The following is a 57671-nucleotide window of genomic DNA, read 5'->3' on the forward strand; positions in this document are numbered from 1 at the left end:
CTTGCAAGAAGAGCTCCAGCGGCTGAAAACCGTGGAACGTCCCGCCGTCATCAACGCTATCGCCGAAGCGCGCGCGCAGGGCGATCTGTCGGAGAACGCCGAGTACGATGCGGCTCGCGAGCGCCAGGGTTTCATCGAGGGCCGGATCGCCGAGCTTGAGGGCACGCTTTCCAATGCCCACCTGATCGACCCGACTTCGCTCGAGGCCGAAGGTCGCGCCGTGTTCGGTGCCACCGTCGACATCGAGGACCTGGATTCGGGCGATCGTGTGACGTACCAGATCGTCGGCGACGTTGAAGCCGACATCAAGTCGAACCTGATCTCCGTGTCGAGCCCCGTGGCCCGCGCGCTGATCGGCAAGAGCGAAGGCGACGTGGTCGAGGTCAAGGCCCCGGCCGGTGTTCGCGAGTATGAAGTATTGAGCGTGCGTTACATCTGACGCTGGCTCTGAGCGGTAAAATCAGCAAAGCACCATAGCCCGCACCGGGTATCCGGCACGGCAACACTGCGGAACGCTATGGTGGATCGGGCGCGTAAAGCGCCCGTTTTTGTGCCCGGCGGAACTGCCCGGATTACCTTTTGGGCGACGACTTGCGGCTGGTGCCGCTGCGTGCTCCGGCGCGCAGGCTCAGCGCGCTGCCGGCGCGGCGCGGGATGCCGTGGCTGCCGGAGGCGGTCTTCTTGTTGCTGGGACGCATCGGCTTGCCGTTCTTGTTGAGCTGGTCCTGCGGCACGAAGCGCGTCTTCGGCTTGGGCTCTTCGGTTTCGGAGCGGCGCGGACGCTTGGCCAGGGTCTTGCCTTCGGCGGCGAGCTTCTTGGGCGTATGCGGCTCGGAGGCGCGGCGCTTGGCGGGACGTTCCGGCTCGAGGGCGGCCAGCACGGGCGGTTTGATGTTGCCGGCCAGCGGGCGGAACAGGATCAGGGTCTTGCCCAGGTGGTGCACCGGGGCGCAGGACAGGGTGTCGCAGATGGTCGACAGCATGGCCTCGCGGGCCTCGCGATCGTCGCCGCCGGCCCGGACCTTGATCAGGCCGTGGGAAGTGAGTGCCAGGTCGATTTCCTTGAGCACGGCTTCGGTCAGGCCGTTGTCGCCGATCAGGACGACGGGGCGCAGAGGGTGAGCGGCGGACCGAAGGTCGCTGCGCTCACGAGAGGTAAGTTCTAATATAGGCATGCGTGGAATTGTACGGTAATGGCCAAGAATAAATTCTCCAAAGACTGGATTCACCAGCACATCAACGATCCCTATGTGAAGATGGCGCAACAGAAGGGCTACCGGGCCCGCGCCGCCTTCAAGCTGATCGAGATTCTCGACACCGAGAAGCTGCTGCGGCGTGGCGACCTGGTCGTCGACCTGGGCTCGGCCCCCGGCAGTTGGTCGCAGGTGGCGCGCGAGCGCCTGGCGGGCCCGGGCGGCGTGGTGGACGGGCGCATCATCGCCCTGGACATGCTGCCCATGGAGCCCGTGGCGGGCGTCGAATTCATCCAGGGCGACTTCCGCGAGGATGACATTTTGAAACAACTGGAAGACATGGTCGGATCGCGCGCGGTGGATCTTGTAATCTCCGACATGGCCCCCAACTTGTCAGGCGTGGGTATCGCCGACGCCGCGCGCATCCAGCACGTGTGCGAGCTGGCGATGGAGTTTTCCCTCGCCCATCTCAAGCCCAACGGGGCGCTGATCGTCAAGGCATTCCACGGAACCGGCTTTTCGCAGATCGTGGAGTCCTACAAACAGCACTTCAAGCGGGTGGTCGAGCGCAAGCCGAAGGCATCGCGGGACAAGTCCTCCGAAACCTTTCTGGTTGCGCGCGATCTGAAATAACCCGCGCCGGGGCACGTGCCCCGGTGTCACAAGAACCCACCGGTCCGACGACGGCCGGCCTGCCGAGACAAAGACCAGCAAAATCACGAATCAGACGTAACTTAGCGGCCCCGCCCCTTCCCAGGACGCAACCCGGTCCGACAGGGTAGAATGGGCTATTGACATACTTGTGACTGTGCCATATGCGGGTGCGCGGTCGCCGGTCGGAATCGAAAGCAGGAGATCGACCTTGAATAATTCATTTTCGAAAGTCGCCGTCTGGATGGTGATAGCCCTGGTGCTATTCACGGTCTTCAAGCAGTTCGACGGACGCGCGCAGACCCAGGACGGCGTGACCTACACGCAGTTCATGGACGACGCCAAGGCGGGCCGTATCCGCAAGGTGGACGTGCAGGGCGGCCCTGGCGGCGACGTGCTCTACGTCACGCCGGACGCGGGCCGCCCCTACACGCTGACCTCGCCGGGCGACCTCTGGATGGTTTCCGACCTGCTCAAGTATGGCGTGCAGGTTTCGGGCAAGCCGCGCGAAGAGCAGTCGCTGCTGATGAGCATCTTCGTGTCCTGGTTCCCCATGCTGCTGCTGATCGGCGTGTGGGTGTTCTTCATGCGCCAGATGCAGGGCGGCGGCAGGGGCGGCGCGTTCAGCTTCGGCAAGTCGCGCGCCCGCATGCTCGACGAGAACACCAACCAGATCACCTTCGCCGACGTCGCCGGCTGCGATGAAGCCAAGGAAGACGTCCAGGAACTGGTCGATTTCCTGCGCGATCCCAGCAAGTTCCAGAAGCTGGGCGGTCGTATTCCGCGCGGCGTGCTGATGGTCGGCTCGCCCGGCACCGGCAAGACGCTGCTGGCCAAGGCCATCGCCGGCGAAGCCAAGGTGCCGTTCTTCAGCATCTCCGGTTCGGACTTCGTTGAAATGTTCGTCGGCGTGGGCGCGGCCCGCGTGCGCGACATGTTCGAGAACGCCAAGAAGCACGCGCCCTGCATCATCTTCATCGACGAAATCGACGCCGTCGGTCGCCAGCGTGGCGCCGGCCTGGGCGGCGGCAACGACGAACGCGAACAGACGCTGAACCAGATGCTGGTGGAAATGGACGGCTTCGAGTCGGGCCAGGGCGTCATCGTCATCGCTGCCACCAACCGTCCCGACGTGCTGGATCCGGCGCTGCTGCGTCCGGGCCGCTTCGACCGCCAGGTCGTGGTGCCGCTACCGGACATCCGCGGCCGCGAACAGATCCTGAAGGTCCACATGCGCAAGGTGCCGCTGTCGCCCAACGTCGACGCGACCATCCTGGCGCGCGGCTGCCCGGGCTTCTCCGGCGCCGACCTGGCCAACCTGGTCAACGAAGCCGCGCTGTTCGCCGCGCGCCGCAACGGCCGCACGGTCGATATGTCGGACTTCGAAAAGGCCAAGGACAAGATCATCATGGGCGCCGAGCGCCGCTCGATCGTCATGCCCGAAGAGGAACGCAAGAACACCGCGTACCACGAATCCGGCCACGCCATCGTCGCCCGCATGCTGCCCAAGACCGATCCGGTCCACAAGGTCACCATCATTCCGCGCGGCCGCGCGTTGGGCGTGACGATGCAGTTGCCGGAAAGCGATCGCTACAGCATGGACAAGAGCCGCCTGTTGTCGACCATCGCGGTGTTGTTCGGCGGCCGTATCGCCGAAGAGATCTTCATGAACCAGATGACCACCGGCGCCTCGAACGACTTCGAACGCGCCACGGCCATCGCCCGCGACATCGTCACGCGCTATGGCATGACCGACGAGCTGGGTCCGATGGTCTACGCCGAGAACGAAGGCGAGGTGTTCCTGGGCCGCAGCGTCACCAAGACCACGCACATGTCCGAAGCCACCATGCAGAAGGTGGACTCCGAGATCCGCCGCATCATCGATGAGCAGTACGGCGTTGCGCGCAAGATCCTGGAAGACAACCGCGACAAGGTCGAAGCCATGACCGCCGCGCTGCTCGAATGGGAAACCATCGACGCCGACCAGATCAACGACATCATCGAGGGCCGCCCGCCGCGTCCCCCGAAGACGCCGCAAGGTCCGTCGGATACGTCGGATACGCCTCCGACCGGCCTGGCCGCCGGCGGTAACACGGCAGCCGCGGTCTGAGGTCTTTCGTCCTGATTTATGGCGAATAACTTCCTTTGCGGGCGCTTCGAGTTTGATCTCGAGCGCCCGCTTGTCATGGGTATCGTCAATGTCACGCCGGATTCGTTTTCCGACGGCGGCCAGCACGACGATACCGACGCCGCGGTGGCGCATGCGCGCCGCCTGATCGACGAAGGCGCGCAGATCCTCGATCTGGGCGGCGAGTCGACGCGACCCGGCGCCGAGCCGGTGGCGGTCGCCGACGAGCTGGACAGGCTGCTGCCGGTGATCGAGGCGCTGCGCGACTGCGGCGTGCCTTTGTCGATCGACACCTTCAAGCCCGAGGTCATGCGCGCCACGCTGGATGCCGGCGCCGACATGATCAACGACATCTACGGCTTCCGGCAGCCCGGCGCCATCGAGGCGGTGGCGCAGTCGCGTTGCGGTCTGTGCGTCATGCACATGAAAGGCGAGCCGCGCACCATGCAGGCGACGCCGCCCGAATATTCCGACCTGATCGGCGAAATCGGTCTCTTTCTGGGGGCGCGGGCGCAGAAGCTGCGCGCCGCCTGGATCGATCCCCGACGCATCGTGCTGGACCCCGGCTTTGGGTTCGGCAAGACCGCCGACCAGAACTTCCAATTGCTGCGCCGGCTGTCGAGCCTGCGCAGCGGCGGTTATCCATTGCTGATCGGCCTGTCGCGCAAGAACATGATCGGTCAGGCCACCGGCCGGCCGGTCGGCGACCGGCTGTCCGGCAGCATTGCCGCCGCCCTGGCCTGTGTGGCCCGTGGCGCCTCGATCGTGCGGGTGCACGATGTGGCGGCCACGGTGGATGCGCTCAAGGTCTGGCAGGCGGCTGAACAAGGAGCAATCACTTCATGACTCAACGCAAGTATTTTGGTACCGACGGTGTGCGCGGCGAAGTCGGCGGCCCGGTGATCAACGCGGAATTCGCCCTGCGCCTGGGTTATGCCGCCGGCCGCGTGCTGGCGCGCGAACACGCGGTGCGCGGCGGCAGCCGCCCGCAGGTGGTGATCGGCAAGGACACGCGCATTTCCGGCTACATGCTGGAATCGGCGCTCGAGGCCGGGCTGTCGGCCGCGGGCATCGACGTGCTGCTGGCCGGCCCGATCCCCACGCCCGCCGTGGCCTACCTGACGCGCGCGCTGCGCCTGGTCGCGGGCATCGTGATCAGCGCCTCGCACAATCCTTACCAGGATAACGGCATCAAATTCTTCTCGGCCCAGGGCATGAAGTTGCCGGATGAGATCGAGGCGGCCATCGAGGCCGCCCTGGATGAGCCGCTGGGCTGTGTCAGCTCCGAAGGGTTGGGCCGCGCGCGCCGTATGTCGGACTCCCAGGGCCGCTACATCGAGTTCTGCAAGAGCACGTTCCCCAACGACCTGGACCTGAACGGCATGACGATCGTGGTGGACGCCGCCCATGGCGCGGCCTACAACATCGCGCCGCACGTGTTCCGCGAGCTGGGCGCCGAAGTGCACGCGATTGGCGTGCACCCGGATGGCTTCAACATCAACAAGGGCGTGGGCGCGCTGCACCCGGAGCAGTTGGCCAAGGAAGTGAAGGCGCGTGGCGCCCAGCTCGGCATCGCGCTGGACGGCGACGCCGACCGCCTGCAGATGGTGGACGGCGACGGCCGCATCTACAACGGCGACGAACTGCTGTACGCCATCCTGCGCGAGCGCATGCAGCGCGGCAAGGTGGACGGCGTGGTCGGCACGCTCATGACCAACTTTGGTTTCGAGCGGGCGCTGCAGCGCCTGAATGTGGGCTTCGAACGCGCCAACGTGGGCGACCGCTACGTGCTGGAACAGATGCAGGCGCGCGGCTGGCTCTATGGCGGCGAAAGCTCCGGCCACCTGCTGTGCCTGGATTGCCACTCCACCGGCGACGGCATCATCGCCGCGCTGCAGGTGCTGACCGCGCTGCGCCGCAATCATGCCTCGATGGCCGAATGGATCAAGGACCTGCGCATGTATCCGCAGAAGATGATCAACGTGCCGCTGACCCCGGGCCAGGACTGGAAGACTCATCCGGGCCTGACCGCCGCGCGCCAGGCCGTCGAGGCCGAACTGGGCGACCGCGGCCGCGTGCTGATCCGCGCCTCGGGCACCGAGCCCAAGCTGCGTCTGATGGTGGAGGCCGAGGACGAAACCCTGGCAGTGACGTCAGCCGAGAAGCTGGCGGCCAGCCTGGGATAAGCCAACTTCGCCAGGACCGGACATGGCCATTCATTGCTTTGCGATGAATGGCCATTGTTTGTTGGGAATAAGTATTGTTTTGTAAAGTTTTGTCGAACTTTGCGGAATTGTGGCCGCAGCGCTCCGAACTAAACTTCATAGTCACGTAACATATTGGTCAAGTCTTTGACATACAGGGCGTCCAAACTGACCGGACTCTCTAGGAGCTTCGCGCAATGCTGGAACTAGCACGCATCAACCCAAGCCGTAACGCTACCGAACCGTGGACAGGCCCCGCCGCACGGGTGCTGGTGGTCGGCCTGGCGCGCACGGCCGAGGAAATTGAACAGATCCAGCGCCTGCGCTACGACGTCTTCACCGAAGACATGGGCGCGGTCTTCCCCGATGCCCAGGACGGAATCGAGCACGACCGTTTCGATCCCTTCTGCGAGCATCTGATGGTGCGCGAACTCGACACCGGCCGTGTCGTCGGCACCTACCGCATCCTCACGCCCGAAAAGGCGCGCGAGGCCGGCGGCTACTACTCGCAATCCGAATTCGACCTGTCCGGCCTCGGCGCGATCCGCGACGAGCTGGTGGAAGTGGGGCGCTCGTGCACTCACGCCGACTACCGCAACGGCGCGGTCATCATGCTGTTGTGGTCGGGCCTGGCGGAATACCTGCGCCGCGGCGGCTACCAGTACGTGCTGGGCTGCGCCAGCGTCAGCCTGCGCGACGACGGCGTCACCGCTGCCGAAGTGTGGCGCACGATTTCCAAGCAATTGCCGACAGAAGGGCAGCCGCATGTGACGCCGCTGCATCGTTATCCGGTGGAAAAACTCAACAGCACGCTGCCGGCGCGCGTACCGCCGCTGATCAAGGGCTACCTGAAGCTGGGCGCGACGGTCTGCGGCGAACCCGCCTGGGACCCGGATTTCAACGCCGCCGACTTCCCGGTGCTGCTGAAGATGGACGGCATGGACGAGCGTTACCGCCGCCATTTCGGCCTGGATCAACCCACGGCCAACGGTCAGCGCTAATCATGCGCCGCTTGTTCCGCCGCATGAAGATCAGACTGATTCGGCGGGCAACGCGGCCATTCCGCCTGGAACTCAAGCAGCTCGAACGCGAGACCGATCTGTCGCCGTTCTAGCGCCAGATGCCCGCCACGCCACACGGCCCCGGATTCTTCCGGGGCCGTGCTGTTTTGGACGCGGCTCAGAACTCGAGCAGTTCGAACGAGAAGCCCACTTTCGACCATTCGGCTTCTTCCGCGCGCAGCGTGAAGTCGCTGAGCGGGTGTTGCGCGAGCCAGTCGCGGTTCACGCGCACGACGATGGAGTCGTTGCGCATGGACGCGGTCAGGGGCAGCGGGTCGATTTCGCCGCGGCGGCGGAACAGCAGCACCGCCAGCCGCAGGCTGAGGATGGCCATCCACTGGGCGCGATTGCGCACCAGCGGCTCGAGCTTGCTCAGCTTGCCCTGGTGGCCCAGCGCCAGCAGCGCCAGCAATTGCTGGTCGGCGCGAGAAAAGCCCGGCATGTCGGCGTTCTCGAGCACGTAGGCGGTGTGCTTGTGGTAAGCGTTGTGGGCGATGGACAGGCCCACTTCGTGCAGGTCGGCGGCCCAGCCCAGGGCGGCGCGCAGTTCGGCGCGCAGTTCGGCGCGTTCGGCGCCTTCGGGCATCATCGCGTCGAACAGGCTGAGCGCGGCGCGGTGCACGCGACGCGCCTGGTTGATGTCGACGTGATAGCGCTTCATGAACTGGCGCACCGACTCGTCGCGCTTGTCGTGCTCGTCGTCGCGGCCCAGCAGGTCGTACAGCACGCCCAGGCGCAGCGCGCCGTCGCCGGTGTGCATGACATCAATGCCCAGTTCGTCGAACAGCGCGCTCATGATGGCCAGCCCGCCGGGCAGCACGTCGGCGCGCTCGACCTTGATGCCGGGCAGCTCGGACGGGATGACGCGGCCGGCGCGCACGATGCGGTCTTTCAGCTTGCTCAGGCCGGCGCGGGTGATGCCGCGTTCGGACATGCCGCCTTCGGTGAGGATGGCGTACAGCGCCTTGGCGGTGCCGGAAGAGCCGTAGGCTTCCTTCCAGCCGGTCTTGCGGTACTGCTTGGCGATGACTTCGATCTCGCGCCGCGCGGCCAGCTCGGCCTGCTTCATCTGGTGGGCGTCGACGATGCCGTCCGAGAAGAACTGGCGGCTGTAGCTGACGCAGCCCATGTAGAGCGACGACATCAGGCCGGGTTCATGGCCCTTGCCGATGATGACTTCCGTGGAGCCGCCGCCGATGTCGATCACCAGGCGCTTGTTGGGCGAGGGCGGCAGGGTGTGGACCACGCCCGAGAAGATCAGGCGGGCCTCTTCGCGGCCGGCGATGACTTCGATCGGGAAGCCCAGGGCGGCTTCGGCCCGGGGCAGGAAATCGCGGGTATTGCGCGCCACCCGGAAGGTGTTGGTGGCGACCGCGCGCACACGGTTGGGATGGAAACTGCGCAGGCGTTCGCCGAAACGTTCCAGGACCGCGATGGCCCGCTCGATGGCGTCGTCGCCAAGGCGTTTTTCGGCGTCCAGCCCGGCGGCGAGCCGGACGGTTTCCTTGAGGCGATCGATCTGGTAGATCTGGGGCGTACCGTCCTGCTGAACGATGCGTCCGATGGAGAGGCGGAAGCTGTTGGACCCGAGGTCCACGGCGGCCAGAAGTTGATCCATGCGGCTCGTAATATTGGCTGTGAGGTGGCCTGATTATAGAGACCCCGTATGACAGCGCCTTCCGCTGCGGGTTTTCGCTTATGGAACAGGCAGTTGGCGCCGGGAGACCATGCTCCATGCGTCCCGGTTTTGTCGTACGCTACGCATTTGGCGTTGTGTCATAGAACCGTCACTATTTTGCAGTAAAACTCCACGCTCTCCTTACGTATGGAATCCGGTATGACCACACGCCCGCCCGCCGAGCCCTTGCTCCTGAATCGCGAGTTGTCGCTGCTCAAGTTCAACGAACGCGTGCTGGCGATGGCGGAAAATCCGAGCACGCCCCTGCTCGAACGGCTGCGCTACGTCTGTATCGTCAGTTCCAATCTTGATGAATTCTTCGAGATCCGGATCTCGAGTCTCAAGGAACAACAGCGCCAGTCGCCGAACTTGGTCGGCCCGGACGGCATGACGCCCGACCAGGCGTTCGAGAACGTCCAGCAGGCGGTGCACGAGCTGGTGGGGCGCCAGTACGCGCTGCTCAACGACGCCATCCTGCCGGCGCTGCAGGCCGAGGGTATCGCGCTGCACCATGCCTCGGAATGGAATGCCGAGCAGCAGGAATGGGCGCGCGAGGTCTTCAACCGCGACGTGATGCCGCTGCTGACGCCGATCGGGCTGGACCCGGCGCATCCGTTCCCGCGGGTCTACAACAAGAGCCTGAATTTCATCGTCTCGCTGTCCGGCGCCGACGCCTTCGGCCGCCAGGCCTCGATCGCCGTGGTGCAGGCGCCGCGCGCGCTGCCGCGCCTGATCAAGATGCCGCCAGAGCTGTCCGGCCATCCGGAAGGCTACATCCTGCTGACCTCGCTGCTGCGCGCCTTCGTCGGCGAGCTGTTCCCGGGCCTGGAGATGCTGGGCTGCTACCAGTGGCGGGTGACGCGCAACAGCGACCTGTTCGTGGACGAGGAAGAAGTCACCAACCTGCGCCACGCCCTGCAGGGCGAGCTGTCGCAGCGCAACTTCGGCGCCGCGGTGCGCCTGGAGATCGACAAACTGACGCCGGTCGAGCTGGAAACCTTCCTGCAGCGCGAATTTTCCCTGAAGGCCGAGGACACCTACCGGGTGCCGGGGCCGGTGAACCTGTCGCGCCTGATGCAGTTGTGCAATTCGCCCAACCGGCCCGACCTGCTGTTCCCCGATTACCGCGCGCCTGTGCCGGCGCCATTCGACCGCGTCGGCGACAAGCCGGCCGAACTGTTCGAGGCCGTGGCCGAGCAGGACCGCCTGCTGCACCACCCGTACCAGTCGTTCCAGCCGGTCATCGACTTCCTGACGGCCGCCGCGCTGGATCCGGACGTGATGGCCATCAAGCAGACCATCTACCGCACCGGCGAGGATTCCGAGCTGATGAAGATCCTGCTGGCCGCGGCGCGCGCCGGCAAGGAAGTGACGGTGGTGGTGGAACTGATGGCGCGCTTTGACGAGCAGACCAACATCAACTGGGCCTCCAAGCTGGAAGAGGTGGGAGCGCACGTGGTCTATGGCGTCGTGGCGCACAAGACCCACGCCAAGATGGCGGTGGTGCTGCGGCGCGAAAAGGGCCGCCTGCGCCGCTACGCCCACCTGGGCACCGGCAACTACCACCCGCGCACCGCGCGCCTGTACACCGATTTCGGCCTGCTGACCGCCGATCCCAAGCTGTGCGAGGACATGGACAAGGTGTTCGCGCAGTTGACCGGCCTGGGCGCGCGGCGCGCGCTCAAGTCGCTGATGCAGTCGCCGTTCACGATGCATGAAGGCATGGTGGCGCTGATCCGCGCCGAGGCTCGCGCCGCCAAGGCGGGCAAGCGCGCGCGCATCATGGCCAAGATGAACTCGCTGCTGGAAGAGCAGATCATCGAGGAACTCTACAAGGCCAGCCAGGCCGGCGTGAAGATCGACCTGATCGTGCGCGGCGTCTGCGCGCTGCGCGCCGGCGTGCCGGGACTGTCCGAGAACATCCGGGTGCGCTCCATCGTAGGCCGCTTCCTGGAGCATTCGCGCGTGTTCTATTTCTACGCCGAAGGCGCCGAGACGGTGTACCTGTCCTCGGCCGACTGGATGGACCGCAATTTCTTCCGCCGCGTGGAAATCGCCTTCCCGATCTACGACAAGGCCCTCAAGAAGCGCGTCATCGACGAAGCCTTCACGTTCGCCCTGCGCGACAACCAACTGGCCTGGCAGCAACAGGCCGACGGCGACTACGTCCGCGTCCGCAGCCGCCGCGAACCCTTCAACCTGCACCAGTACCTGATGCAGAAGCTGGGCGTATAGCCTCGCCCGTCCTTCTCCCTTCGCGGAGGCCATGCGGAAACGGAACCAGGCCCCGCCCAGCGGGGCCTTCTCTATCCGCCCCCACATCCCCCACCAGCAAGCCACTCCCCATGCCAACCGCGCCCCTCCCAATCCAGGCCGCGCGGATCCGGCCCCGCCGGTCCACCACCGGCGCCCCCCTGGGGCGACCTCCGTCCCCACATCCCCCACCAGCAAGCCACTCCCCATGCCAACCGGCCCTTCCCAATCCAGGCCGCGCGGATCCGCCCCCGCCGGTCCACCACCGGCGCCCCCTGGGGCGACCTCCGCCCCCACATCCCCCACCAGCAAGCCACTCCCCCATGCCAACCGGCCCTTCCCAATCCAGGCCGCGCGGATCCGGCTCCGCCGGTCCGCCACCGGCGCCCCCCTGGGGGGGAAGCGCGCAGCGCTCCGGGGGGGGGGTTTATGACTGTCACTATCCTGTCACGTTGGACTTCTAACATGCGAGGGTCGCTGAAAGACGGGCAGTAGAAAGCCTGCCAAAGACTCCTCTAACGAGCACAGAAGGAACCAAGATGTTCAAACGTGTCTTCAAACAAGTTTCCCTGGGCGTCGCGCTGAGCGCCGCCGTTTTTGCCGTCCAGGCCGCCGACGTGACCGGCGCCGGCGCTTCGTTCCCGTACCCGATCTACGCCAAGTGGGCGTCGGACTACAAGGCTGCCACCAACAATGCCGTGAACTACCAGTCGATCGGTTCGGGCGGCGGCCAGCAACAGATCATCGCCAAGACCGTCGATTTCGGCGCCTCGGACGATCCCATGAAGGCCGCTGACCTGGAAAAGAATGGTCTGCTGCAGTTCCCGGCCGTCATCGGCGGCACGGTTGCCGTGGTGAACATCGACGGCGTCGAGGCGGGCAAGCTGAAGCTGTCCGGCAAGGTCCTGGGCGACATTTTCCTGGGCAAGATCAAGAAGTGGGACGACGCCGCCATCAAGGCGCTGAACCCCGACCTGAAGCTGCCGTCGGCCGACATCATCGTCGTGCACCGTTCGGACGGCTCGGGCACCACCTTCGGCTGGACCAACTACCTGTCCAAGGTGTCGCCGGAGTGGAAGGAACAGGTCGGCGAAGGCAAGGCCGTCAAGTGGCCCGTGGGCCAGGGCGGCAAGGGCAACGAAGGCGTCGCCGCCTACGTCGGCCAACTGAAGAACTCGATCGGCTACGTCGAATACGCCTATGCCAAGCAGAACAAGCTGGCCTGGACGCAACTGCAGAACAAGGACGGCAAGTTCGTCCAGCCGGAACAGAAGGCCTTCGCCGCCGCCGCCGCCAACGCCGACTGGAAGAGCGCGCCTGGCATGGGCGTGGTGCTGACGGACGAGCCGGGCGCCGATTCGTGGCCCGTCACCGCCGCCACCTTCATCCTGGTCCACAAGTCGCAAGACAAGCCGGTGCAGGGCAAGGCCGTCCTGGACTTCTTCGACTGGGCCTTCAAGAACGGCGCCAAGTCGGCTGAAGCCATGGACTACGTGCCGCTGCCGGAAGCCGTGACCAAGGAAATCCGCGCCGCCTGGGGCGAGGTCAAGTCCGCCGACGGCAAGGCTGTCTGGAAGTAAAGCGGATGCCTGGCGCGCGACATCGCGTTCGCGCGCCGGCATCGGCCCACTGCCCCGGTTGCCGGCTTGCCGCAGACCGGGGCGGGTCCCCCGGACCCACTCGTCGTTTCTCCCAAGGTTTCCTAAGGAAAGTCCATCCATGAGCGCGGTAATGGATAATAGTGTGCCGCTTTCGCCCAGCGTGGCGGACTCCGTGACTACCGGCACGCCTTCGCCTATGAAGCAAAATAAAAACGCGCTGATGGATGCGCTGTTCAAGAACCTGACCCGCCTGTTCGCCTTCCTGGTGTTCATTCTGCTGGCGGCGATTCTCATTTCCCTGATCTACGGCAGCCGCGAATCGCTGGCCAAATACGGCCTGTCGTTCCTGTGGCTGAACGACTGGGACCCGGTCAAGCAGAACTACGGCGCGGTGGTGCCCATCATCGGCACGCTGCTGACCTCGGCCATCGCCCTGATCATCGCGGTGCCGGTGTCGTTCGGCATCGCTATCTTCCTGACCGAACTGTCGCCGACCTGGCTGCGCCGCCCGCTGGGCACCGCGGTCGAGATGCTGGCGGCGATTCCGTCGATCATCTACGGCATGTGGGGCCTGTTCGTCTTCGTGCCGGTGTTCCAGCAATACGTGCAGCCGTTCCTGATCGCCACGCTCGGCAGTGTGCCGATCATCGGCGGCATGTTCGCCGGGCCTCCGTTCGGTATCGGTATCTTCACCGCCGGCCTGATCCTGTCGATCATGATCATCCCGTTCATCGCCGCGGTGATGCGCGACGTGTTCGAACTGGTGCCGGCCATGCTGAAGGAATCGGCCTACGGCCTGGGCAGCACGACCTGGGAAGTGATGTGGCGCGTGGTGCTGCCCTTCACCAAGTCGGGCGTCATCGGCGGCATCATGCTGGGCCTGGGACGCGCGTTGGGCGAGACCATGGCGGTGACCTTCGTGATCGGCAACGCCTTCAAGTGGTCCGGTTCGCTGTTCTCGCCGGGCAACTCGATCGCCTCGGCGCTGGCCAATGAATTCAATGAAGCCGGTGGCATCCAGAAGTCGGCGCTGCTGGAACTGGGCCTGATCCTGTTCCTGATCACCACGATCGTGCTGGCCCTGGCGAAGATGCTGCTGGTCCGCCTGTCGGCCGGTGAAGGCAAGAAATCCTGACCCCGGCCCACAAGGAAAAGATCATGGCTGTCTCCGTACTCAATATGCAGAACGGCGTGTATCGCCGGCGCCGGGTGGTCAACCGCATCATGCTGACCATCTCGCTGGCCACGCTGGTGTTCGGGCTGTTCTGGCTGTTCTGGATCATCCAGACCCTGCTGTTCAAGGGCGCGCCGGCGCTGTCGTACACGCTCTTCACCGAAATCACGCCGCCGCCGGGGCAGTCCGGCGGCCTGGTCAACGCCATCTTCGGCAGCGTGATGATGGCGGGCGTGGGCACGCTGATCGGCACGCCGGTCGGCATCCTGGCCGGCACCTACCTGGCCGAATACGGCCAGCGCGGCTGGCTGGCGCCGGCCACGCGCTTCCTGAACGACGTGCTGCTGTCGGCGCCGTCCATCATCATCGGTCTGTTCATCTACGCCGTGTACGTGGCGCAAGTCGGGCACTACTCGGGTTGGGCCGGCGCCATCGCGCTGTCGATCCTGGTGATCCCGGTGGTGGTGCGCACCACCGACAACATGCTGCTGCTGGTGCCCAACAGCCTGCGCGAAGCCGCGGCCGCGCTGGGCTGCCCCAAGTGGCGCATGATCACCCTGGTGTGCTATCGCGCCGCCAAGACCGGCATCATCACCGGCGTGCTGCTGGCGATTGCCCGCATCTCGGGCGAAACCGCGCCGCTGCTGTTCACGGCGCTGTCGAACCAGTTCATGTCGACCAACATGAACGGCCCGATGGCCAACCTGCCGGTCGTGATCTACCAATACGCCGCCAGCCCCTTCAAGGACTGGAACGACCTGGCGTGGGCCGGCGCCACCCTGATTACGCTGCTGGTGCTGGGCATCAACATCATTGCCCGCAACATGTTCCGCAAATAAAGATCGCTTTGCCGGCGCGCCCGCCGCGCCGGACCTAGGGAAACCAAATGGAAAACACCGCTACCGCCGTCAAGAACAAGATCGAGGTCAAGAACCTGAACTTCTACTACGGCAAGTTCCATGCGATCCGCAATGTGAACATGTCGATCCAGGAGAAGAAGGTCACCGCCTTCATCGGCCCGTCGGGCTGCGGCAAGTCGACGCTGCTGCGCACCTTCAACCGCATGTTCGAGCTGTATCCGGGCCAGCGCGCCGAAGGCGAGATCATCCTGGACGGCGAGAACCTGCTGACCGCCAAGACGGACATCTCGCTGATCCGAGCCAAGGTCGGCATGGTGTTCCAGAAGCCCACGCCGTTCCCCATGAGCATCTACGACAACATCGCCTTCGGCGTGCGCCTGTTCGAGCGCCTGTCCAAGGGCGAGATGGACGAGCGCGTGGAATGGGCGCTGAGCAAGGCCGCGCTGTGGAACGAAGTGAAGGACAAGCTGCACCAGAGCGGCAACAGCCTGTCGGGCGGCCAGCAACAGCGCCTGTGCATCGCGCGCGGCGTGGCCATCAAGCCGGAAGTGCTGCTGCTGGACGAGCCGTGTTCGGCGCTGGATCCGATCTCGACCGCCAAGATCGAGGAACTGATCGCCGAGCTGAAGAACGACTACACCGTCGTCATCGTGACCCACAACATGCAGCAGGCCGCTCGCTGTTCGGATTTCACGGCCTACATGTACCTGGGCGAGCTGATGGAATTCGGCCAGACCGACCAGATCTTCGTGAAGCCGTCGCGCAAGGAAACCGAGGACTACATCACCGGCCGTTTCGGCTGAGCGTCCATCGAAACGGTTGCCTGTCGGGCAGACTGCGCGATCCGCCTTGGATCCCGCATGAAACAACGGCGCACCTTCGGGTAGCGCCGTTGTCGTTTACGCCAGTCCGATTCCGCGGCGAGCGCCGCGGTGCCGGACGCTCTGCCTGTCAGGACTGCTGCTGCCCCACGGGCCGCGTGCCGGCGGCCGGCCGCGACGACGCGCCGCCCGCGTAGCGGCCAGGGATCAGGATCACAAACGCTGCCGCCAGCACCGCCGCGCACGAGAACGCAATGAAGTTCCACGCCAGCGGCAATTTCAATCCCGCCAGATAGCCGCCGACGATGGGGCCGCTCATGGCGCCGATGCGGGCGAACGACAGCGCCCAGCCGGTGGCCGCGCCGCGCGCGTGCGCCGGGTAGTAGCCGGCCAGGTAGCCGGTCAGGATCAGCGACGACGAAATGCTGCCGATGCCGGCCAGCGCCACCCACAGGTAATTGACCGCCAGCGGATTGTTGTAGGTCAGGCAGTAGATGCCGACCGCGCCCACCAGGTAGAACAGCGCCACGATCTTGCGCGGCTCGCTCTTGTCGGCGAACTGGCCCAGCACCAGGCCGCCGATGGCCGAGGCCAGGCTGAAGACCAGCAGGAACGAGATGCTCGAGCCCAGGTCGTAGCCGTTCTTGCGCATGATCTGCGGCAGCCAGGTGTTCAGGCCATACACCAGCATCATGCCCAGGAACAGCGCGCCCCAGAAGCACAGCGTGGCGCGCAGGTGGCGCGGCGCGAATACCGCGGCCATGACGTCGCGCCACGTGGCTTTTTCGCCCGTCACTTCGCGCGGGCGGAACGGTTCCAGCGAGGCAATGCCCAGGCGCTGCGCCATGGCGCGGGCGCCGGCCTCATCGCCTTTGGCCAGCAGGTATTCGAGCGATTCAGGCAGCAGGCGCGCCAGCACCGGCACCAGCAGCAGCGGCGCCGCGCCCACCAGAATCACCGCGCGCCAGCCCCAGTGCTGCAGTACCGCCATGGCCACCGCGGCGGAGCACAGGATGCCGAGCGAGTAGCCGGAATACATCACACCGTAGTTGAAGCCCCGTTTGGCGGGCGGGGAATACTCGATCGTCAGCGCCGCCGCCACCGGAATGACCCCACCCAGTCCCAGGCCGCCGATGAAGCGGAAGGTGGCGAACCATGTCGGCGTCGGCGCCCAGGCCGCGCCGATCATGGTCAGCGAGAACAGCGTCACGCAGGCCAGCAACATGCGTCGGCGGCCCAGCAGGTCGGACAGCGTGCCGACGGCGAATGAGCCGACGAACATGCCCGCCAGCGCGTAGCTGCCCAGCATGCCGAGCTCGATCGGCGTCAGGTTCCAGTTCTTGTCGTCCGCCAGGGCGGGCAGCACCGCGCCCATGACGCCGACGTCGTAACCCTCGAACAGGATCGCCAGCCAGCAGACGAACAGCACCGTGTAGGTGGTCCGCGTGGGCGTGGCCCAGGCGGACGGAGAGGAGGCATTTGCCATGGGATTCCCGATGTATGTCGTTATTTGGTTTGTCAAATTAATTTATGCTTCAACTATATAGGTGTCAATCAGGGGATCGCCGGGCATGGCCGTGGCGAGCAGGGCATCGGGCCGTTGCACGGTGATGCGCCGGTATCTGGTATAGTTGCGACCCTCGGGGCGTAGCGCAGCCTGGTAGCGCATCTGCTTTGGGAGCAGAGGGTCGTGAGTTCGAATCCCACCGCCCCGACCAAAAAAATCAAAGGGTTAGCTCAATGACATTGAGCTAACCCTTTTTCTTTGCTGGGCATATGGGACAACATATGGGACAACGAACTTGCAGTTGGCGGTGAGCAAGTTCAGGCGGCATCAAGGCAAGGATGTGCACTCGGTAGCAATAACCCATCTCGGGACTTGCCGGGTCTCTGCTTGATTGGGGGGGGGGCGGGCAGCTCGCTGCACTTTGGGCTCATCAGGCCAATTGGGTGGGCTCTGGGGACTGTTGCGCTTGGGGCTGGCCAAACCCCTTCATCTGAGGCTGTGTTGCTGGGGCAGCAAAGCGAGAGTTCCGAGCCCAGGTCGCAGAGCATCGGCGGCACCACGCGACAGTTGAATCGTTACGACCCCTCGGCCCTTCCATCCTCGCGGCGTTATTCGTTAGCGGACCAAATGCCGAGCGGTGCTGTGGACCGGTCTTCCGCGGTTGCACTTTTAAAGCGTCGCGGCCTGTACTCTGCATGTGCTGTGTGCATTGCACTGAGACCATACTGCACACCTCAGTGTCAAATGCGCTCTGAGCTGCGCTGAGAGAAATCAAAGTCGACGGTCTGTCCGACCCGAACTGCGGAGACTTGGCCTAGTACGGGAATGAGGGGATAGGGCATCCTTTAACCTAGTACTGATACGAGGGGTGCCCTTTCGACAATGGAAGTAGGAGTTGCCAGCGCAATGTCTGAATGGCTGCGACAGGGACACGGAGTCTTTCAGGCGGCTAACAGATTATTTCGCTGAGTCGACCCCGGGCTGGCCGCGATCCCGCGTATGAGGCGCTGAAACTTGTCCGCAGGTCCGTAGATTTCACCCCGCCGCAACCGTCCGCACTTGTGAATCGTGGGGGGGCGGCCTTGGTGGATCCTGCTGCACCGAAGGAGCGTGGGGCGCGATTAATTCTCAGAAACACGGAACGTGGGTCGCCGCAAAAAGGTCGGCAATGGCTGGACCAAGCGCGGTTCATGTCGCGGAGAAGTTAGTGGCTTGAATTGCCGACAGGGTATTTGAGTATCTCCGCCTGGCAAACAGTTCCCAGTCAACAGAGTCCGGCTCGTGGCGTTGCAAAAATAACTCCCACCTTGAGACGCCGGCGCCGGACAGTTGCCATCCTAGTCACGTACGTCTGGAACATCATCAACCGTTGATCGTTCCAGCTTCACTGACAGTGGGCGAGGGGCGGGGCGGCTGTCCAGTTGTGGACCATCGAACAGATCCGGAGTGCTTGGCTGGCGTAGAGATCAAGTGTTGACGCCATCAGTCAAAGCCCGTTTCAAACACCCTATCAAAATCCCCTATCAAATATTCCGAATGTGCGGGGAAGCTTGGCGCCCCGGGGGGCATCGATTCTTGGCCTGGACAGAAGGGAAGGCTGGCTCGGCGGTCTCACGTTCTAGCGAGCGAAGTCGTTGGATTGTGCAATACAGGACTCTGGCCACACCCTCCGACTTGCCCACTTTCTTTTGCACGGCGCCAACCTTCTTCTAGACCCTGCAAGGCAAAAACTCGGAGATTCGACTCGCGTTTCAGAAACAGAGCGCGAGACCGCGCAGAACGCGCTCTGGGCTGCAATGACTCTAAAGTGGCTGCCATCCCGTCACCCGAGGTGTTTCGATCGCTCGTGCGGGCTGTGGACGCGTCTAAGGGCCATCACTGCATCTACGAGGGCGTCCCATCTGGAATTGGTCCGGCCTATTGTGGCTTATCAGGTCAGACAGCGGCGCAGACGCTGTTGACACTGGCGTAGCCAGTAAAAGATTTGGGATTGGGAATGGGATTGGGATTGGTAGCTTTGCATCCGGTTTGCACTGGGTTCGAAAGTAAAACCTGGCCATAACCTGCTGGGTTTCCGGTACAGGCCCCGAGGTTCCCTCGCTTCGTGGGTATTTCTCCTATGAGGATCGCCATGGATCCTGTGTCAGCGGCGCTCATGGACCTCAAGATCTGAGCAACTGTGCTGGGGCACAGCGCGCTCCTTTACGCCGTGTTTCAGAACCAAATTGGTCGAGTGCCGCTCTAGGTTTTGATGTGGGAACCGGCGGTTAACCAAGTAGGAACCCAGCAGGATCCCAACGGGTTTCCTGTTACGAACGATGTTGCGTTGCGCTGCGGATTCTCAGTTCATATCCGGCGGTGATTGCTATCATCAGGCGTACCGATAGGGCTGTGTTTGTGGAGAAAAGCGTATGGACTTGGGTACTACGGTGATGCTCGGAGTACTTGTAGCTGTTATCGCATTCGGCCTTTGGGTCGCGAATAACATCGCTCGTTCCGAAGGGCGCAACAAAGAAGACCATCAGACCTGAAGCGGCAATAATTCGGAGTAGGTGTCAAAAATTAGGCTGGCTTGTTATGTTCTTTGAAGTAACAATTGGTCATCTAGTTCATTCCGGGAGGGGGACGTGGCCGATTTCTTCATTGAACATAGCCACATGCTGGCTTTGAAACCCATTAGCAGTCCGAACTCGGGTTTTAGGCCAGGCCAGTTGGGCGCTCTTCATTCTGTGGCGGCCCACTTTTCGGTCTACGACGAGCCGGCCATAGTGTCTTTGCCGACTGGATATGGGAAGACTGCCGTGATCATGGCGCTTCCTTTTTTGTTGGGCTCAAACCGTGTGCTGGTGGTGGAACCCACGGATGTGCTGAGACGACAGACCTCGGCCCACTTCGGCGAACTGTCGACGCTACGCAAGCTCAAGGTCTTACCGGCGGAGGCAGGAAATCCTCATGTACATCCACAGAAGGGCAGGCCATTGAGCGCCGATGAATGGCTTGCCTTTCGAACTTTCGATGTCGTCGTGTCCACGCCAGCGAGCACATCGCCGGTCTTGGAGCCCGTAAGTCCCGCAGATCTATTCGATTTGATTATCTTTGACGAGGCGCACCATGCTCCAGCAGACACTTGGAGTGCGTATCTCGGTCACTACTCCCGCGCCAAGTTTGTCTTCTTGACGGCTACTCCATTCAGGCGCGATAAAAAGGCAATTCCGGGTCGTCTGGCATATAGCTATCCAGTTTCCAAGGCGTCTCGCGAACAAGCGTTTGGGAGCGTCTCCTTTCGTCCAGCGCCTGTGCATAACGATCACGATGAGGACGAGGTGGACCTTGCCATCGCAAGGGTGGCGATTGCACAGTTGCGGGAAGATCAGGCGCAAGGATTCGACCATCGACTGTTTGCGCGAGCATCCTCGATATCTGCTGCTAGGAAGCTGACGGGGGTTTACGCCGGGCTGGGGGCGAGGGTAGAAGCGATCGACAGCGGAATTTCCAAACGGAGGCAGGAGCAACTGGAGGTCTCCTTGCTCCAGGGGGAGCTGGAGGGAATAGTCTGCGTTGACATGTTCGGGGAGGGCTATGACTTTCCAAAGCTGAAGATCGCAGCACTCCATGCGCCGCACCGCTCCCTGGTTCCAACGATACAGTTCATAGGGCGGTTCGCGCGAACAAACGATGAACGCACGGGAAACGCTACTTTGGTGTCGACTGTGAGTCGTCTGCAGGATGCCACTGCACGGCTCTTTCAAGAGGGAGTGGACATCGCTTCCCTTATAGACGAAGAGGCGAGGCGACAGCTCGCCGAAGGGGCTGCCGATGAATCGATCTTGGAGATCTTGAAGCCGAAGAGGCAGACAGTCTCTGACTACGATGCCGTGTCGCCAATGTCATTTGAGTTATATGCCCATGCTCGAATCTTTCAGTGCGACGAGGCCCCGGACTTCACTTTGTTTGAGGCATTGATAGGGAGACGGCTTCACTTGGCTAAGCAGTGGATCTCGGATGATGGATTGATCACACTGCTTTTGACCGTCGACAATGAGCCGCCGAACTGGGCGACTGCTGACGTACTTGTAAATGTACGACACGACGTTTTCCTGCTGGCCTACAACGCTGCTACGCAATTGTGCTTCATTGGCTCCACTCGTAGAACAGATCGCTTATATATCGCGCTAATGCAGGTCGTGGCCAAGGATCACCATAGGCCTTTGAGCTTCGAGGAGACCATCCGTGCGCGCGCCGGCCTCACGGATATGCGCTTCTACGCTGTTGGCTTGCGTAACACGGCCGTAAATTCGCAAGCAGAATCCTATCGCATGCTAACTGGACCTCGTGCTGAGCGAGCGGTCACGCCGGGCGATGGGCGCGCCTACGTACAAGGACATTACTTTGGCAGTGGATTGGAAGATGGCGAGCGTGAAACCATCGGAGCAAGCAGTAACTCGCGTATATGGAGCAATCAACGTCTCTCCGTATCGCAATACCTTGAGTGGATATCGAAGCTGAACAATCGCTTGAATGGCGACGAAACGCTAGCAGAGTCTCAGCTAGATCTCGTCCAGCATTCGCGGACGTTGCGGCGAATCCCAGATGTTGTTATTGGTGGAAGTTGGTCGCGCAATGCCTACAAGCAGGCGCATCGGATGAGATATCGACGTGTTGGACAGCAGCAGTGGCTCTATCGCCAAATCACTGATCTGGAGCTCTCGTCATTCGCCTCAGGACCTGATGGCCTGGATTTCGAAATCGTCTCGGACTCAGATGCGGTGCCCTACCGCATGTCTTTAGCCGGGGGCGCATTGTTTCGACAGCACGGCGCTGGTTGGGAAGTCGAAATATCTAGCACGCACGATGACTGGTTGGATTTTGACCAGTGGCTTTCTATGCACCCTCCGATCTTTTACGCAGCCGACAAGTCATCGTTCGAAGGGATGAACTGCTACCCGCCTCCGAAGCTGGCCAGCAATCGGCTTCTTGATGAGGACGTCGAGAACCCTGGGTGGGATGGCTGTGAGATCGGTAGAGAGTTTGACGCCGATAATCCCGAACGAATGACCGTCCACAGACATTTGGAATTGTGGATCAGGGCGAAGGAAAATCTCGAGGTCCTCGTTTATGACCACAGGACTGGGGAGGCCGCCGACTACATCGCGGTCACACGAGAAGAAGACGACAGAGTCCTCGTGAGTCTGTATCACTGCAAGGGAGCTGGGGGCGAACCAAATGGTGCCCGTGTTGACGACGTCTACGAAGTCACCTGCCAGCTACTAAAGTCAGTTGTTTATTGCGAATCCCGTGTGTTGGTCGAGCATGTGGAGCATCGGATAAATGAAAGGCGGCATAGGCGTCCGTCAGTCTTCAAGGTCGGCAATCTTGCAATTTTGCAAGAGATCTTGCTGAACCGGAGCGCGGACAAAGTCAGTTTCGCCATCTATGGCGTGCAGCCGGGAATTTCGAAAGGACAGATTGATGCCCACCTCGCTGATCTTATGGCCTTCAGTATTGACTACGTGAAAAGAGGGGGCGCGGCCGTTGGGAAGTGGTTGGTGAATGCATAGCCGAGACTTCCATCAGGTGGGGCCGCCTTTGTCACCGGAGACTTAAGGGCGTGGGCGCAACACTGAAGTGGTTTCTGAACAAACTTGGACAACTGCTCGCAACGCGTCGAAGGTGGCCCAGATGCAACAAATGTACTGGGAAAGCTTTGCCGTGCTTCGCGGTGCCGATGATCAGGCGGACCAGCGGCTCTCCGCTTCGCACACTGAATAAAACCTGTCGAGGAGTGCGGCGGCTGGTCCAGGTTCGGCTCTGTGGGTGATCTTATTCCGTACCGTATTGAGTTGCTCCGCAGCAACCCAGCATGCGCCCTCATTAAAGTGTCCGGCGACTGCTCTTGCCAGGGACAAGGCATTAGAGAATGTGAGCTTCGCTTCGTCAAAATAGCGAGGGTTGGCGACTGACGAACGGGTAATGGATCGCAGTTGCTCTTCGACCAGGAGGTGCCCTTTCAGTATTACTGTGAGTTCGTCCGCTGTTGGAGGAACGAGCCGAAAAAATCGTTCGTCATTTTCTGCAAAATCGGCTTTATGGTCGGCAGGACTCTTCACGGGGGCGCTCGCATGAGATATAGGGGCGCGACGAGGTTAGCGCGCAGTAGAGTGGAGGAGCAATCTCGGCTTTGGCAGGGACTACCTTATCTCTTGCCAGGCGGAATTCACCAGCCCGAACTTTCACCTGATGTCGGTGGCCTCGGCTCCGAGCGAGGTACGGTCGTACCGCTCGAATTCGCGTACCGTACATTCCTTCATGTAGGTACGGTATGGCGGACTGATGGGCGCAGCCAGCCCACACTCACGTATGTCATTGATCCAATAACGACAGTTTGGGTTTCGCCTCGGAGGCGGCGATCGGCGCAGCCTGAAGAGCTTGGTGGGGCAGGCGCGCAAGCGACGACCTTGACACCGCTTTTTCTTCATCTGTATATTTATGAATACTGTTCATAATGCTGAATTTCAGAAGACGGGACGGCCGTGATCCAGCGCGGTCGGGGAAAGCTAGCCATATGAGGCCTTATGAGTTCCACCGCATTCGCAGAGGCAATACGTATCGTTAACCGCAGTCCCCTAAACCGATGGTTGGGTATGTTCGTGCTTCGAGCCGATGAGGGCGGCATCACGCTCGGCATTCCTTGGCGAGAGGAGCTCGTTTCGAATCCGGATATCGGTTCCACGCACGGAGGAATTCTTGCGACGCTAATCGATGCGGCAGGCGACTATGCCGTCGCGTTGAGGGTGGGGGTCCCGGTCCCCACTATCGACATGCACGTGGATTTCCACCGGGTGGCCAAACCTGGAGATTTGCGGGCCGAAGGTCAGGTCATACACCAGGGCAGGCGTTTCGCTACTGCGCACGCCCGCGTGCTTGACGCGGAAGGAAATCTTATTGCTAGCGGCCGCGCGCTCTATCTCCTGCCGACGCCTGCCCATATAGCGCCGGCAACTCAAACGGCCACGGTTGAACAGGAGGAGGCGTGATGGGTCCGCTCAAGGGAATAAAAATCATCGAACTGGCGGGGATTGGCCCCTGCCCAATGGCTGCAATGCTGCTCGCAGACATGGGCGCTACCGTGCTGCGCATAGACAGGCCGGATCCCTCATCGCTGGGCATTGCTCGTCCTCTCAAGTTCAATTTATTGTTGCGTAACCGCAAAGCAATTGCGTTGGACCTCAAAAGCGCCGCAGCGCGAGATTTGGTGCTGCGCCTTGTGGAAGGCGCCGACGCTTTTATTGAGGGCTTCCGACCCGGTGTGATGGAGCGCCTTGGGCTGGGACCGGAGTCGTGCCTTGCGCGCAATCCACGGCTAGTTTATGGACGAATGACAGGCTGGGGGCAGACTGGCCCGCTGGCTCAGGTCGCCGGGCATGATCTTAATTACATCGGCTTGACCGGCGTGCTACATGCAATTGGACGAGAAGGTCAACCACCAACCCCGCCCCTGAATCTGGTGGGAGATTTCGGCGGCGGTGCGTTGTACTTGGCTCTGGGTGTGCTCGCCGCCATCGTCGAAGCTGCTAGATCTGGAAAGGGTCAAGTAGTCGATGCCGCCATCGTGGACGGCACAGCATCGCTTGCGACGTCTCTGTTCGGTCTGCATGCGGCCGGGCTTTGGAACAATGAGCGCGGCGACAACATGTTGGACTCGGGCGCCTATTTCTATGATGTGTACGAATGTGCGGACGGAAAGTGGGTTTCCGTTGCACCGCTAGAACGCAAGTTCCACGATAGGCTGCTTGAGCTAATGGGCTTGGATCGAGAATCGCTTGGCATCCAGGCGGGTCGGGAGGGGTGGCCGCTTGCCAGGTCTATTTTCGCCAAAGCCTTTAAGATGAAAACGCAGGATCAGTGGTGCGAACTGCTGGGCACGACAGACGTATGCGTAGCGCCGGTGCTATCGCTGGACGAGGTTGCACAGCACCCGCATATCCGCCAGCGCGAGGTGTTGATTGAGGTCGACGGCGTCCAGCAACCGGCGCCTGCTCCGCGCTTTTCGCGCACCCCCCCAAAGAAGCCGACGCCGCCTGAAGCTGCCTGCGCCAGCACGATGGAGGCGGCACTTTCGGGATGGCTATCGCCTGCCGAATTCACCGAATGGCGCGGGCAGTTGGCAGAGGTCTCAGTTCCCGGGCATATGACGTAAGGTCGCGGAAGCTGCTGCAGCCACTTCATGCAGTAGTTTTCGCAAGACTGGTAGCGACTGCGCGAAACGATCGCTGGGCGCCGCAATCATCAGTGCGTAGCTGGCCGTGCCGTCAGCCTTGAGAATAGGCGCGGCGATGCCCGACGCGCCAGTAACCGCCTCTCCCATGCTCACCGCAATTCCAGCCTCGCGAATCTCCTGCAGCTGCATCGCCAAGGCCTCCTTGTCCGGCAGAGGCTTGCCAGTCATGGATTTTAGTTTTGCAGTCTTGAGGTATTTCCTTTGCCAAGCCGGGTCTTGAAACGCGAACAGCAGCTTGCCTGCAGCCGACACGTGCAGCGGGCGCTTCGTGCCAATCGGCACGGAGTACCGGACTGGTTGCTTGCTGTCGATGCCATCGATGTAGGTAACCGTCTTAGATTCCTTGTCGATCAGCGCCAAGAAGACGCTTTCCTCGCAACGCGCCGCCAGGTCCTCCAGATAGGGTCGCAGAATTTTGGTGACGCCCGCGCTGGCCAGCACCTCGGCCGACAACTGGAAAATGGAGGGTCCCAACTCATAGCGTCCTGCGGTATGCATCAGGTACTTATGGGCTACCAAGGGCCGCAACAGCAACAGCAGGCTGCTCTTGGGGGCCTCGAGTTCTCCGCTCAGTTCCGCAAGCGTGGCGCCACCGGCGCCACGCGCCAGTACCTCAAAAATACCGAGAATCCGCAGCAAGGAGCGTGGTTCGGAAGTAGCGGAACTCGTTTCGGATCGGGTTTTCATGAATGGGTCGGATCGTCCAGGAGGAACGCGCATGCACCGCGTTCATATTCTTGAATGATACCCGCAATTACACCTCCGCCAGAACGGCGGCCTCGATAAAAAGCAGCAAAGAAGGAGAACTCGATGCAATCAGAAATTAAGGTCGCAACGCCTGCAGACGGTACTTTCCGCGCATACCAAATACGGCGCGACGGCGTGATAACTTCTGGCCTATCGCGCGTGACACTTGCGGATCTTTCACCCGGCGATGTGGTCATACGCACGGCATACGCGGGCGTTAATTACAAGGATGCCCTGGCGACGACCGAGCACGGAAACGTCATCCGCAAGTTTCCACGCGTCGCGGGCAGTGACGCCTCGGGCTGGATCGTGGCATCAGAGGATCCCAGGTTCCGGGAAGGCGATGAGGTTGCCGTGCTCGGACGTGGCTTCGGCGTGGACCACGACGGGGGGTTTTCGGAGTACGTGCGCGTGCCTGCCGATTGGGTCATCCGGCTACCTAATGGGTTTGCGTTGCGCGATGCGGCAACGCTCGGAATCGCTGGCTATACCGCCGCGCTCGCCGTGCACCTGCTGCTGGAGGCTGGCTGTCAGCCCGAACGAGGCGAAGTCCTCGTCAACGGAGCAACCGGCGCAGTCTCAAGCATGGCCATCGAAATGCTGTCACGACTGCAGTATCAAGTGTCAGCAGTCAGCGCCAAGGCTGGCCAGGCGGCCTATCTGCGTACCCTCGGCGCACACGCTGTTCTAAGTCCCAACGATTTAGCCGACCAAGGCAGGCCGCTGGAGCCAGCCCGATGGGCTGCCGGCCTAGATGCTCTGGGAGGAAAGCCGCTAGATCTGATGCTCCGGTCCATAATGCCGCGGGGCTGCGTGGCCAGCTTCGGCAATGTAGCTGGCAACGAGCTATCCACTAGCGTACTGCCCTTTATCTTGCGTGGTGTGCGGCTCATCGGCGTCAATCTTACCTACTACCTTGATCTGGAAGCCGAACTCTGGGCCCGGCTCGCTCACGACCTCAGGCCGCAGTGCACTCTGGAGCAGGTGAAGACCATAACGCTGGATGAGCTTGCCCAACAAATCCAATGCATGCTGGACGGTCGATCTTGGGGTAGGACTATTGTGGAGTTTCCGACCTAAGACGGGGTAAAGCCGCGGGCCGCGACGATTTTGAAGCTGCGGCCCGCTGTACTTTGTCAGGCGTCAATCTAGCGTCAGATCGGCCTTACTGATGACCTTGGCCAATGCACCCATCTCTTTGTTGAGAAACGCGCCATATTCCTCGGGTGTGGACGACGAGGCCTGTGCGCTCTGGGTGGCAAAGTACGCACGCACTTCCTTGTCCTCCAGAGCTTTCTCGACCGCCTGATTAAGTTTAGCGACGATAGCCGGTGGTGTTCCCGCTGGCGCCATCATCCCGGACCATGCCGACATTTCCAGGCCTTTTGCCACGGTCGCATCCAGCGTAGGAACACCTGGCAAGGTCTCAAGTGGCTCCTTCGTCGCAACCGCCAACGCCTTCACTCGTCCCGACTTGACGGCTGGGATAGCGCCCGCCGATGTCGCAAAGTAATAATCGACCATGCCTGCCATCAAGTCGACCAGCGCAGGCGCTTCGCCTTTGTAAGGAATATGCGTGCCTTTGATGCCCACAGCGTCCTCGAACGACAGCGAGGCTAGATGAGTTACGTTGCCGTTGCCCGCGGACGCGTAGTTCAGTTTCCCGGGATTCGCCTTTGCATAGGCCACAAGTTCCTCCACCGTCTTGAATGGCGACTTTAACGGCACCACCAGCACGATCGGCAGGCTGGCAGTGAGCGCGATTGGCGTGAGATCCTTACTCACATCGTAAGAAAGTCGCTTGCTGTAAAGGGCGGGACTCGACGCAATGGATGAGGTGTTGTATAGCAGTGTATAGCCGTCGCGAGCCGCCCGACTGACTTCCTCGGCGGCAATATTGCCATTGGCGCCGGGTTTGTTGTCGATGAAAACGTTCGCCCCCAAGGTGCCGGTCATATGTTTCGCCAATCCGCGCGCGATCGCGTCGGTGCCCCCGCCGGCGGAGAAGCCCAGGACGATCCTGACGGGCTTGGACGGGTAGGGGGCTTGTGCCATGGCGGCGGGTGCAGATACGCCTGCCACGATTGCGAGAAATGCTGCGCCAGTGAAGCTAGCCAGCCTCGAGTATCCGCGTCGGGCGCTGTTGATCGCCCGGTGGGGCTGCTTGTAATGATTCATTTTGTCTCCTCTTCTTATCGCTTGGCAGCCGGCGCTGCGCGCCGGTTAAGCCAACGGAACCTAGCCAGCCATTGTCAGTCCACCGGACACCGAGACAACCTGGCCGGTGATAAATGCTGCGTCGTCGGACGCCATGAAACACACCGCGCCGACCACATCGGCGGGCTGTCCAAGCCGCCCGAATGGAATGGCTTTCTCTAGCGCGTTGCGCAGCTTGGCGCCGCTTTCGCCTTCGCCAGCGAAGTCTCGGAACAGTGGAGTGTCGGTTGGCCCGGGGCACACCACGTTAACGTTGATCTGCTTGCGAGCGACCTCCCGCGCCATGGTCTTCGTGAACGCAATGATGCCGCCTTTGCATGCCGAATAAACCGACTCTCCGGAAGAGCCGACGCGGCCTGCATCGGACGCGATGTTGACGACACGCCCCTTGCCGCGCGCGACCATGCCTTTGAGCACTGCATGATGCAGGTTGATAGGACCTTTCAAATTGATGTTAATTATCTTGTCCCACAACTCCGGCTCGGTATCGAGAAACCGAGCGGCGTGATCCCAGCCCGCATTGTTGACCAGCACGTCAATCGGCCCCAGCTCGTTCTCGACGCGGGCTACGGCGGTGACGATCCCGGAATAGTCGGTAATGTCCACGCCATACACGGCCCCCTGGCCGCCTCTTTCGCGGATGCCCGCGGCGATTAGTTCCGCTGCTTCGGTATTCAGGTCGAATATGGCAACCTTAGCGCCTTCTTCGGCAAAACGATCGGATAACGCGGCACCGATGCCGCCGCTGCCGCCTGTGACGATCACAACCTTGTCTTGCAAACCCTTCATGGCTTTTCTCCTGGCTAGTCTTAGTTGCGGCACTTGATCATGCGCAGCGGGGTGTACGTCATTACGATCGTGCCGTCCTGCTTGACCACTTTGTTGAACGTGCGCACCAGCCCCCGCCCCGGACGGCTGTTTGACAGGCGCGCTTCGATCACTTCACATTCAACGTGGACGGTGTCCCCAACGAAAGCAGGGCCTTTGATGTCCAACTCCATGTTCAGGAAGGCGTAACCGGTCTTCTGCATGGTCGACTGTGTCAGAAGGCCTTCCGAAATTCCGTACACGAACGACCCCGGCGCGAAGCGACCCTTGATGTCGGATTCGTTCTTGACGAACTCCATATCGGTAAAAAGAACCTCAGTCATATGTATGCAGTTGATGAATGCGCACACGTCTGCATCCTGGATAGTGCGTCCCAGCGTCTTGAATTTCCGTCCGACCGGCAGGTCTTCGAAGTACATGCCAAGGCCTACGGTTTCGATTTCTTCGCGGTTCATTGCTGTCTCCTTGTGTGTGTTTTATTTACGGGCCGGGCGGCCCAACAGACTGTTCGAAATGATGTTGCGTTGGATTTGGTTAGTGCCCTCTATGATCTGAAGCACTTTGGCATCCCTGAAATAGCGATTGATTGGATACTCCGACGAAATCCCGGCTGCACCGAACAACTGCACCGCATCTGTCGCGACTTTCATGGCCACATCGCTGGCAAAGCATTTCGCCATCGCCGCCACGGGGGCCAGGGCCGCCGCCGGCGCGCCGCCATCTACCATCGAGGCTGCCCGATACACCAGTTGACGGGCTGCTTCGGTCTGCATGGCCATGTCGGCCAACATCCAGCGCACGCCTTGAAACTCACCGACCTGTTGGCCAAATGCCGTTCGATTTGTGACGAAATCGATTGCGTGGTCCAGGGCACCCTGGGCCAGGCCGACACCGCGCGCCCCGATCAGCGGACGACTGGCGTTGAAAGCCTCCATTACCGATTTGAATCCGCCTCCCAGCATGTTCGCCTCGGGTACCAATACGTTGTCGAGAAACAGCGGGCAGGACGGGACCCCGCGCGCACCCATCTTTTCTTCCTTGCGCCCGACCTGCAAACCTGGTGTGCCCCTCTCGACGATGAAAAGGCTGATTCCGTCTTTGTCATTCTCGCGGTACTTTGCCGCCACTAAAATGAAATCCGCGATATCCGAGTTGGTACACCAGATCTTGGCGCCATTTAACAGAAAGCCATTGGGGGCTTTCTCGGCTCGGGTCTTGATGCCGCTCACGTCCGAACCGCTTTGTGCCTCAGTGGTGGAGAAGGCCCCGCGCAAGTCGCCGCTCGCAAGGCCGGGCAAAAGCCGGGCCTTCTGCTCCTCCGTGCCGCCGTGCAGGATCGCGCCGAACGGCACCCACTGGACCAGCAGCAAGTACGCGGTGTTGTAGCAAACGCGGCCGAACTCTTCGATCGCAAGGCAAGCGGACAACATGCTGCCCGCGCCTCCATACTGTTCTGGGAAGGGAAGAGTGAATAGGCCCAACGCCTTGAGAAGGGCATACATGTCATGCGGATACTCGGCGCTGCTGTCAATCTCGTTGGCTCTCGGCGCGACCTTTTCTCGAGCCACGCGCCTGATGAGGTCTTGTATCTGCAACTGCTCTTCGTTCAACGCGTATTGGCCGTCATGCATGATGTATTCCTGATTTCGATGATTCGGTTTGCTTCCAGCGCCTCAATGTCGGCATCGGACTTGTTGAGCAGCGATGCGAGCACCTCGGCGGTATGTTGTCCGCGCAATGGCGGGGGATATCTGTACTCCACCGGCGTGTCGGACATACGGATAGGATTGGCGACCATGCCTACCGTGGCGCCGCCCGGATGGGGCATGTCCACGCGCAAACCGCGATGTACCACCTGCGGATGCTCAAATACCTGCGCGTAGTTGTTGATGGAGCCGTTCGGGACTTCGGAGTTGGCGAGCAGGTCCAGCCAGTGTCTGGACGTTTTTGTGCGGATAACTCTCTCCAACGCGTCAACTAACGCGGTGCGATTGATGTTGCGTCCGGGCACATCTGCAAAGCGTGAATCGCTAATCATTTCTGGAGTGCCGATCAGTTCGCACAATCTACGGAACTGACCGTCGTTACCGCATCCGATGATGATGTGTCCGTCTGCCGTGGGGAATGTTTGATATGGCGCCAAGTTGGGATGTTCATTGCCCCAACGGCGTGGAATCGATCCATTGGCAAAGTAACTAGCTATCTGGTTTGCCCCGAAATTGACGACCGTATCCAGCAACGCGACATCGATATGCTGGCCATTGCCGGTTGCATGTCGGTTTTCGATCGCCGAGAGGATGCCGATGGTGGCGTTCAAGCCAGTAAGCACGTCGGCGACGGCAATGGCGGATTTCATCGGGCCACCCCCGGGCTTGTCGTCGCGTTCTCCAGTAATGCTCATCAGTCCGCCTTCCCCCTGAAAAATGAAGTCGTAGCCGGGAAGATGGGCGCACGGCCCGTCCTGCCCGTAGCCGGTGATGGAGCAGTAAACTAAGCGCGGATTCAGCTCGCGCAAGTCGGAGTACGACAGGCCGTACCGAGCTAGGTCTCCAACTTTGTAGTTCTCGACGACGACGTCGCATTGGCGAGCAAGTTCTCGTACCAGTTCCTGCCCCCGCGGGGTCGAAATGTCGATGGCGACGGAGCGCTTATTGCGATTGGCGGACGTGAAGTAGGCCGAATCCCCCACACGCTCGCCCTCGTTATTCACTATCCAGGGCGGCCCCCAATGCCTAGTGTCATCACCTAGCACAGGGCGCTCCACCTTGATGACATCGGCGCCCAAGTCGGCCAGCATCTGGGTGCACCAGGGGCCTGCAAGGACACGGGTCAGGTCCAGCACACGCAAATGAGAGAGCGATCCAGCCATATGCATAACCTCTGATTTAGAGTCGTTCATATTTATGAATGGTGTTTATTATTGTATATTTGACCGCTAGGTCGCACAATTCCTAAATGCGGTTTACAAATCATATCCATCATGATCTTGATGTATTAGTGCGAGTAACTAGGCCGAAAACGCACGCGGATGAAAAGATACCGCGCCACCCAACCAGGAATGCGCAGTGCTAGTCCAATTTGATGCCGGAGGTTTGCACTACGGCTGTCCAGCGTTCAATTTCTGCCTGCAGAAAGCTGCGGAACTCCTGCGGCGAAGCCGCCTTCGGGATCGCCCCTTGTGCCGCCAAATGGGCTACCACCTTGGGGGTATTCAATGCCTTCACATAAGCCTGGTTTAAACGGGAGATAACCTCTGGCCGTGTTCCGCCGGGTGCCATCAACGCTTGCCAGGCGCCCATCTGGAAGCCGGGCAGGATTGCCTCCGCGGCTGTAGGCACATCAGGTAGCAGGTGCGATCGGTCCTTGCCAGTAACCACCAGCGCTTTCACGCGTCCGTCCCGGACATAGGGATAGGCTGAGTTGATAGGGTCCGCAAAGAGGTCGATACGCCCCGCGATGAAATCGGGGAATGCCCCCGCGCCGCCCTTATAGGGTATGTGCGTAGCCTCAATTCCCGCCGCCTGCAGCAGCACAAACATGGCCAGATGGGTTAGGTTGCCATTGCCTGACGAGCCGTAGTTCAGCTTGCCGGGATGCTTCTGGGCGTAGGACTTCAGCTCCGGCACGGTTGTCACCCCGAGAGGGGAACTCGCCATTATCAGCAAAGGTTGGTCGATCAGCAGCGAAACCGGGGTCAGATTTTTGTCGAGGTTGTATGAGACTTTCTGGCGGAACGCGGCCGTAAAGCCCAGCGAGGAGGTGCTGTGCAGGAGTGTGTAGCCGTCCGGCGCAGCCTGCGCCACAGCTTCAGCGCCGATGTTGCCATTGGCGCCTGGACGATTCTCCACCACTACAGGGACACCCAGCTCGACCGATACCTCGGCGGCTAACAGACGAGCGACCTGGTCGGTCGCGCCACCAGGCGCGAACGGAACGATGACTCGGATGGGCTTGCTAGGGAATGCCGGCTGGGCCCCTGCCGTGCCGGGGTTCAGAATCAGACTGCTGACTAGCGCTGCCACCAGTATGCGCAATAGTTTCATGGCTATCTCCTCTGTATGCCGGCTTCAGAACCGAGCGTCTCCTGCGTCGTCGATAGGTGCTGCCTAGTTCATAATAATGAACGCTGTTCATAAGTATACGTTTTTGGCCGCGCTGAAGGCAAATTTTTCCTTTACAAGCGCTCCACAGTTGAATCATGATGTTGATATAAATTCAAAATCGGAGGCAAGCAATGACCGTAGTGACTGAGTTGCACGACCAGGTGGCCGTGATCAAGCTGAACCGCCCGCAGGCCCTCAATGCACTGAACGAGCAGATGCTCGCCGACTTAGGCGCGGCGTTAGACGAGGCGCAGGCCTCGAGCTGTCGCGCCATGGTGTTTATCGGCGCGGAGGACAAGGCGCTGTGCGCCGGCGCGGACATCGCGCAGCTTCAGGCCCGTACGGCCGCCACGCATCGGGCGAACATCGGCCAGGCACAAACCCTCTTCAATCGCATCCAGCAATCAAGCCTCCCCAGTGTGGCGGTCATACACGGATTTGCCTTCGGAGGCGGCCTGGAACTGGCACTGGCCTGCACCTTCCGTATTGCCACGGCCAAGGCCAGAATGGCATTGCCCGAAGTCAAGTTGGGGCTCATCCCCGGCTATGGCGGCACGCAACGCCTGCCTCGGCTGATCGGCGAGGCCCGCGCGGCAGAACTGGTTCTCTCTGGCCGGACCGTCGACGCCGAGGAGGCCCTGGTCATCGGCCTAGTCAACCGCATTGTGGAGGGCGACGACCCGGGTGACTTGGGGCGCGCCTTTCTGGCGCCCATGCTCAGACACAGCAAGGTTGCTATCACGATGGCGCGCGAAGCCATGCGTCGGGGGCTGGACGGCGCGTTGGCGTCGGGGCTGGCGATCGAAGCCGACATGTTCGCGCTATGCGTCCAATCGAGCGATGCGGCCGAAGGCATTGCCGCCTTTCTGGGTAAACGGCCCGCAGCGTTCACCGACAACTGATTCGTTTTCCCCGGCCGCCAGTCTGCCGCAAACCCGGGCAAATCATGCACCCATACTCCCACCTGCTTGAGCCTTACGACTTCGGCTTTCTCGGCCTGCGCAACCGGATGATCATGGGCTCGATGCATACCCGCCTCGAGACCCTGGATCAGCCCTTGGCGAGGCAAGAGCAGTTCTTCCGCGAACGCGCGCGCGGCGAAGTAGGCCTGATCCTAACCGGAGGATACGCGCCGAACCTGGCGGGCCGCATGGAGGAGGACGCGCCAGTGCTGGAACACCCGGAGCAGCTGGCGCCGCATATGGCAGTTACACGAGCCGTGCACGAGGAAGGCGGGAAAATCGCTCTGCAGATCCTGCACGCCGGTCGCTATGCCAAGCATCCGTTGTGCGTTGGTCCAACGGATCTACGCGCGCACATCAATCGCCATGCGCCCCGCGCGCTTACGCTGGAAGACATCTCACTGACCGTGCGTTCGATAGCCTATACCGCGATGCTTGCGCAGGCGGCTGGCTACGACGGCGTTGAAGTCATGGGTTCCGAAGGCTATTTGCTAGATGAGTTCACGAGCCCTGCCACCAACCTTCGCGCCGACGTATACGGCGGCTGTTTCGAGAATCGCATCCGCTTCCCCTTGGAGACGATCGCAGCAGTGCGCGCCGCCGTCGGCAACCGTTTTCTGCTCATCTACCGGATCTCGGCCGTAGACCTGGTACACGGCGGACTAACGGGTGCCGAGACGGCCCAGCTGGCATTGCGTTTGCAGCAAGCTGGCGTCGACATGCTCAATACCGGGGTGGGCTGGCACGAGTCTGCCATCCCTACGATAGCGGCGTCCGTTCCGAGAGCCGCCTGGGATTTCGCCGTCCGCAACATCAAAGGCGCAGTTTCCATTCCCGTCATTGCATCCAACCGAATCAGTACGCCCGACGTCGCTGAGAGCCTGCTGGCTGGCGGCGTCGCCGATTTTGTGTCAATGGCAAGGCCTTTGCTTGCCGACCCCGAATTCGCCGCCAAGACGCGCAAGGGGCGCGCCGATCTCATCAATAGCTGTATCGCGTGCAACCAGGCCTGCCTGGACCACATCTTCACCGAGCGTGCGGCATCGTGCCTGGTCAATCCCCGTGCTGGGCGCGAATTGGACTATCCGGCGGGCCAGTCTGCGCCCCCGCAGCGCATCGCGGTAGCGGGCGGCGGCGCTGCAGGCATGGCTTTCGCCGTCTACGCGGCCGAACGTGGTCACAAAGTTGTGTTGTACGAGGCTGAGCGGCGCCTGGGCGGCTTGCTGAACCTGGCGCGCCGCATACCGGGAAAGAGCGAATTCAACGAAACGCTGCGCTACTTCCAAGTAAGACTCGCCGAACTAGGCGTGGCAGTCACGCTAGGGTGCCGGGTCACTGCCGCCGAATTGCAGGCGGGAGGTTATGACGCCGTCGTCGTGGCCACGGGCGTGATCCCGCGGATGCCAAGCATAGACGGCATAAACCATCCGAAAGTTGCCCTCTATGACGAAGTGCTGTCGGGGCGCCGTCGCGTTGGCAGCCGCGTGGCACTCATCGGCGGTGGAGGCATTGCTTTCGACACCGCGGAATTTCTCTTGGGCGACTCCATGGAATCGCTTTCACCAAAATTGTTCCGGCAGCATTGGGGCATCGATGCCTCCTTGAGGAGCCCGGGCGGCGTGAAGGACGTCTCGCCACGTGAATCAAGGCGCGCTATTTTCATGCTGCAGCGCAGCGCCGACAAACCGGGCGCGCGCCTTGGCAAAAGCACCGGCTGGATCCTCAAGACGCGGTTGAAGCGAGCCGGAGTCCAGATGATGTCGGGCGTCACCTATCACCGCATCGACGACGAAGGTTTGACCTACTCCTGTGGTGGAGTCGCACACGTGCTTCCGGTGGATGACGTCATCGTATGCGCCGGACAGATAGCGCAGGACGAACTGAGCGATCCGCTAGCCCGCTCCGGCATGCGCGTTGAAACTATAGGAGGCGCGCGGATCGCGGCTGAACTTGATGCCGCTCGCGCCATCGAGGAGGCGCTGCGGCTGGCCCATGCCTTCTGATCGATATTTCGCTGTGCGCGGGAACTTTCCCGCCACGACTCCGCCGCCAGTAATCACCGCGGCATTTCCTCTCCTCACACAGGAATCGTTGATCATGAACGACCGTTATGCTTCCTACACTCGGCTCAAGTTCGACCGGCCTCATCCCCGAGTACTTCGAATCACTCTGGTCTCGCCGCTTAAAATGGGCGCCATGGATGCAGCCATGCACCGGGAAGTTTCGCAGATATGGCGGGACGTGGATGCGGACCCCTCCGTCTCGGCAATCCTGCTGACCGGGGAAGGCCGCACATTCTCGGCCGGCGGCGACCTTAATCATGAACGCCACGGCGCAGACGACTACGACACGCGCATGCAGACAATGAAGGAAGCGCGCGACATCGTCTACGGCATGATCAATTGCTCCAAGCCGATCGTTACTGCAGCGCGCGGCTGGGCTGTTGGCGCCGGCCTTGCGTGCGTGGTCCTCGCCGACATTTCCATTGCATCCAAAGATGCTCGTTTCTCTGATGGACACATGAAAATCGGTGTGGCCGCGGGGGACCACGCCACCATCATTTGGCCGCTGTTGTGCGGCATGGCCAAAGCAAAATACTATTTGCTTACCGCAGACAGCTTCACCGGCGAGGAAGCTGAGCGCATGAATCTAATCTCTCTGGCGCTTGAAGACTCGGAGGTCGAAGCCAAAGCCGTCGAACTTGCATCCCGACTGGCCGATGGCGCGCCCGGCGCCATCCGCTGGACCAAGCACGCGCTGAACAACTGGCTACGACAGGCCGGCCCGATATTCGATGCCTCGCTGGCGATGGAGTTCATAGGCATGGCCAGCCCGGAAGGCAAAGAGGGGATGGATGCCTTCTTGCAGAAGCGGCCTGCCCGTTTCCCTGTCGAAACCCCCTTTTAGTAGGCGCGTTTGGCTAGGCCATGAGTTAATCTCGCTTCCATTCATCTGTTGCAAGGGCGACAACATCGTGGCAAACAAGTCAGGCGCCGAGATCCACAATCGGCTGTTCTTTCGTCTGTTCCAACTGGGAAACTCGCTGCAGCGCGAGGCGATCAACGAACTCGGAATCAGCACTGTGCAGTGGGCCGTGCTCGGCGCGCTGACCCGGCCGAAGGCGGCAGAGGGCATGACATTCGGAGAACTGGCCGACTATCTTGTGGTAAGCCGCCAAAGCCTGGACGGCGTTTTGAAGCGACTGGAGCGGGAAGGGCATGTGCGCCGCGTGCCCGATAAGAATGACAGGCGCGCACGCGTGGTCATTCTGCTGCCGGCCGGCCAGCGCTTTTGGGACGAGATCCAGCCCAACATCTACAAGTTCTACCGGCAAGCGATGAAGAGCTTTCAATTCGACGATAGCGTGACATTTCTGCATTTCCTTAATCGGCTGCAACACGACATCGCTGAGGTTGAGCTCTGACGCCTGCTTTTCACATAGGAAACCTATGAAAATACTGGTACCTGTCAAGCGCGTCGTTGACTACAACGTCAAGGTGCGCGTCAAGTCTGATCAGACCGGCGTGGATATCGCCAACGTGAAGATGTCCATGAACCCCTTTGACGAGATCGCCGTCGAAGAAGCGACCCGCCTGAAGGAAAAGGGCACCGTCGCTGAAGTCGTGGCGGTTTCTTGCGGCGTTGCGCAATGCCAGGAGACACTGCGCACCGCCATGGCCATCGGCGCCGATCGCGGCGTGCTGGTCCAGACCGACGCCGAGCTGCAGCCGCTGGCCGTGGCCAAGCTGCTCAAGGCCCTGGTCGACAAGGAACAGCCCCAGCTCGTGATCCTGGGCAAGCAGGCCATCGATGACGACGCCAACCAGACCGGCCAGATGCTGGCCGCGCTGCTGGACTGGCCGCAAGCCACGTTCGCCAGCAAGGTCGAAGTGGCCGACGGCAAGGTCACCGTGACGCGCGAAGTGGACGGCGGCCTGGAAACCCTGTCGCTGAAGCTGCCGGCCATCGTGACCACCGACTTGCGCCTGAACGAGCCGCGCTACGTCACGCTGCCGAACATCATGAAGGCCAAGAAAAAGCAGTTGGACGCCGTCACGCCGCAGGACCTGGGCGTTGATCCGGCACCCCGCCTGAAGACGCTGAAGGTCAGCGAGCCGCCCGCCCGCAAGGCTGGCATCAAGGTTGCCGATGTCGCGGCGCTGGTGGACAAACTCAAGAACGAAGCGAAGGTGGTCTGATCATGACGACGCTGGTTATTGCCGAACACGATAACGCCCATCTCAAGGGCGCAACCCTGAACGCCATCGCCGCCGCCGCCAAGATCGGAGGCGACGTGCACGTGCTGGTCGCCGGCGCCAACGCGCGCGCCGTGGCCGACCAGGCCGCGCAAGCCGCTGGCGTGGCGAAGGTGCTGCTGGCCGACGCGCCGCATTTGGCCGACGGCCTGGCCGAAAACGTTGCGGCGCAGGTGCTGGCCGTGGCCTCGGACTACAGCCACATCCTGTTCCCGGCCACCGCGTCGGGCAAGAACGTGGCGCCGCGCGTCGCGGCCAAGCTGGACGTGGCGCAGATCTCCGACATCATCGGTGTCGAATCCGCCGACACGTTCCAGCGCCCGATCTACGCCGGCAACGCCATTGCCACCGTGCAATCGGCCGACGCCGTCAAGGTCATCACCGTGCGCACGACCGGCTTTGACGCCGTCGCCGCCCAAGGCGGTTCCGCCTCGGTCGAAGACGCCGCCGCCGTGGCCGATTCGGGCCTGTCCACGTTCGTGGGCCGCGAAGTCGCCAAGAGCGACCGTCCCGAACTGGCTGGCGCGCGTGTCGTGGTGTCGGGCGGCCGCGGTCTGGGCAGCGCCGAAAACTTCAAGATCCTGGATCCGCTGGCCGACAAGCTGGGCGCCGCGCTGGGCGCTTCGCGCGCCGCGGTCGACGCCGGCTACGCGCCGAACGACTGGCAGGTTGGTCAGACCGGCAAGATCGTCGCGCCGCAGCTGTACGTGGCGGTCGGCATCTCCGGCGCCATCCAGCATCTGGCCGGCATGAAGGATTCGAAGGTCATCGTTGCGATCAACAAGGACGCCGAAGCGCCGATTTTTGGCGTGGCCGACTATGGTCTGGTCGGCGACTTGTTCCAGGTCGTGCCTGAGCTGACAAACACGCTATAAGCTAGGGTTCGGCCTATTGGCCCGTTGCCTACAAGATGACAGGTTTGCGCGTTGCGCTACCGGAACCACAACGGACGCTCAATGCGATGTCGATTGTGGGCACAACCCAATAGCGGATGGACTCAATTTGTGAGTAAATGGGTTGTGTACAGTCGATGTCGTGTCTGCAGAAAACGACGAAATAGGTTATCGGACTACGGAGCCCCGCCCTTTGCGGGGCTTTCGCCTTTTTTGCCCTTTTCCACGAACTATAGTGGAGGGCGCTATACGCCGAAAGACTTTCTAATCGACGAGCGGTGGGAAGAAAAGCAAGGAGTCGGTCTCATTGACTGTTCCCCAGGCGGTATTGCGATGATCAGCCAAAACCGTCGCCAATGATCCGATCCGCGCAGCGCAGCTTCTGCGTCGCGAGCTTGGGATTTTGACGGGTGGTGCCGGTCTTATTGATAGAGCTCACCTGCCCGAAAAGCCATTTGGAATGGTAAAGCAGACATCGTGCTGCTGGGGCGAGAATTTTTAAGAACATCCGTTCTGGCCATATGCCGTACCAGATGAGCTGCGCACTCCGATTGCGGTTCCTCCGCAATACATGCGCTATGGATCAGGGTTGCAGCGTCTAGCCTTGGTTACCGGCAGCCCCGCTGATCATCTCGTACCTTTATGGCCGGCTCCCGAGTCGTGTTCGCACTCGACCGGTAAGCCACGTGCCTCTGATTACGTTCAAACAGCGGAGGCCCGGCTATGTTGCGGGCGGCCTGTTTGACGCACGTGTTTTGCCGGGCGTAACAGATGGTGCGCTGGTTGGTTGGTGCGCCAAAGCTTTCGCGCCCAACAATGTGGAAACTTGTTGCCCGGCACCCAGCATGAGTTCGATGAACTCCGCCTCCCGCGCGTCCACTCGCACGCTGGGCCCAGTGAGCGCAAGGCAGTACTGTTCCGGCATTTGCGGAGTAACGAGGGGCACCGCAATGGACGTGACCCCGGGTATGCGTTGTCCACGCGTCATCGCATAGCCCTGGCTGCGGTAGCGTTGAAGTTCGCGCCGCAAAGCATCCCCGTCGAGTTCCTGGCCCTCCTTAGACGAACCGAGCAAATCATTCAACTGCTCATTAGTCATGGACGCAAGAAGAATGCGGCCGGTCGCGCCAAAGAGGATGGGCACGTGTTCACCCGGGCGGACGATAGCCATCAAGGGGGCCGGCGTGTCCACGACTTCCAGGCATACACGATTGGATTGCGAGGCAACGTTAAGCGTGATCGTTTCGCCCGTAAGCCGGTTGACTTCGACCATGACAGGAAGCGCGGCGTCGCGGACGTTCAACTTTCCTCTGGCGATATTGCCAAGCCGTGTAAATTTTCCCGATAGACAGTAGCGCTGGTCATCCATTCGCACAAGAAAACCCGCGCGGTTGAGCGTGTTGACTAGTCGGAATGTCGTTGCCTTCGGCATGCCGATAAGGCCCCCAATCTCTTGAAGAGAAAGACTGGGCCGCGACGCGTCAAAGGCATCGAAGATGGATAGGGCTCGCACGACAGCACGAACATCGTTATCAGATTTCGCGGATGAGCTGGTTTCATTCATAGCGAGCGGCGAAGGATTTATGTTGACTCCCGGGGCGCAGTTTTGCGCAGAATTTGTCTCATTAGTCTAGCACGCGAACCATCTAACTCTTGAAAAGTTTCGCTCTATGAAACCGATTCTGAAATATTGACTTCAGTAGGGATAACCGGTCATCATGGCGAACAACAAGGAAGAGGCATATGAAAGAACAGAGTGTGATGAACGAAACAATTGGCCCTGAATGCTGCGGCCGCTGGGCGCTGACCGCCCGCCTGCTGACCGCAATTGACGGAGATAAGATCCGGGGGCTTCAACGTGCCGCTTGACCCTGCCCTTCTTATGTCCTGGTCCTTACCTGAAGTTCGCTGCCAGTACACGGAAGACGACGCCATTCGTTATGCGCTTTCCGTCGGCGTCGGGTCCGATCCGCTGGACGAACGTCAATTGCCATTCGTGACCCAGGGCGGTGAGTTGACCCTTCCAACGCTGGCGACCGTTTTGGCTTTGCCCGGGCCGTGGACCTCCGACCCAAGGACTGGTGTTACTCGTGCAAAGCTCGTGCACGGGGAGCAGGCGCTCAAATTGCTGCGCCCTTTTCCATCATCGGCGACCGTCATCAGCCAGGCGCATGTCGAGGCCGTAGTTGATCGCGGCCCCGAGCGTGGCGCGGTGATCTATGTTTCGCGCAATATCCGGCTCGAAAACTCGGGAGAGATGTTGGCTACGCTTAGGTCCGCCAGCATTTGCCGGGCAGATGGCGGGTTCGGCGGAACTATGGAGCCTCCCTATCGTCTTCCTCCCATTCCCGAGAGGTCGCCCGATTATTCGTCGCGCCTCGCCACACAGGCGAACGCAGCGTTGTGGTACCAGCTAAATGGGGATCGCAATCCCTTACACACGTCTCCGGCGTACGCCAAAAAGGCGGGGTTCGATCGCCCCATCCTCCACGGACTTTGTACCTTCGGGACCGCCGCGCAACTTTTGTTGGGCGCAGTGGGCAACTTCCGCCCGGACGCTCTCAGCGAAATCGGGGGCAGGTTTTCAGCGCCCGCCTACCCAGGCGACACCCTGGAGGTGCGGATCTGGGAGCAGGGCGATTCCCACAAGTTTCAGGTATGGGCGGTAGAGCGGGCAGTAAAAGTACTCGATAACGGTTTTGCCTTAATTGAAAAGGCTTAAGAAGGCCATGTCTATCACATTGAAAGTTCAGGATGGAGTTGGGCTCGTAACAATCGCCCAGCCTCAGCGAAGGAACGCGCTAACTACTGAGATGCGTGAGCAACTGATCTCCCACATGCAGTCCATCGCGGATGATGATGCTATTCGCGCTGTCGTACTGACTGGGTCCGGAGACGCATTTTGCGCGGGTTCGGATGCATCCGGCATGGGGGGGCGCGACGCCGCGGCTAGCAGGAAGCGTCTGAGATTGCTGCAGCGCAGCGTACTCTCCATCTACACATTGGAGAAGCCCGTCATTGCTGCAGTCCACGGCGCATGTGTCGGACTGGGCTGGAGCTTGGCTCTGGCCTGCGACCATATTATCGCCACAGACAAAGCCTTTTTCAGCCAAATCTTCGGCCGTATGGGACTGGCGCCGGACGGCGGGTCGGCGTGGTTCCTGGTGCGCAACATCGGTGTACTGCGTGCCAAGGACCTCATCTATTCCTGCCGTCGGCTGCAGGCCAGCGAGGCATTGAGCTGGGGCCTGGTGAATCGCGTCGTTCCGGTCTCCGAGCTGGCGGACGTCGCGATGTCTCACGCCCGCATGTTGGCGGCCGGTCCTGGAATGGCTATCGGTCTGTCAAAAAACATGATGCAGGCAGCGTCGACGCCTAGTCTGGAGGCATTTCTCGAATCTGAGCTCCTGATCCAAACGCAGCTCACGCAGTCGGCTGACTACCGGGAAGGTGTGGCTGCCTTCAAAGAAAAACGTACGCCCGAGTTCATCGGCAAGTAGCCGAACCGGGGATCCATCAAATACTTGGAAGAACCATGACGTATACCAATCCGATGTCGTTGGAAGGCAGGAATATTGTTGTGACCGGAGCGGCGAAAGGGATCGGTCTGGAAGTTACCCGCCAGATCCTCGCTGTTGGTGGCACGGTCACGATGATCGATGTTAATGAGGCTGATTTGACGGCGGCCGTGGGTTACCTAGACAAGGACAAGGTGCTTTATCTGTCGGGTAGTGTCACGGACCCGGACTTCATGGCCCGAGCGGTAGCTGAAGCCGTCGCCCGTTTCGGCGCCGTCCACGGTCTTGTGAACAACGCTGGTATTGTCCGCGCAGCCATGATTGCCAAGATGACCATGCAGCAATGGCAGCAAGTCCTAGACGTGAATTTGACAGGCGCGTTCGTGGCCCTGCAGGCGGTGGGGCGGCATATGTTGCTGCGCGCGGAAGCCGGTGGCACCAACATCGGATCGATTGTCAACATTTCCTCCGATGCCGGCCGTCGAGGCACCATCGGGCAAATTAACTACGGGGCAGCTAAGGCTGGTCTTTTCGGCTTGTCGATGTCCGCCGCGCAGGAGTGGGCCAAGCACGAGATCCGGGTGAACACTGTCTGCTTCGGCCTAGTGGAAACGGACATGACTGAAATGCTGCGCAGCGACAAGTTTCGCGACCGATCCCTCGCAAAGATACCGATGGGCCGGTGGGTTCAGGCCGATCAGGCTGCACGGTCCATTCTTTACCTCCTGTCCGACGCGTCCGAACTGGTAACGGGACAGACGTATTCGGTCAATGGCGGCGCACATATGCATCCCTAGCCGTCAGCCATGTCCTCATCGACCAGCGGGCTTTTATGACAGAGCGATAAGTACCTTACTTTTGTTGGATGTCCTGGCCGCAGACAAGGCGGCCTCGATGGAGGTCAAGGGATATATTGTGCAGTCCGGCATTGGCAGTTTCCTCTGCACGAGTTGCTCGGCAAGCTCTCCGTACAACTTGCGCACGGCGTTGAACGACAGCTGGCTTAAGGCCTGCCCTAGGTTGAAGCCATGCACCTGCACCTTTCCGAAGGTGAGCTGACGCGACGGAATCGCGCAGTCCTTGCCCGAGAGATGCCCATAGACGCGTAATGTTCCGCCAACGCGCAGGCTGCGTGTCAACCAAGCGCTATCCGGGCCGGCCACGCAGTCAAGCGCCAGATCTACGCCCTGGCCTGCTGACAGTTGCCTTAGCTCGTCAGGCAGTGTCGGGCCTGTGGTACAAGCCGCGACCCCGACCTGTGCCAGTGCAGCTGCCGCCTGCGGGTCACGGGCGACGGCGACCATATTCAGCTTGGCACTTTTGCCAAGTGCAGCGAGCAGGCGGCCCACCGACGAATTCGGTGCGTTATAGGCGACCCAATCGCCTGGGCTGCGGTCGGCGAGAAGCAGGTGTGCCGTGGCGGGATTGACGCGCAACATCGCAGCTTCGGTGAGGTTTACCCCTTTGGGCAGAGGAATCAGCGCCGACTCATCGAGAGTTCTGTACGTTTGCCAGTTGCCTCTCGGCAAAGGAACCACTAGGTCGCCTACTGCCAGGCTCTTCACCTCGGGTCCGCAGGCGACGACTTGCCCCACTCCTTCCGCACCGGGAGTCAAGGGGAGTCGGCTGTTTGCATAGGACCCGTCGATTTCGAGCAAATCGGCCGGATTCACCGGGCTGAAGAGCATCTGGAGCAAGACATCGGAGCCGAGGGGGGGCGGCGGGTCCTTATGCGGCACAAGGGAGATCGCGTCGAAGCGCATCAATAGGACGGAAAAAGAAGAAACAAGTTCCATAAGGCGAATCCGGTTCCAAAAAAACAAGTATACTCGCGGCATTAATTAGACTCACGGGTGCTAACAATGGATTGTTTTGTTTATGACGGAATCCGCAGCCCAATCGGCCGGCGCGCTGGCGGTCTGTCCAGCATACGTCCCGATGATCTTCTGGGGCTCTGCATCAAGGAAGCGATACGTCGTACAGGCGTCGCGGCAGACCAGATCGACGATGTAATCGCCGGTTGCACCAGTCAGTCGGGCGAGGATGCCCGCAACGTAGCGCGCCACGCGTCTCTGGTGGCAGGACTGCCGGTGTCAATCCCGGGGCAGACCGTCAACCGACTATGCGGCAGCGGTATGCAGGCCGTACTCAGCGCCGCCCACGCCTCAACAGCGCAACAGGGCGAACTGTTCATCGCAGGCGGGGTGGAGAGTATGACGAGAGCCCCCTTCGTGCTTTCTAAAAGCGAGACGGCGTTTGCGCGGGAGCCGAAGATGTTCGAGGCGCTGGGCGCTAGGTTCCCTAATCCGCGCATTATCAAGGAGTTCGGCGGCGACGCCATGCCACAAACGGCGGATAACGTTGCCCGGGAGCTGGACGTTACACGCTCGGCCGCGGATCAATTCGCCCTGGCATCACAACTGAAGTACACGCAAGCAAAACAAGCTGGCTTTTACGACGACGAAATCCTTCCTATCGAAATCAGAGGGCGCAAGGGCGCTGCGGCGACGGTGGCTGAGGACGAACATCCACGTGGGGAGACCACTATTGAAGGCTTGCAAGCCTTGAAAACGCTATATGCCGATGGCGTCGTGACAGCCGGAAATGCCTCCGGTGTCAATGATGGAGCGGTCGCGCTGCTGGTGGGCTCACGCAGCGCAGGCAAGCGGCTCGGTTTGCGACCACGCGCTCGTGTGCTCGCTGGGGCAGTTTCCGGAATCGCTCCGAGAGTAATGGGCCTGGGGCCGGTCGACGCATCGCGGATCGCACTCAAGCGCGCCGGCCTTTCGCTGGCGCAGATGGATGTCATCGAACTGAACGAGGCATTCGCCGCGCAAGTACTCGGCTGCTTGAAACTAATGGATCTGTGCGGCGACGACAAGCGCGTAAATGCCAATGGTGGAGCGATTGCCATCGGCCATCCCTTGGGCGCATCCGGCGCACGCCTAGTCCTGACAGCCACGCGACAACTCGAGCACATCAACGGTCGCTATGCGCTCGCGACAATGTGCATAGGCCTTGGGCAAGGTATTGCCGTTGTAATTGAGCGCTGCTGAGTCTAGACCTTCGGCAGGAAACCGGACCTAGTGGTCCCATAAATAGGATGAGGACAATGGACATAACTTACGAAAAATATCAGTTCATCAAGGTTGAGAACAACGACGGCATAGCTACCGTCACCCTGAACCGCCCGGAACTTTTGAACGCCGTCAATCCTGAGGTGCATGCGGAACTGGAGTACATCTTTGTCGATATCGCCAGGGATGAAAGAATTAAAGTCGTGGTGTTGACTGGCGCCGGGCGCGCGTTCTCAGCGGGCGGAGACATCAAGCGGATGGCGGAGCGGGCGGGCACCCAACATGGGTTTGAATATGCCATCCGCGTTCCGGAAAAGACCCGTCGGATTTACAACACGCTGCTGGAAGTGGAGCAGCCGATCATTGCCGCGGTGAATGGCGACGCAATTGGCCTGGGCGCCAATATCGCCTTGTTTTGCGACATTACTGTGGCATCTGATACCGCGAAGATCGGAGACACCCATGTCAAAGTAGGATTGGTCGCCGGAGATGGAGGCGCCATCATCTGGCCGTTGTTGATCGGGCCGCAACGCGCCAAGGAGTTCTTGATGCGCGGTTTGCTTGTAAAGGGGGAGGAGGCTGCCCGCATCGGGCTTGTGAATCATGCGGTGCCTGCAGACCAAGTAATGGCGAAGGCTTATGAAATCGCCGCCGAACTTGCCGCGTTGCCCAAGTGGGCCGTGCGTTGGACCAAGCTGTCGATGAACAAGAACCTGAAGCAACAGCTCAATTTGACACTGGATACCTCGATATCTTACGAAGCTCTGTCCATGCAGACAGCCGATTACAAGGAAGCAGCGACGGCTTTCGCGGAAAAGCGGAAGCCCGAATTCGTGGGTCGTTGATAGGGTTGGAGGCATAAATGGACTTGAGGTTCACCCCCGAGGAGGACGCCTTTCGCCAGGAGGTCCGACAATTTCTCGCCGACGAGCTGCCAGATGATATTCGACAGAAGACCTTGCTCCGCCGTCACCTGGAGAAAGATGATTGGGTTCGCTGGCAGCGGATTCTGAACGCCAAGGGCTGGGCAGTGCCCGCTTGGCCTGTCGCTTATGGCGGAACTGGTTGGACCCCGATCCAGCGCTTCATATTCCTCGAAGAGCTGCAGCAGGCACCGGCGCCGGAGACTTTGTCCTTCAACACTGGCATGTTGGGGCCGGTGCTGATCGCATTCGGCAGTGAAGAGCAAAAAAAGCAGCTTTTGCCCAGGATCGCCAACTTGGACGATTGGTGGTGCCAAGGGTTTTCAGAGCCGGGCGCTGGTTCCGATCTGGCGTCGCTGACCACGGTTGCTCGGCGCGAGGGCGATGACTATGTCGTGGATGGCCAGAAGCTGTGGACGACGCAGGCACACTATGCCGACTGGATGTTCTGCCTTGTACGTACCGACCCCGCGGCGCGTAAGCAGGAGGGCATCACCATGCTGCTGATCGATATGAAGACGCCAGGCATCGCCGTCCGCCCCATCCACACGATAGACGGATATCACGAAACCAATGAGGTGTTCCTCGACGGCGTGAGAGTACCTGTGACGAACCGTGTTGGCGAGGAAAACCAGGGGTGGACATACGCTAAATACCTGTTAGGACATGAGCGGTCTGGCATTGCGCGCGTCGGCGTCTCGAAGGAGCGCCTGCGCAGAATCCGAGAGCTCGCGCTGCGAGTCCTGGGTGATGACGGCAAGCCAATGATCGAGGACGTTCAGTTCAGACAGCGGCTGACGGTATTGGAAGTCCAGGTGAAGGCGCTGGAGATTTCCCAATTGCGCGCAATCGGCGCAAAGCGTAATGAGGGTCCTGATGCATTCGCTTCCATCCTCAAAGTCAAAGGCTCGGAAATGCAGCAGGCAACTATGGAGTTGCTGATGGACTTGCTTGGTCCACTCGCCTTGCCCGATGTTGAGAATATTTCCGGCCAAGACATTGTGCCCGCTTGGGCCGCCGCGGCGGCACCCAGCTATCTGTTCTCACGTACGTATTCGATCTTCGGTGGTTCGAACGAAATCCAGAAGAACATTCTCGCCAAGGTCACACTGGAGTTGTCATGAACTTTGACCTCGAAGATGATCAACGCGCGTTAGTGGATACGCTGAATCGGTTAGTGTCCAAGGAGTACTCATTCGAACAGCGACAGAGGTATGCTCGCCACTCCCTGGGTTGGAGCCCCGATGTCTGGAACAGCCTGGCCGAGATCGGCTTACTCGCATTGCCCTTTTCGGAAGAAGATGGAGGCCTCGGCGGCACGCCTACCGATTTGATGTTGGCTGCGCAAGCGTTGGGCAAAGGCGCGCTGTTGGAACCATTCATTTCCAGTATCGTGCTGTGCGGGGGGGCTTTAAAGTACGGCGCCTCTATCGAACAACGTGCACAATGGATTCCGCGTCTAGCCGACGGGTCACTCAGGCTGGCGATGGCGCATACTGAAGCTGGCACCCGCTTTGTCCACGGTGGCGCCGCTACTCGCGCGGACCGTATCAGCGATCAGTGGCGTCTGACAGGCCGCAAGACGCTGGTGCTACACGGCGATTCGGCGGATGGTTTCCTGGTAACAGCGCAAAGCGCACGTGCCGGCGGAGTTCCGAGTCGCGCGATCTTTCACGTGAACGGTGACGCGGCAGGGCTGCTCCGAACGCCATACACACTCCTGGATGGAACGCGCAGTGCGGACATCATTCTGGACGGCGTCGACGCGCAGTTGGTGGTAAAGGAAAATGCTGAAGAGGTGCTTGGTCTCGTTGCTTGTGACGGCGCTGGCATAGCTATTGCAGACGCAGTGGGAAGCATGCAGGTCCTCATCGATCTCACCGTCGATTACCTAAAGACGCGGCGTCAGTTTGGCCGCGCGATTGGCAGCTTCCAGGCGCTGCAGCATCGTGCCGTCGATATGCTGGTCGAGTTGGAGCAGGCGCGCAGCATGAGCATGTACGCCACCATGGCAGCCGACGCGCCTTTGGCCGAACGGTGCCGTGCTATTTCCGCTGCCAAGATCCAAATTTGCGCATCGAGCCGGTTCATATCGCAGCAGGCCATCCAGCTACATGGCGGTATTGGCATGACCGAGGAATATCAGGTCGGTCATTTCGTGCGTCGCCTCATGGTGCTCGAATCGTTGTTCGGCGACAAAAACTTCCATATGAAGCGCCTCTCAGCTACGGAAGGCGTATTTTCAACTCAGCCATAGACCGTTAAGGCCGTCTCATTGTCAACCGCCGAGTGCGGCGCTGGCCAGATAAAGCTTAAGGATCAGGACATGAATTTCGAATTAACCGAGGATGACCGTATGTTCGTCGATGCTGTTCGTCGCTTCGCACAGGACAAACTTGCGCCTAGTGCTCTGGCACGCGCGCATTCGCCCGATTTTCCGTCGGACGTGGCGGCTATGCTGGCGGACCAGGGGCTGCTTGGCATCGCATTCAGCGAGGCGGATGGTGGGATGGGAGGCACGCTAATGCAATCGGTACTAGCCATCCAGGAAGTCGCATTGGCCTGCCCTAAGAGTGCCGACGTCGTACAGGCGGGAAATTTCGGTCCCATTCGAACTTTCGTCCAATACGCGACCGACGAACAGAAAAAGCGCTTCCTGCCCGACCTCCTGCGAGGTCGCTCCGTCATCGCGCTGGGTATGAGTGAGCCCGATGCCGGTTCAGCCGTCACTGAACTCAAGATGTCTGCGAAATTCGATGGCGATGAAGTAATACTCGATGGCAGCAAGGTCTTCTCGACGCATAGCCCGGATGCCGACCTGTTTTTAGTGTACGTGCGTTTCGGTCCGGGCGTTAATGGTATCGGCTCGGTCCTGGTGGAGCGGGGGACCCCGGGATTCGAGGTCGGAAATCCCTCGGAATTCATGAGCGGCGAGCAGTGGAGTCAACTTTATTTCCAGGATTGCCGCATCCCGATCAAGAATGTGTTGCTGGGGGAAGGCGGCTTCAAAAAGCAGATTTCAGGCTTCAATGTTGAACGGTTGGGCAACGCGTCACGGGCGCTAGCACTAGGCCGATATTGTTTCAACACCGCGCGTGACCACGCTCTTGATCGCAAGCAGTTCGGGCGCCGATTGTGCGATTTCCAGGGGATTCAGTGGAAATTTGCCGAGATGGCTTTGAAGCTGGAATCAGCGCAACTGCTCCTGTACAAGGCGGCGATGGAAGGCGCTACCGGGTTGCCGACGGCGCAGAGTACGGCGATTGCCAAGCTGGCCTGCAATACAGCTGCGTGGGACGTAGCAAATGAAGCGCTGCAAGTCATGGGAGCGATGGGATACAGCAAGGAGGCCTTAGTCGAATACTGCGTCCGGCGTATCCGCGGCTGGATGATCGCCGGTGGCTCGCTGGAAATTCTCAAAAACCGTATCGCCGAGGGCGTGTTCGGGCAAAGCTTTCCGCAACGACATACGACGGCTGCCTGAAATGTTTTACTCCTCGGAATTGAATCTGGCCGATGTTCTCTTCCGTCCGCGCAGCATCGCATTGGTTGGCGCCTCGGACCGCAGAGACAGCCCCGCTGGCAGACCGCTGGCCTTGTTGCGCGAGGCGAGTTATGAGGGGCGCGTCTATGTCGTTAACCCCAAATTTTCTGTCGTGCAAGGAGAGCAGACCTGGGACGACTTGAGCGACCTGCCCGAAACGCCAGACCACGTTTATCTGCTGGGCTCGTCGACAACAGTGCTTGCAGCGGTTCAGGCATGTGTCGCTCTAGAGGTTCCCGTAGTGACCATATTGGCCAGTGGCTTCAGCGAATCCGGGCCGCAGGGCGTCGCCCTCGAGAATGAGATCCGTGCCGCATTGCTCGGGTCAAGAACTCGGCTGCTGGGCCCCAGCAGCCTTGGTGTGGTCAACTTCCAGAATGGTTGCAGGCTATCGGCGAATGCCGCCTGCGCTGGGGAGTTCCCCGTAGGGCAGCAATTGGTAGTGTCGCATAGCGGAAGCATTATCGGTGCGCTTGTCACGCGCGCCCGTAGCCGCGGAGCCGGCTTCGCGGGCCTCGTTTCGGTAGGTTCGGAGATTGACTTGACGATGGCGGACATTTGCGCCTCCACCCTGTCGGAACCCTCTATTACCGGCTACATCCTCTTTCTTGAACATCTGCGTGATGCGGACCGCCTGCGCCGATTTGCTGCGGAAGCAAGGTCGCAGGGGAAATCCGTCGTCGCATACAAATTGGGCAGGACCGCGGAGGCGGCCAAGCTTTCTGTCTCACATACTGGTGCGATGGTCGGAGAAGATCAGTTCGCAGCGACTTTTCTCAGGGAATCCGGCATAGCTCGTATTCACCATATCGATGCCCTTCCGGAAGCCGTTACGCTAGCGCGAGTACTCGGCGACATACCGCAGCAAAGGACGGTGAGTTTGGCTGTCGTTGGTACCACGGGCGGCGGATCTGCCATGCTAGTGGATGAGATGGCGCTGAGAGGAGTTCACGTGAGCCGCTTGTCGGCGTCCAGTGTCCAGGATCTGTCCCAATCTGGAATCCGTTATGGCGACGGCTCGGTCCTGGACCTGACGCTGGCGGGCACCAAGGCAGAGGTGATGTCTCGAGCCTTGGACGTGGTTGCTGGGTCTGGGGATTTCGACTTGGTACTGGTTGTCCTGGGATCCTCGGCCCATAGCCGGCCGCAGGCCACGGTCGCTCCGGTCATCGAAGCCTTCCAGAAGGCGTCGTGTGCGATCGCTGTCCTAGTCATGCCACACGCGCCTGAAGCGCTCGCATTACTGCTTGCGGCCGGCGTTCCCGCTTTCAATGCGCCCGAGGTGTGTGCGGATGCCATCCAGGCGGTGTTCAAAGCGAGATATCGGGATCGCCCCGAGAATCCTCTCGCCATACCAGCGCGGAGGCGCCCTGAGGAATTACTGGATGCCATCGGCATTGCACGTCCCCCCGAAGTTCTTGCGTCCTGGGATACGGAGGAGCCGTTGGCGCTTCCGTTCGATTATCCCGTCGTCATGAAGGTTTATGGTGAAGGCCTTTTGCATAAGACGGACGTCGGTGGTGTGGTCTTGGGCATCGCTACCCCATACGAGGCGGCTCAGGTTCTTGCTCAGTGGAAGGCTAGCGAGGTGTTCGATGGAAAAGAGGTTCGTATCCAGATTCAGCCGATGGTGAGGGGCGTGGTTGCCGAAGTACTGGTGGGATTTCTGCGAGACCGGGAAGTGGGCCCCGTCGTGACGGTTGCTATGGGCGGCATTCTCGCTGAATTGAGCGAACAGCGGGTGTTGCGCTTGGCCCCGGTTTCGGTGGCTGAGGCGCGAGAAATGATCTCCGAGCTTGCTCCATTGAAAGTACTGGATGGATATCGAGGCAAGCCACGTGGCGACAGAGAAGCGCTGGCCGAGGCAATTGCCGCGCTGTCGCGTCTGGCGGCTTGTCGCGAGGTCGTCGAGGCAGAAATCAATCCGCTAATGGTACTGGCGGAAGGTAAGGGCGTGGCTGCAGTGGATGTCCTGGTGCAAGGGAAGTGAAATGTCAGAACGCGAAAGAATGGAATACGACGTTGTGGTGGTGGGTGCGGGACCTGGTGGGCTGGCCGCCGCGATCCGCCTGAAGCAGTTGGTGGCCGAGAAGAATCACGAGGTCAGCGTCTGTGTCCTTGAGAAAGGCCCGGAGCTAGGCGCGCACATCCTATCTGGGGCTGTTATGGACCCGGGCGCATTGACCGAGCTGATTCCCGATTGGAAGGAAAAGGGCGCGCCGCTTAACGTCGCAGTAACCGAGGACAAGTTCCTTTTCCTCAGCGCCAGCGGCGCGCACCGGACACCCGACTGGATGCTGCCCCAATGCTTCCACAACAAGGGCAACTACATCGTCCGCCTGGGCGACGTGGTTCGATGGCTGGGCGAGCAGGCAGAAGCGCTGGGGGTGGACATCTTCCCCGGCTTCGCGGCCGCCGGCGTGCTGTACGACGAACGGGGGGCCGTGCGCGGCGTCGTCACTGGCGACATGGGCGTGGCGCGTGATGGCAGCCCTACCGAACAGTATCAGCCAGGTATGGAACTGCTGGGCCGCTTCACAATCTTCGCCGAAGGCTCGCGCGGCCATTTGGGCCGGGAACTGATCGCCCGCTACAACTTGGATCAGAACGTCGACCCGCAGTCCTATGGCATCGGCCTAAAGGAGTTGTGGGAAGTCGACTCCGCACAGGCGCGCCCCGGCTTAGTTGTGCACACGGCCGGCTGGCCGCTTGACGCTGACACCTACGGTGGCTCCTTCCTCTATCACTTGGATAGCAATTTGGTGGCGGTAGGCATGGTCGTTGGCTTGGACTACGCCAATCCCTGGCTGTCGCCGTTCGAGGAATTCCAGCGCTACAAGACGCACCCGGCGATTCGTCCCACGTTTGAGGGCGGCAAGCGCATCGCCTATGGCGCACGCGCCATCACGGCCGGTGGTCTGCTAGCCCTGCCCAAATTGGTATTTCCGGGCGGTGCTATGGTGGGTTGCGAAGCCGGCTTCCTCAATGCTTCGCGTATCAAGGGCAGCCACGCCGCGATCAAAACTGGCGCGCTCGCAGCCGAAGCTGCCTTCGACGCGGTGGTTGCCGACCGCCGCCAGGACGAATTGGCCGCCTACCCCCTCGCCTTTCAGGCTTCCTGGCTACACGCCGAACTGACCAAGGCGCGCAATTTCAAGCAATGGTTCAAGAAGGGGCGCACTGTCGCGACCTTGATGACCGGTATAGAACAGTGGTTGCTCAGAGGAAAGATGCCCTGGACTATCCATCGCAACATGCCCGACTACGCCTGCTTGCAGCCGACCTCGAAATTCACGCGCATCGACTACCCCAAGCCTGACGGCAAGATCACCTTTGATCGCTTGAGTTCGGTGTTCATCTCAAATACCAACCATGAGGAAAATGAGCCTGTTCACCTGACGCTCAAGGACCCCAGCGTGCCGGTGGCCGTCAACCTAGCCAAGTACGGTGGCCCGGAGGTTCGATATTGTCCGGCCGGAGTATACGAATTCGTTAAGGACGACCACGGAGCCGACCGCCTGCAGATCAACGCACAGAATTGCGTGCACTGCAAGACCTGCGACATCAAGGATCCCATGCAGAACATAGTTTGGGTAGCGCCGCAGGGCGGCGAAGGTCCCGTGTACAGCGGCATGTAGCCTCGAGCGCTGGTTTGGCGTACGCAGCGCTTGATTTATTACCGCTTGCAAGGATTCCCAATGTCATCAGATCTCGAACCAGCGCTCTTCTCCCCGTTCACCATCCGGGGTACGACTTTCAAGAATAGAATCATGGTGTCGCCTATGGCGGTCTATTGTGCGCGGGAAGGTGTCCTATCGGACTGGCACTTCGCTCACTATGCGAAATTCGCGATGGGTGGCGCCGGATTCGTGTGCATGGAAGCAACCAAGGTCGAACGCCGCGGACTAGGGACGGTCGGCGATCAGGGTTTGTGGAGCGACACCCATGTTCCACGCATCCGGGCAATCGCTGATTTTATTCATTCTCAGGATTCAAAGGCCGGCATACAGTTGAACCATGCCGGGCGCAAGGCTGGAACATTAAAGCCCGCCGATGGATTCGGGCCGATGGACCGATCTGTCGAGGTCGAAGGGGGCCATTGGGAGGTCATAGGTCCCAGCGCGGTTCCTTATCTTGAAGGTTGGCCCGTTCCGCGTGAGATGACCATCCGGGATATCGAGGAGGTTATCGAAGCATTCGGCCAGGCCGCGCGGCGCGCGCATGCAGCCAATATCGACGTTATAGAAATTCACGGAGCCCATGGGTACTTGATACATCAGTTTCTATCGCCTTCGTCCAATCTACGGACCGACAAATATGGTGGCAGTCTACCGAACCGTATGCGTTTCGCGCTGCAAATTACCGAGCACATCCGGGAGATTTGGCCGGCGGAAAAAGCTTTGTTCTTCCGTATATCTGCGCAGGACGATACAGGGTGGGGGCTGGAGGAATCTTTCACCCTCTCACGGGAATTGGCGGCCCGGGGTGTGGATGTGATCGATTGCTCTTCCAGCGGCACCAACGTTCGATCGGCGGCCACCAACGCTGCTTCGCTTCAACTCGGCTTCCAGGTTCCATTCGCCGAAGCGATTCGCCGTGAGACAGGTATCCCGACTATCGCCGTAGGTCTGATCGTGCAGCCGCAGCAGGCTGATTCCATCATCAAGAATGGCCAAGCCGATCTGGTCGCTATCGGAAGAGAGCTTTTGTACAACCCGTTCTGGCCTCATCATGCCGCGATGACGCTGGGCGTAGATCCCGAGTTCAAAAATATGCCCCCCCAAATCGGCTGGTGGCTGAACAAACGCGCCAAGTCTGGCTACCGGGCTTGAGGATACCGCGCTGGCGCGGTTGCCTGCCAGCGCCTGCGACGCCTTCCCACCGCGATATTTAGAGTGGGCATCTGAGGCAGTGTGGGCATTTACCCCGACTAAAGAGACGTTGGGCTGTACCGCACGCAAGGTCGCCATTGGAAACGCGCAAGGCCGTGCGCCACACACACCGGTACCTGAGGATTCGCAATCTCGTCCTGCATGCCGACGCCAACTGGGCTCCGTTCAACCTGCCTTCGCTAAGCGTTCGGCTGCCTTTGGACTTAGCGAGCCCTCCGTAGCCTTCGTTCACGTAGTTTCAGGCGCTAATTGTGAGAGGTATACCGCTTGCAAGGTTGAAGCCCATTCTGGACGTCTGCGCTCGATTTGGAGGGGCGTCAGCCCCAATCTGCGTTCGCCTTAGAGTTTTTGTGGAGCGGCGGCCGGGATAATCTCGTCCGGCTGGCCAACAACGATCTTGTAGGAAACTCCGTTGAGGGACTCATCGGAAATGAGCCGTAGAATGGCAGTTGCTACTGCTCCAGGTGTTAACGCAGGCTTGTGTGTGCGGCCGGCGCGACGTCCGAGAAATGAGGCTCTAGAGATTTCGTCATAAGCGTTGGCGCTATTTTCTTCAAGCGGCGTTTCAACCAGAGCCGGACATACGCAATTCACGCGGATGTTGCTCTCGTCCCGCAAGAAGCCAAGAGAGCGAGTGAGGTTGACTATTCCCGCTTTAGTCATGGCGTAAACCGGATCGATGGGGTTGGGTGTGATGCCCGATGTTGACGCCGTGTTCACGATACAGCCGCCGCCCCGGCGCTGCATCTCGGGGATAACCGCCTGCATACAGTGCAGCGTGCCAATCTGGTTGACTTCAATGGCCCTTAGCCAATGCCTACGGCTCGATTCCGGGAAACGAGGGCCGCCCAGTATCCCCGCATTGTTCACCAGTATGTCAATGCCGCCATACCTTCCGACTGCTTGGGTCGTCAACGCACCCACGATGCTTTCGTTACTGACGTCCCCCCCGATAAAAAGGGCGTCTGCGCCTTTGGAACGAAGCAATTCCTCGGCGTGTTGACCAGCGCGCCCATCGATGCCGACGATCACCAGCTTTGCGCCTTCAATAGCAAGACGTTCGGCAACCGCGAAGCCGATACCGCTGGTGCCGCCGGTGATGACAGCGACCTTGCCGTGAATATCCATAGAGTAGTCCGCCTTTTTTTAGGATTGCTTGGATTCGAGGAGGCTCAGCAGCGCGATAAGGTATTTGTCCTGTGTGGCTGAAACCTCATCAACCGTGCGCGATTGAAGATACTGCTGGAGCTGATCGGTAAGCTTCTGCTGAAGACCCGGATCGGCAAGGTCTGGAGTTTCGAATGTCGCCCACCGCTTCATCATGCCGGGTGAAAAATGGTGCAGGAAATTGGCGAATCCGCCTTCTCCACCGGTGGTGTGAAACGAGGAATATTGGCCTTGTATGGCCCATTTTAAAGCTGGGCCGAATCGAAGCGCGTCCTCGACGTCACCCACGGTCGCATAGTCGTTCGCCACTAGCCAGACTGCTTCACGAAACAGTGCGCTGGCTAACCGGTTCGTGATGTGGCCGAACACTTCCTTGCGCACCCGTATTGGATGCTTTCTCATCGCGATGTAGAGCGCTTCGATTGTGTCGATCGCCAGAGGGCTGGTTTCGTGGCCGCCTCCGATTTCGACCAAGGGCATTAGATGCACAGGGTTGTAAGGATGACCGAGGATTACACGGTCGGGGAATCGGCACCCCTTTTGTAGTTCTGTAATAGGCAGGCTGGACGTGCTGGAGGCGATCAACACATCTTGCGGCACGATGGCGTCTATACCCCGTAGGAGGCTTGCTTTGAATTCAAGTCGTTCGGGGCAGCTTTCGTGTACCAGGTCGGCGTTTTGTATAGCGTCGGCTAGTGTGGGCGCGAATGAAAGTTTTAGGCTGGGGTAGTCGCCGGCGCAAAGGTCCAGTTCGAGCATGGCGCTCCAGGCACGCGAAATCTGCGTGCTGGCGCGCTCCTGCATTGCAGCGGACGGATCATAAGCGGTTACCTCGAAGCCGCGGGCGAGATAGGCTGCAGCCCATCCTGCGCCGATTACGCCGGCGCCGATGACGGCCACACGCTGGATGCTTTTCGTTCCTCGATACTGCATTTCTCGCTCCAGTGTCAGATGACATCCTCGGCCCGCAGGCGATCAACGTCCGCCTTCGTACGCCCGAGGATGTTGATCAATACATCGTCGTTGTGTTCGCCTAGTAATGGCGCCGCTCGGTATTCGGTCACGGGGGTTTCGGAGAACCGGACAGGATTTCGAACCATGCTGACTTCTCCCGTTTTGGAAAGTACATGTGGGG

The 57671-nt window shown here is 60.6% G+C and carries 49 protein-coding genes and 1 tRNA gene (2 of these 50 cut by a window edge); 34 read left to right on the forward strand and 16 right to left on the reverse strand.

Annotated features, from left to right (window positions below; genetic code table 11):
- On the forward strand, positions 1–439 hold the 3' portion of the coding sequence (gene greA / locus SB816_RS19280) for a transcription elongation factor GreA (RefSeq protein ID WP_006385475.1). Its footprint begins 38 nt before the window's first position; 439 of the gene's 477 nt are visible here — the last part of the coding sequence; the start codon falls outside the window, past its left edge; the stop codon is at positions 437–439.
- Positions 440–572: 133 nt separating this feature from the next.
- Here the strand turns inward: greA and SB816_RS19285 are convergent, their stop codons facing one another.
- Positions 573–1175 carry a YhbY family RNA-binding protein gene (locus tag SB816_RS19285; protein ID WP_049075379.1) on the reverse strand — a complete coding sequence of 201 codons (603 nt, stop codon included), beginning with the start codon at positions 1173–1175 and terminating at the stop codon, positions 573–575.
- A gap of 18 nt (positions 1176–1193) precedes the next feature.
- On the opposite strand from SB816_RS19285, the gene SB816_RS19290 reads away from it, so the two are divergent.
- From SB816_RS19290 to SB816_RS19310, 5 genes are all read left to right on the forward strand, one after another.
- Positions 1194–1826 (forward strand): RlmE family RNA methyltransferase, encoded by a 633-nt coding sequence (locus SB816_RS19290; RefSeq protein ID WP_006385473.1) that lies wholly within the window; start codon positions 1194–1196, stop codon positions 1824–1826.
- A 229-nt stretch (positions 1827–2055) separates the two neighbouring features.
- On the forward strand, positions 2056–3954 hold the full coding sequence (ftsH, locus tag SB816_RS19295) for an ATP-dependent zinc metalloprotease FtsH (RefSeq protein ID WP_054501104.1): 1899 nt from the start codon (positions 2056–2058) through the stop codon (positions 3952–3954).
- 18 nt (positions 3955–3972) lie between these two features.
- Positions 3973–4818 (forward strand): dihydropteroate synthase, encoded by an 846-nt coding sequence (gene folP, locus SB816_RS19300; protein ID WP_054501105.1) that lies wholly within the window; start codon positions 3973–3975, stop codon positions 4816–4818.
- Positions 4815–6158 (forward strand): phosphoglucosamine mutase, encoded by a 1344-nt coding sequence (glmM, locus tag SB816_RS19305; RefSeq protein ID WP_054501106.1) that lies wholly within the window; start codon positions 4815–4817, stop codon positions 6156–6158. The genes folP and glmM overlap by 4 nt, the downstream gene beginning before the upstream one ends.
- Before the next feature lie 215 nt (positions 6159–6373).
- Entirely contained in the window at positions 6374–7177 is an 804-nt protein-coding gene (locus SB816_RS19310) for a GNAT family N-acetyltransferase (protein WP_054501107.1), read from the forward strand.
- 178 nt (positions 7178–7355) lie between these two features.
- On the opposite strand, the gene ppx is transcribed toward SB816_RS19310, so the two are convergent.
- Positions 7356–8855 (reverse strand): exopolyphosphatase, encoded by a 1500-nt coding sequence (gene ppx, locus SB816_RS19315; RefSeq protein WP_054501108.1) that lies wholly within the window; start codon positions 8853–8855, stop codon positions 7356–7358.
- A 219-nt stretch (positions 8856–9074) separates the two neighbouring features.
- Here ppx and ppk1 point away from each other — a divergent pair, with 219 nt between their 5' ends.
- The 5 genes from ppk1 (at position 9075) to pstB (ending at position 15606) form a co-directional block, all read left to right on the forward strand.
- On the forward strand, positions 9075–11150 hold the full coding sequence (gene ppk1 / locus SB816_RS19320) for a polyphosphate kinase 1 (protein ID WP_054501109.1): 2076 nt from the start codon (positions 9075–9077) through the stop codon (positions 11148–11150).
- A gap of 557 nt (positions 11151–11707) precedes the next feature.
- Entirely contained in the window at positions 11708–12748 is a 1041-nt protein-coding gene (gene pstS / locus SB816_RS19325; RefSeq protein WP_064524069.1) for a phosphate ABC transporter substrate-binding protein PstS, read from the forward strand.
- 139 nt (positions 12749–12887) lie between these two features.
- On the forward strand, positions 12888–13904 hold the full coding sequence (gene pstC, locus SB816_RS19330) for a phosphate ABC transporter permease subunit PstC (protein WP_054501111.1): 1017 nt from the start codon (positions 12888–12890) through the stop codon (positions 13902–13904).
- Between the two features lie 23 nt (positions 13905–13927).
- Positions 13928–14782 carry a phosphate ABC transporter permease PstA gene (gene pstA, locus SB816_RS19335; protein WP_080977466.1) on the forward strand — a complete coding sequence of 285 codons (855 nt, stop codon included), beginning with the start codon at positions 13928–13930 and terminating at the stop codon, positions 14780–14782.
- 47 nt (positions 14783–14829) lie between these two features.
- Entirely contained in the window at positions 14830–15606 is a 777-nt protein-coding gene (gene pstB, locus SB816_RS19340; protein ID WP_006385463.1) for a phosphate ABC transporter ATP-binding protein PstB, read from the forward strand.
- 148 nt (positions 15607–15754) lie between these two features.
- Here pstB and SB816_RS19345 read toward each other — a convergent pair whose 3' ends face one another.
- A complete protein-coding gene (locus SB816_RS19345) occupies positions 15755–17110 on the reverse strand; it encodes an MFS transporter (protein WP_116792840.1) in 1356 nt (451 codons plus the stop codon).
- A 155-nt stretch (positions 17111–17265) separates the two neighbouring features.
- Here SB816_RS19345 and SB816_RS19350 point away from each other — a divergent pair.
- Both SB816_RS19350 and SB816_RS19355 read left to right on the forward strand, forming a co-directional pair.
- Positions 17266–17342: transfer RNA gene (locus SB816_RS19350), tRNA-Pro, on the forward strand.
- A 2416-nt stretch (positions 17343–19758) separates the two neighbouring features.
- The gene (locus SB816_RS19355; protein WP_410547383.1) at positions 19759–22689 is read left to right on the forward strand and encodes a DEAD/DEAH box helicase; all 2931 of its coding nucleotides are present in this window, start codon (positions 19759–19761) and stop codon (positions 22687–22689) included.
- Positions 22690–22860: 171 nt separating this feature from the next.
- Here the strand turns inward: SB816_RS19355 and SB816_RS19360 are convergent, their stop codons facing one another.
- The gene (locus SB816_RS19360) at positions 22861–23238 is read right to left on the reverse strand and encodes a hypothetical protein (RefSeq protein ID WP_410547384.1); all 378 of its coding nucleotides are present in this window, start codon (positions 23236–23238) and stop codon (positions 22861–22863) included.
- Between the two features lie 465 nt (positions 23239–23703).
- Here SB816_RS19360 and SB816_RS19365 point away from each other — a divergent pair, with 465 nt between their 5' ends.
- Entirely contained in the window at positions 23704–24165 is a 462-nt protein-coding gene (locus SB816_RS19365; RefSeq protein WP_035181924.1) for a PaaI family thioesterase, read from the forward strand.
- Positions 24165–25328 (forward strand): CaiB/BaiF CoA transferase family protein, encoded by a 1164-nt coding sequence (locus SB816_RS19370; protein WP_006385459.1) that lies wholly within the window; start codon positions 24165–24167, stop codon positions 25326–25328. Before SB816_RS19365 ends, SB816_RS19370 begins: the two co-directional genes overlap by 1 nt.
- Here SB816_RS19370 and SB816_RS19375 read toward each other — a convergent pair.
- Positions 25305–26096 (reverse strand): IclR family transcriptional regulator, encoded by a 792-nt coding sequence (locus SB816_RS19375; protein WP_035181922.1) that lies wholly within the window; start codon positions 26094–26096, stop codon positions 25305–25307. The two genes, SB816_RS19370 and SB816_RS19375, sit on opposite strands and share 24 nt — an antisense overlap.
- A gap of 123 nt (positions 26097–26219) precedes the next feature.
- Between SB816_RS19375 and SB816_RS19380 the strand changes: the two genes are divergently transcribed.
- Positions 26220–27236 (forward strand): acryloyl-CoA reductase, encoded by a 1017-nt coding sequence (locus SB816_RS19380; RefSeq protein WP_035181921.1) that lies wholly within the window; start codon positions 26220–26222, stop codon positions 27234–27236.
- A gap of 63 nt (positions 27237–27299) precedes the next feature.
- Here SB816_RS19380 and SB816_RS19385 read toward each other — a convergent pair whose 3' ends face one another.
- The 6 genes from SB816_RS19385 to SB816_RS19410 all read right to left on the reverse strand — a co-directional run bounded on the left by SB816_RS19385 (position 27300) and on the right by SB816_RS19410 (position 33244).
- On the reverse strand, positions 27300–28334 hold the full coding sequence (locus tag SB816_RS19385) for a Bug family tripartite tricarboxylate transporter substrate binding protein (RefSeq protein WP_080564219.1): 1035 nt from the start codon (positions 28332–28334) through the stop codon (positions 27300–27302).
- Positions 28335–28394: 60 nt separating this feature from the next.
- Positions 28395–29162, reverse strand: coding sequence for a glucose 1-dehydrogenase (locus tag SB816_RS19390; protein WP_006385455.1), 768 nt, complete (start codon positions 29160–29162; stop codon positions 28395–28397).
- A 20-nt stretch (positions 29163–29182) separates the two neighbouring features.
- Positions 29183–29656 (reverse strand): MaoC family dehydratase, encoded by a 474-nt coding sequence (locus SB816_RS19395; RefSeq protein WP_006385454.1) that lies wholly within the window; start codon positions 29654–29656, stop codon positions 29183–29185.
- 21 nt (positions 29657–29677) lie between these two features.
- Positions 29678–30832: an acyl-CoA dehydrogenase family protein gene (locus SB816_RS19400; RefSeq protein WP_006385453.1), complete on the reverse strand. Its 1155-nt coding sequence runs from the start codon at positions 30830–30832 to the stop codon at positions 29678–29680.
- Positions 30808–32070 (reverse strand): CaiB/BaiF CoA transferase family protein, encoded by a 1263-nt coding sequence (locus tag SB816_RS19405; protein WP_035181946.1) that lies wholly within the window; start codon positions 32068–32070, stop codon positions 30808–30810. The genes SB816_RS19400 and SB816_RS19405 overlap by 25 nt, the downstream gene beginning before the upstream one ends.
- A 199-nt stretch (positions 32071–32269) precedes the next feature.
- Positions 32270–33244, reverse strand: a complete 975-nt coding sequence (locus SB816_RS19410) for a Bug family tripartite tricarboxylate transporter substrate binding protein (RefSeq protein ID WP_269874096.1) — start codon at positions 33242–33244, stop codon at positions 32270–32272.
- 191 nt (positions 33245–33435) lie between these two features.
- Here SB816_RS19410 and SB816_RS19415 point away from each other — a divergent pair, with 191 nt between their 5' ends.
- The 6 genes from SB816_RS19415 (at position 33436) to SB816_RS19440 (ending at position 39397) form a co-directional block, all read left to right on the forward strand.
- Complete coding sequence (locus SB816_RS19415; RefSeq protein WP_006385450.1) at positions 33436–34206, forward strand: enoyl-CoA hydratase/isomerase family protein; 771 nt, start codon at positions 33436–33438, stop codon at positions 34204–34206.
- Positions 34207–34250: 44 nt separating this feature from the next.
- A complete protein-coding gene (locus tag SB816_RS19420) occupies positions 34251–36269 on the forward strand; it encodes an NADPH-dependent 2,4-dienoyl-CoA reductase (protein ID WP_269874094.1) in 2019 nt (672 codons plus the stop codon).
- 94 nt (positions 36270–36363) lie between these two features.
- Complete coding sequence (locus tag SB816_RS19425) at positions 36364–37173, forward strand: enoyl-CoA hydratase/isomerase family protein (RefSeq protein WP_006385448.1); 810 nt, start codon at positions 36364–36366, stop codon at positions 37171–37173.
- Between the two features lie 67 nt (positions 37174–37240).
- On the forward strand, positions 37241–37690 hold the full coding sequence (locus SB816_RS19430; RefSeq protein WP_006385447.1) for a MarR family winged helix-turn-helix transcriptional regulator: 450 nt from the start codon (positions 37241–37243) through the stop codon (positions 37688–37690).
- A gap of 25 nt (positions 37691–37715) precedes the next feature.
- Positions 37716–38465 carry an electron transfer flavoprotein subunit beta/FixA family protein gene (locus SB816_RS19435; protein ID WP_006385446.1) on the forward strand — a complete coding sequence of 250 codons (750 nt, stop codon included), beginning with the start codon at positions 37716–37718 and terminating at the stop codon, positions 38463–38465.
- 2 nt (positions 38466–38467) lie between these two features.
- On the forward strand, positions 38468–39397 hold the full coding sequence (locus tag SB816_RS19440; protein WP_006385445.1) for an electron transfer flavoprotein subunit alpha/FixB family protein: 930 nt from the start codon (positions 38468–38470) through the stop codon (positions 39395–39397).
- 739 nt (positions 39398–40136) lie between these two features.
- Here SB816_RS19440 and SB816_RS19445 read toward each other — a convergent pair.
- The gene (locus tag SB816_RS19445) at positions 40137–40979 is read right to left on the reverse strand and encodes an IclR family transcriptional regulator (protein WP_080564218.1); all 843 of its coding nucleotides are present in this window, start codon (positions 40977–40979) and stop codon (positions 40137–40139) included.
- 179 nt (positions 40980–41158) lie between these two features.
- Here SB816_RS19445 and SB816_RS19450 point away from each other — a divergent pair, with 179 nt between their 5' ends.
- The 4 genes from SB816_RS19450 to SB816_RS19465 are packed head-to-tail and all read left to right on the forward strand — an operon-like array spanning position 41159 to position 43730.
- The gene (locus SB816_RS19450) at positions 41159–41284 is read left to right on the forward strand and encodes a hypothetical protein (RefSeq protein ID WP_269726593.1); all 126 of its coding nucleotides are present in this window, start codon (positions 41159–41161) and stop codon (positions 41282–41284) included.
- A gap of 13 nt (positions 41285–41297) precedes the next feature.
- Complete coding sequence (locus SB816_RS19455) at positions 41298–42137, forward strand: MaoC/PaaZ C-terminal domain-containing protein (RefSeq protein WP_006385443.1); 840 nt, start codon at positions 41298–41300, stop codon at positions 42135–42137.
- A gap of 7 nt (positions 42138–42144) precedes the next feature.
- The gene (locus SB816_RS19460) at positions 42145–42915 is read left to right on the forward strand and encodes an enoyl-CoA hydratase/isomerase family protein (RefSeq protein WP_035181917.1); all 771 of its coding nucleotides are present in this window, start codon (positions 42145–42147) and stop codon (positions 42913–42915) included.
- 35 nt (positions 42916–42950) lie between these two features.
- Positions 42951–43730, forward strand: coding sequence for an SDR family NAD(P)-dependent oxidoreductase (locus tag SB816_RS19465; protein WP_006385441.1), 780 nt, complete (start codon positions 42951–42953; stop codon positions 43728–43730).
- 33 nt (positions 43731–43763) lie between these two features.
- Here SB816_RS19465 and SB816_RS19470 read toward each other — a convergent pair whose 3' ends face one another.
- Positions 43764–44729, reverse strand: coding sequence for a zinc-dependent alcohol dehydrogenase family protein (locus SB816_RS19470; protein WP_035181915.1), 966 nt, complete (start codon positions 44727–44729; stop codon positions 43764–43766).
- Positions 44730–44795: 66 nt separating this feature from the next.
- Here SB816_RS19470 and SB816_RS19475 point away from each other — a divergent pair, with 66 nt between their 5' ends.
- The 8 genes from SB816_RS19475 (at position 44796) to SB816_RS19510 (ending at position 55309) form a co-directional block, all read left to right on the forward strand.
- Complete coding sequence (locus tag SB816_RS19475) at positions 44796–45989, forward strand: acetyl-CoA C-acyltransferase (RefSeq protein WP_006385439.1); 1194 nt, start codon at positions 44796–44798, stop codon at positions 45987–45989.
- Between the two features lie 56 nt (positions 45990–46045).
- On the forward strand, positions 46046–46855 hold the full coding sequence (locus SB816_RS19480; RefSeq protein ID WP_006385438.1) for an enoyl-CoA hydratase/isomerase family protein: 810 nt from the start codon (positions 46046–46048) through the stop codon (positions 46853–46855).
- Positions 46856–46872: 17 nt separating this feature from the next.
- Positions 46873–48057, forward strand: coding sequence for an acyl-CoA dehydrogenase family protein (locus SB816_RS19485; protein WP_006385437.1), 1185 nt, complete (start codon positions 46873–46875; stop codon positions 48055–48057).
- The gene (locus SB816_RS19490) at positions 48054–49190 is read left to right on the forward strand and encodes an acyl-CoA dehydrogenase family protein (RefSeq protein ID WP_006385436.1); all 1137 of its coding nucleotides are present in this window, start codon (positions 48054–48056) and stop codon (positions 49188–49190) included. The genes SB816_RS19485 and SB816_RS19490 overlap by 4 nt, the downstream gene beginning before the upstream one ends.
- Positions 49191–49259: 69 nt before the next feature.
- Positions 49260–50417 carry an acyl-CoA dehydrogenase family protein gene (locus tag SB816_RS19495; RefSeq protein WP_006385435.1) on the forward strand — a complete coding sequence of 386 codons (1158 nt, stop codon included), beginning with the start codon at positions 49260–49262 and terminating at the stop codon, positions 50415–50417.
- A 1-nt stretch (position 50418) separates the two neighbouring features.
- Entirely contained in the window at positions 50419–52467 is a 2049-nt protein-coding gene (locus tag SB816_RS19500) for an acetate--CoA ligase family protein (protein ID WP_006385434.1), read from the forward strand.
- Between the two features lies 1 nt (position 52468).
- Entirely contained in the window at positions 52469–54115 is a 1647-nt protein-coding gene (locus SB816_RS19505) for an electron transfer flavoprotein-ubiquinone oxidoreductase (RefSeq protein ID WP_006385433.1), read from the forward strand.
- A 60-nt stretch (positions 54116–54175) separates the two neighbouring features.
- Positions 54176–55309 (forward strand): NADH:flavin oxidoreductase/NADH oxidase, encoded by a 1134-nt coding sequence (locus SB816_RS19510; protein WP_006385432.1) that lies wholly within the window; start codon positions 54176–54178, stop codon positions 55307–55309.
- Positions 55310–55708: 399 nt separating this feature from the next.
- Here the strand turns inward: SB816_RS19510 and SB816_RS19515 are convergent, their stop codons facing one another.
- The 3 genes in view from SB816_RS19515 to SB816_RS19525 are tightly spaced (at most 18 nt apart) and all read right to left on the reverse strand, a layout consistent with a single transcriptional unit that may run on beyond the window.
- Positions 55709–56497 (reverse strand): SDR family NAD(P)-dependent oxidoreductase, encoded by a 789-nt coding sequence (locus SB816_RS19515; protein ID WP_006385431.1) that lies wholly within the window; start codon positions 56495–56497, stop codon positions 55709–55711.
- An 18-nt stretch (positions 56498–56515) separates the two neighbouring features.
- On the reverse strand, positions 56516–57469 hold the full coding sequence (locus SB816_RS19520; RefSeq protein ID WP_006385430.1) for a 3-hydroxyacyl-CoA dehydrogenase NAD-binding domain-containing protein: 954 nt from the start codon (positions 57467–57469) through the stop codon (positions 56516–56518).
- 14 nt (positions 57470–57483) lie between these two features.
- Positions 57484–57671, reverse strand: partial view of a CaiB/BaiF CoA transferase family protein gene (locus SB816_RS19525; RefSeq protein WP_006385429.1) — the 3' end only. Its footprint extends 1045 nt past the window's final position; 188 of the gene's 1233 nt are visible here — the last part of the coding sequence; its start codon lies beyond the right edge, outside the window; it ends in the stop codon at positions 57484–57486.

Source organism: Achromobacter sp. SIMBA_011, assembly GCF_046535435.1.
Classification (GTDB): domain Bacteria; phylum Pseudomonadota; class Gammaproteobacteria; order Burkholderiales; family Burkholderiaceae_B; genus Achromobacter; species Achromobacter dolens.

Coding starts and splice junctions, on each gene's coding strand:
- SB816_RS19290 (WP_006385473.1), top strand. CDS start 1,194: ATGGCCAAGAATAAATTCTCCAAAGACTGGATTCACCAGCACATCAAC.
- SB816_RS19500 (WP_006385434.1), top strand. CDS start 50,419: ATGTTTTACTCCTCGGAATTGAATCTGGCCGATGTTCTCTTCCGTCCG.
- SB816_RS19365 (WP_035181924.1), top strand. CDS start 23,704: ATGAGTTCCACCGCATTCGCAGAGGCAATACGTATCGTTAACCGCAGT.
- SB816_RS19495 (WP_006385435.1), top strand. CDS start 49,260: ATGAATTTCGAATTAACCGAGGATGACCGTATGTTCGTCGATGCTGTT.
- SB816_RS19395 (WP_006385454.1), bottom strand. CDS start 29,656: ATGAACCGCGAAGAAATCGAAACCGTAGGCCTTGGCATGTACTTCGAA.
- SB816_RS19415 (WP_006385450.1), top strand. CDS start 33,436: ATGACCGTAGTGACTGAGTTGCACGACCAGGTGGCCGTGATCAAGCTG.
- SB816_RS19520 (WP_006385430.1), bottom strand. CDS start 57,469: ATGCAGTATCGAGGAACGAAAAGCATCCAGCGTGTGGCCGTCATCGGC.
- SB816_RS19385 (WP_080564219.1), bottom strand. CDS start 28,334: ATGAATCATTACAAGCAGCCCCACCGGGCGATCAACAGCGCCCGACGC.
- SB816_RS19440 (WP_006385445.1), top strand. CDS start 38,468: ATGACGACGCTGGTTATTGCCGAACACGATAACGCCCATCTCAAGGGC.
- glmM (WP_054501106.1), top strand. CDS start 4,815: ATGACTCAACGCAAGTATTTTGGTACCGACGGTGTGCGCGGCGAAGTC.
- SB816_RS19405 (WP_035181946.1), bottom strand. CDS start 32,070: ATGGCTGGATCGCTCTCTCATTTGCGTGTGCTGGACCTGACCCGTGTC.
- SB816_RS19445 (WP_080564218.1), bottom strand. CDS start 40,979: ATGAATGAAACCAGCTCATCCGCGAAATCTGATAACGATGTTCGTGCT.
- SB816_RS19455 (WP_006385443.1), top strand. CDS start 41,298: ATGTCCTGGTCCTTACCTGAAGTTCGCTGCCAGTACACGGAAGACGAC.
- pstA (WP_080977466.1), top strand. CDS start 13,928: ATGGCTGTCTCCGTACTCAATATGCAGAACGGCGTGTATCGCCGGCGC.
- SB816_RS19285 (WP_049075379.1), bottom strand. CDS start 1,175: ATGCCTATATTAGAACTTACCTCTCGTGAGCGCAGCGACCTTCGGTCC.
- SB816_RS19475 (WP_006385439.1), top strand. CDS start 44,796: ATGGATTGTTTTGTTTATGACGGAATCCGCAGCCCAATCGGCCGGCGC.
- SB816_RS19310 (WP_054501107.1), top strand. CDS start 6,374: ATGCTGGAACTAGCACGCATCAACCCAAGCCGTAACGCTACCGAACCG.
- SB816_RS19420 (WP_269874094.1), top strand. CDS start 34,251: ATGCACCCATACTCCCACCTGCTTGAGCCTTACGACTTCGGCTTTCTC.
- SB816_RS19435 (WP_006385446.1), top strand. CDS start 37,716: ATGAAAATACTGGTACCTGTCAAGCGCGTCGTTGACTACAACGTCAAG.
- SB816_RS19375 (WP_035181922.1), bottom strand. CDS start 26,096: ATGAAAACCCGATCCGAAACGAGTTCCGCTACTTCCGAACCACGCTCC.
- SB816_RS19380 (WP_035181921.1), top strand. CDS start 26,220: ATGCAATCAGAAATTAAGGTCGCAACGCCTGCAGACGGTACTTTCCGC.
- ppk1 (WP_054501109.1), top strand. CDS start 9,075: ATGACCACACGCCCGCCCGCCGAGCCCTTGCTCCTGAATCGCGAGTTG.
- SB816_RS19400 (WP_006385453.1), bottom strand. CDS start 30,832: ATGCATGACGGCCAATACGCGTTGAACGAAGAGCAGTTGCAGATACAA.
- SB816_RS19345 (WP_116792840.1), bottom strand. CDS start 17,110: ATGGCAAATGCCTCCTCTCCGTCCGCCTGGGCCACGCCCACGCGGACC.
- SB816_RS19390 (WP_006385455.1), bottom strand. CDS start 29,162: ATGAAGGGTTTGCAAGACAAGGTTGTGATCGTCACAGGCGGCAGCGGC.
- SB816_RS19425 (WP_006385448.1), top strand. CDS start 36,364: ATGAACGACCGTTATGCTTCCTACACTCGGCTCAAGTTCGACCGGCCT.
- pstC (WP_054501111.1), top strand. CDS start 12,888: ATGAGCGCGGTAATGGATAATAGTGTGCCGCTTTCGCCCAGCGTGGCG.
- SB816_RS19470 (WP_035181915.1), bottom strand. CDS start 44,729: ATGGAACTTGTTTCTTCTTTTTCCGTCCTATTGATGCGCTTCGACGCG.
- SB816_RS19410 (WP_269874096.1), bottom strand. CDS start 33,244: ATGAAACTATTGCGCATACTGGTGGCAGCGCTAGTCAGCAGTCTGATT.
- pstS (WP_064524069.1), top strand. CDS start 11,708: ATGTTCAAACGTGTCTTCAAACAAGTTTCCCTGGGCGTCGCGCTGAGC.
- SB816_RS19490 (WP_006385436.1), top strand. CDS start 48,054: ATGAACTTTGACCTCGAAGATGATCAACGCGCGTTAGTGGATACGCTG.
- SB816_RS19480 (WP_006385438.1), top strand. CDS start 46,046: ATGGACATAACTTACGAAAAATATCAGTTCATCAAGGTTGAGAACAAC.
- SB816_RS19450 (WP_269726593.1), top strand. CDS start 41,159: ATGAAAGAACAGAGTGTGATGAACGAAACAATTGGCCCTGAATGCTGC.
- SB816_RS19370 (WP_006385459.1), top strand. CDS start 24,165: ATGGGTCCGCTCAAGGGAATAAAAATCATCGAACTGGCGGGGATTGGC.
- SB816_RS19515 (WP_006385431.1), bottom strand. CDS start 56,497: ATGGATATTCACGGCAAGGTCGCTGTCATCACCGGCGGCACCAGCGGT.
- folP (WP_054501105.1), top strand. CDS start 3,973: ATGGCGAATAACTTCCTTTGCGGGCGCTTCGAGTTTGATCTCGAGCGC.
- SB816_RS19465 (WP_006385441.1), top strand. CDS start 42,951: ATGACGTATACCAATCCGATGTCGTTGGAAGGCAGGAATATTGTTGTG.
- SB816_RS19460 (WP_035181917.1), top strand. CDS start 42,145: ATGTCTATCACATTGAAAGTTCAGGATGGAGTTGGGCTCGTAACAATC.
- ppx (WP_054501108.1), bottom strand. CDS start 8,855: ATGGATCAACTTCTGGCCGCCGTGGACCTCGGGTCCAACAGCTTCCGC.
- pstB (WP_006385463.1), top strand. CDS start 14,830: ATGGAAAACACCGCTACCGCCGTCAAGAACAAGATCGAGGTCAAGAAC.
- SB816_RS19510 (WP_006385432.1), top strand. CDS start 54,176: ATGTCATCAGATCTCGAACCAGCGCTCTTCTCCCCGTTCACCATCCGG.
- SB816_RS19505 (WP_006385433.1), top strand. CDS start 52,469: ATGTCAGAACGCGAAAGAATGGAATACGACGTTGTGGTGGTGGGTGCG.
- SB816_RS19485 (WP_006385437.1), top strand. CDS start 46,873: ATGGACTTGAGGTTCACCCCCGAGGAGGACGCCTTTCGCCAGGAGGTC.